Consider the following 55608-nt stretch of genomic DNA (forward strand, 5'->3'; position numbering starts at 1 on the left):
CGGTTTCGGGCGAACACGCGATCGACCGCCAGGTCGGGCACGTCGTTGTTGAAGAACACCACCGGAATGCCATGCTCGACCAGCGCTGCCACCTGCCGGCGCACTTCGCTGACCCCCGGCGTCACCACCGCATTGACCCGGTGGTTCTGGAAAAACTCCATGGCCATGGCCAGCGTCTGGGGGTCCCCTTCATGCTTGTGGGTCAGCAGCACCTGCCCCTCGCTGGCCAGGCTCCGCGTCAGGCTTGCCAGCACCTCGGCGAAGAATTCGTCATATCCCGGCACCAGCAAGGCCACCATATTGGTGCGCTCGGTGCGCATCGCCTTGGCTGCCGCATTGCGATTGTAGCGCAACGCCGTGATCGCCTTGTCGATGGCCTCGCGCTTGGGCTGGCGGATCACGATGCCGTTGAGATAGCGCGAGACCGTGCCCACCGAAACGCTGGCGCGCTGCGCAACGTCCACGATCGTTGCAGCGCGTGGCCTGCCGACAGGTTTCACCGACCCCTCCATGTCATGACCCTGGTCATCGCGCGGCCATGTCGCTCTTTCATGCCCCAAACCGCCGCGCCGCGCCACAGCTGCAGCAGCGCTTGGCAAGTTTTTTATGCGCAAAGAACAAACAGCTTGCTTTTGGCAGCTAAATGGACAACGTTTCATTCTGGCTATGCGAACCATAACGGCGGCGTAGCGGGAGGAACCGAAATGACCAACACCAATCAAGTGACGTCCGTTTCGCGTCGGGCCGGCGCGATGAACCGCCGCACGGTGCTGATGGCGGGTGCCAGCCTTGCCGTTCTCGCCGGGCTTGCGCCGATGGCGATGGCCCAGGACCTCAGCGGCGAAGTGGTGCTGCTGAACTGGAACGGCGGCACCGATTTCGATCAGATCAAGGAACTGCAGGCGGCCTTCGTCGCGGCCCACCCCGGCGTGACCTTCACCAACGTGACCACGACCGGCACCGGCGACCAGCGCGGCGCCATCCGCACCGCCCTGCTCGGCGGCCAGACGGCAGACCTTTTGATCAATGCCTGGCCGGCATTCCGCAAGGAACTGGCCGATGCGGGCCTGTTGCGCGACCTGGGCCCCATGTGGGATGCGGCCAAGCTGGGCGACAATCTGGCCGATACCTGGAAGGAGCAGGGCTCTACCGACGGTGTGCTTTATGGCATCACCCATACCTATGGCGATCGCTCGGCACTGTATTACAACAAGAAGGTCTTCGAAAAAGCCGGCATCGAGGCACCCACCACCTGGGAAGAGTTCCTGGCCTCCTTCCCCAAGCTGAACGCCATCAACGTCACCCCGATCGGCCTGGGCGCCAAGGTATGGTCGCATGGCGAGTTCTTCGAGACCCTGCTGCTGCGCACCGCCGGCACCGAGACTGCCGCCAAGCTGGCCACGCACGAAGTGGCCTGGACGGACCCCGCCGTCAAGACGACGTTCGTCAAATGGCGCGAACTGATCGATGCCGGCGCATTCGGCGATATCAGCGTGGCTCTCGCCAGCGACGACGCCATGATGACCGACAATGTGCTCAAGAACGGCACCTATGGTTCGCACTTGATCGGGCCCTGGACCAATGCCTATGCCAAATCGACGCTGGGGCTGAACGAAGGCGTCGACTACAGCATCTACCAGTTCCCCGCTCTGGGCGAAGGCCATGACGATACCTCCAGCATCGACACCAACGAATATGTCGGTCTCAGCACGGGCGCCAATCCCGCCGTTGCCGATGCGTTCCTGGCTTGGATAACCACCGCCGAAGCCGCCAATATACTCGCCAAGTCCGGCAAGGCCTCTCCGAGCAACAAGGTTGACACCAGCCTCTATGGCCCCGTCCTGGCCATTGCGGTCGACAACGTCGCCAAGTCCAAGCTGCAATTCGTGCTTGGCGATCTGCTGCCCGGCGATCTGGTCGACGAATATCGCGTGCAGTTGCAGAAGTTCCTGCTCGATCCCAGTGACGCTGGTATCGAAACGGTCACGGCCGCCATCGAAGCCAAAGCCGCGACGGCCTACTAATGAGCCAGTCCGCTATTGCACCAGGCAATGCGGGGCTCGTCGCCACCACTCCTCCCGGAGGCAGCAGCCGGCGCAAGCCGGCTGCGATCCGGCGGTTCAGGCTGGGTGACGTGCCGGCAGCCTATCTCTTGCTGGCACCCGTCCTCATCCTGTTCGCCTTTTCGGTCATCTACCCGCTCGCCGACACCGTCCGGCTGAGCCTTTTCGACATCAAGGGCCTCGGCAAGCCCAAATTCGTCGGCCTGGGCAATTACCTGGCGCTGTTCAACGACCCCGATTTCCGCCGCGTCATCGTCACCACCTTCACCTGGACCGTGATGTCCACCGTGCTGTCGGTCGGCATCGGCTGGATGCTGGCGATCGTCTGCGCCTTTTCGCCCCAGGCGACGCTCATCCCCCGCATGGTCATCTTCGCCGCCTTCGGCATTTCCGAAGCCGTCACCGGCTTCATGTGGGCGGGCATCTACCGTCCCGACGCCGGCGGCATGCTCAACGGCATTCTGGGCTTTGTCGGGCTGGGCCAGTTCGCCCACCCCTGGCTGGGCGACTCGCAAACCGCGCTCTGGTGCCTGATCGTGGCCTATTCTTGGGCGCAGGTGGGCTTGCCCCTGATCGTGATTTTTGCGGCGGCCCAGGCCGTACCCAGATCGACTATCGAAGCCGCCTACATGGACGGGGCGCGCCCGCTCGCCATCATGTGGCACATCATTGCGCCCCTGGCCATGCCGGGCGTCCGCGTCGCCATTTTCATCAATCTCCTGGGCAGCCTGCGCGCCTTCGACATGATCTATATCCTGACCGCCGGCGGGCCGGTGCGCTCCACTGAAACGGTGGGTTACTTCATGTATCGGGAGTCGTTCACCCAGTTCAAGCTGGGCTATGGCGCTGCCGCGACCATGATCCTGCTCGCCGCCGTGCTCCTCGTGTCCATCCCTGCGATCCTGCAGCGGACCAAGGAGGCACGATGATCGGACGCGCCCCGCGCTGGATCCCCATTGTGGTCTGGGTGGCTTGCCTGTTCTGGGCCATTCCGATCCTGGGCATTCTGGTCACCTCCATCCGCCCGCCTGCCGACGTCATCGCCGGCTGGTGGAACCTCGACAAGGTCACGCTGACGCTCAATGCCTGGATCACCGTCTGGCAGAAGTATCCTCTGGCCCAAGGGATACTGGTCTCGGCCCAACTCTCGATCCTGGCCACGCTGGGCACCATGTTCCTGACGCCGGCCGCGGCCTATGCCTTCCAGTTCCTGCGCTTTCCGTTCCGGCGCACCATCCTGGTCATCATCATCAACGCCTTCGTGCTACCCCAGCAGGTTATCATCATCCCGCTATTCCAGCTCTGGCGGTCCACCGGCATGATCGACAACGTGCTCTCGGTCTTGATCCCCTATGTGGGCCTGAGCTTTGCCTGGTCCATCTACCTCGTCAAAAACTTCCTCGAGGACTTCCCCAAGGAACTGATCGAAGCTGCGCGCATCGATGGCTGCGGCGCCTTTTCCACCTTCTTTCGCGTCGTGCTGCCCAATTCGCTCAGCCCCATCTTCGCCTTGGGCATCCTGCAGTTCCTGTTCTGCTGGAACGCGCTGCTTTTGCCGCTGCTGTTCCTGCGCACCCAGGCGCCGTTGCCGGTGCTGTTCTCCCAGATCGTGGGCACGCACGACCTGAACTACGACCTGCAGGCCGTGGCGGCGATCGTCACCACCACGGTGCCGCTGATCATTTTCATCATCTTTCAACGACAATTCGCTGCTGGCTCGATGTCGCGCAGCGGCAACAAGGAATAGTCCATGCCTGTCCGCCAGCCGAGCAAGCCGCTGCGCTACCGCCAGATCCATCTCGATTTCCACACCTCCGAGCACATCCCCGCGATCGGTGCCGATTTCGATGCCGACGATTTCGTCAAGACGCTGAAAGCCGCGCATGTGGACTCGATCACCATCTTTGCCAAATGCCATCATGGCTGGGCCTATTACCCCACCACCATCGGCTTTCCCCATCCGCAATTGGCCCGGCCCGACCTGATGGGCGAAATGGTCGAGGCTTGCGCTGCCGCCGATATCGAAACCCCCATCTACATCACCGTGCAATGGGACGAGCGCTCGGCCCGCGAAAATCCCGAATGGCGCGTGGTCAGCGCCACCAATCGCTACCAGCACGGCCTCAACGCCGATCCATCCGCGCTCAAGCAATTGAGCCCGGCCTGGCACACTATCTGCCTCAACCACAAGGAATACCGCGACTACGTGCTGGAGCAGGCCCGCGAGGTCGCGACGCGCTACCCCACGCAGGGGCTGTTCTTTGACATCGTGGGCACCCATGATTGCGTCTGCGATGCGTGTATCAAACGCATGCACGAGCATGGGCTCGATCCCTTGAACCCCGCCGATCGGCTGCGCAACGACGAGGAAGTCAACGAAGTCTTCCGCCAGGAAATCAGCCAGGCGCTGTTCCAGCGCTTCCCGAACCTGCGCGTGTTCTACAATTATGGCCATATCAACAAGAACGGCCCCGAACGCTTCTCCACCTATACCCATCTGGAACTCGAAAGCCTGCCCACCGGCGGCTGGGGCTATGACCACTTTCCCTCAAGCGCCCGCTATGCAGCCCCCCTCGGCTTCGACTTCCTGGGTCAGACCGGCAAGTTCCACACCAGCTGGGGTGAATTTGGCGGCTTCAAGCAGCCCCAGGCGCTCGAATACGAGATCATGCAAATGTCGGCCCTGGGCGCCAAGAGCCTGGTCGGCGACCAGTTGCACCCCAATGGCGCCATCAACCACGATACCTATAAATCGATCGCGCCTGCCTATGCGCGGCTGGAAAAACTCGAGCCTTTTCTGCGCGGCGCCCGGCAGGTTTCTGAAATCGCCATCTTGTCGGCCGAGTTCTATCATCCCGAATATCGTCGCAACCACGAAAGCGACGACGGCGCCGCCCAGATGCTGCAGGAGCTCAAGCGGCCCTTCGACGTCATCGACGGGTTCGCCGATTTCTCACCCTATCGCCTGATTATCCTGCCCGACGACATTCCGGTGGCAGCCGACCTTGCCGCCCGCCTCAACGCCTATGTCGCAGCCGGCGGCAAATTGCTGCTCTCGGACAAATCGGGCCTTGATCCGCAGGGTCAGGGCTTCGCCCTGGATCTGGGAATTACCCAAGGGGCCGCGCCCGTCACCTTCCTGCCCTCCTATATCCGGGCGGGCACCGACCTCGATGCCAGCCTGCCCGAAGCCCCGTTCGTTGCCTATGCCCAGGCACAGACCATCACTGCGCATGGCGCCACGGTGCTTGCCGATATCGTGCCATCCTATTTCAACCGCTCCTACAGGCATTTCTCCTCCCATCAGCATGCGCCGGACGATCCGGCGGCCGCACCCCTGGGCGCCGCCGTCACCGAGCACAACGGCATGGCCTATGTGGCTTATCCGATTTTCCGGCTCTATCGCGATGTAGGCCAGCCGCTCTACAAATACGTCGTGCGCGGCCTGCTCGACCGGCTGCTGCCCGATCCGGCCTTTACCACCGATCTCCCATCGGCGGGCCGTGCCACGCTGACCCACCAGGCCGCCGAGAACCGGCATGTCCTGCACCTCCTGTTCGGCGCCCCCCAGATCCGTGGCAAGGCGCTCCCCAACGAGAACGGCGGCAGCCGGCCAATGGAAATGATCGAGGATATTCCCACCCTGGGGCCGGTCACCGCCGCCGTGCGCCTCAAGGCAAGACCTTCCCGTGTCTATGATGCAGCGAGCGGGGACGACCTCGATTGGAGTGCCGACGACGCGGGCGTGGTCACCGTCAGGTTGCCGGGCCTGCACATTCACCGCGCCGTCGTGCTGGACGGTGCGCGATGATCGCGCCACAGCCGCGACGGGGAGGCCGCCATGGCGCGCGTTGATCTTCGCAATATCGGCAAATCCTACGGGCAGGTCTCGGTCATCAAGGATTTGAACCTGAGCATCGACGACGGTGCCTTCACCGTTTTCGTCGGGCCTTCGGGCTGCGGCAAGTCGACCCTGTTGCGCATGATTGCAGGGCTCGAGCCGATCACCAGCGGCGATGTCGAGATCGATGGGCGGCGCGTCAACGACGCCGACCCCATCGAGCGCGGCGTGGCCATGGTGTTCCAGAACTACGCCCTTTACCCCCACATGACGGTGCACCAGAACATCAGCTTCTCGCTGCGCATGGCGCGCCTGCCAAAGGATGAAATTGCCCGCCGGGTGGCGGTGGCAGCTGCGACCTTGCAGATCGAGCCGCTGCTCAAGCGCCGGCCGTCGCAACTGTCGGGCGGACAGCGCCAGCGCGTCGCCATCGGACGCGCCATCGTGCGCGATCCCGAGGTATTCCTGTTCGACGAACCGCTCAGCAATCTCGATGCCGAACTGCGCGTCTCCATGCGGGTGGAAATTGCCAAGCTGCACCGCCAGCTCGGCTCCACCATGGTCTATGTGACCCACGACCAGACCGAAGCGATGACCCTGGCCGACAAGATCGTCGTCATGCGCGACGGCAAGGTGGAACAGGCCGGCACCCCCGAGGAGCTTTACGATAATCCGCGCAACCTGTTCGTGGCCGGCTTTATCGGCTCCCCGCGCATGAACTTCCTCAAGGGCAAGCTGCAGGCCGATACCCTGACCCTGGCCGATGGCACCAGATTGGCCATCAAGGGCCCCGATGGCGAACTAATGGTCGGCATCCGGCCCGAACATTTCGTCCCCGAACAGGCCGGCCAGGCCAGCATCGCCTTCAATGTCGATGTGGTGGAAAATCTGGGCGGCACCCGCTACCTTTATGGCACCACCGCCTCGGGTGAAAACCTGGTGGTCGAAGTGCGTGAACAGCCCGGCATCAAGCCTGGCGATCGGCTCCAGATCGGCCTGCCGCAAAACCGCCTGCACCTGTTCTCCCCGCAAGGAAACCGCATCGCCGCCACCAGCAGACCCTGAGGTGGGCATTGCCATGGCCCGCTGGACACGAGCGCCCGACCATGGCAGGACCGTGCGACAAATCCGCTCGCGCTGGCGGCGCCGGATTTGCGGCCGGGAATATGAACCTTTTTCGCGCCCATGGATTCTGTGCGTAGAGCAAGCTGCGACAGCTGGGGCTGGTTTTCGCAACATACCTTGCCCCCAACCAGCAGCGAGATCGGCCATGGCCTATGAACCCCCAACCCAACGCCAGCCCAAGGGCGACCACAACCGGCGCCTGTCGCTGGGCCTCGACCCCGACGACTTTGCGGCCGAAGCCGGCATCACCACCGAGCAGTTGCGCGACTATGAACGCACCTCGCCCGACCATCGCTTCGATGCCGCGGTGGCCCAGCGCGTAGGCGAAACGCTGGAACGCCTCGAGGCCGTCCTGCCCAATTCCCAGACCGGCCGTCAGCACACTGCAGGCGAGGCCACGCCGGACGATGTCGGACAAGCGCCGCCAACGGAAGATCCATCGAACCAGGCTGCACCGCGCGATCCCCGCTACACTGCGGCGGCAAGCGACGGCGCGCCAAGCACGATCCGGCCCATGCCCCCCTACACGCCGCGCCAACCCGCGAACACCGGCAGCGATCTTCCTGGCGCGGACGGCCAATCCTCGGCTGGCGCCGACAAGGACACCTACGACTGAGGCTCGCCATAAAGCCGAACGACAGCAAGAACCAATCCGCGATGACCCACAAAGGGGCCGACGGGGGCGCCAACGACACCGGCGAAACGGACAAGCGTGCCCGTGATGCCCAGAAAGGCGCCGAAGACCCACAACGACGCCCCTCTGCCCCTTGACGGTCCACCTGACCAGCGCCGCCCCCTTGAGCAGGGGCTGTGTCTGCGACACCCGGCGGAACTCCCGTCCCCAGAGACCGTTCCAGGGCACCACAGACCGCCTGGCTCAGCCCAGGCGCGGCATAGGAGACGGAATTGACCCATGATGATGAAGATTTAACCAGTGCCGAGTCGATCGCTGGCGCGATGCAGATTTTTTTCGCCGGTGCCGTCAGCGTCTGGCTCTTGGTCGGGGCCTTTGGCCTGTTTGTCGTCTATCAAGGACAGCATCAGGCCGCCGCTACCGCCACCGACCAACCCGCCACCGATCCGAGCAAGGCCGTAGGCGCTCCGCCCCCGCCATGACCGATGCCGACGGCCACAAGCGCCGTACCGCAAAAGCTGCGATGCCCGGCCTACTTCCGCCGACGCACCGCGCTCGGTCGCAACCCGCTCGGCAGCATGGTGCGCATCGCGTTGGGCATCGTGGTGTTCACCGCAATTTTCGGCACGATCTTCTATCTGGCACGGTCCGGGGGCTAACCTGGATTATGATCCTGTCGCCCCAAGGGCCACGAGGACAATGATCACGACGCCCGCGCCAAGCATGGCCACCAGTCCCAGATAGATCGAGCCGCCTTTCACCCTGTGCACCCGTTCCGGCTGCTTCGGGCTCGAGGCCTCGGCAAGGCGAAGCTCGGGCCCGGTCGGCGGTTGCCCGCCGGCTTCGGCATCGGTGCCCAGGGGGGCCGTTGCCGGATCGGGCATGGCGATTTTCTCGCCCGTCTCTCCTTTGTCGATGCGATCACGAAGCTGTTCGGTTGTTGGCGTACCCATGATAGTCTCCTTGCGTACGGCAGCCCAATGCGTCGCGGTCCCGTTCAGTGCGGGCTCTAACCTGAGTTAGACGAGCCGAACCAAGCGTCGCTTCTGGTGGTTGTCCAAGCTTGCAACGTTAGGTTTGCAAGTAAATCTGGCGGGTGAAACTGATGTCGGACTTGGGTGAATTGAACGATCTGAATGGCAAGCGCGTCATGGTTGTCGAAGACGACTATCTGCTGGCCACCGATATTTGCCGGAATTTGCGCGAGCTGGGTGCCAATGTGCTTGGCCCCGCCCCCACGCCTTTTTACGCCATGCATCTGATCAATCGCCGCCGCGTCGATGCGGCCGTGCTCGACGTGCGACTCCATGGCGTCAGTGTTTTTGAAGTTGCCGACAGCCTGATGGAAAATGGTGTGCCCATCGTTTTCGCTACCGGCTATGACAGGGAAAATCTGCCCCACCGCTTTCACGACACGCCGATCCTGAGCAAGCCTTATGATCAGCGCCAGCTCATGGAAGTGCTGCACACCCTGGCCCAAGGGCCTGTCTGGGCCAAGGTGCCCGAGCCTGCCGCGCTGACCGAAGTCGTCCGTGCCGAAAGCCCGGCCGTTCGTTTTGCCCGCACGCTTGCCTCCACTATCCACCCCGCGCACTAGACTTACGCCTTAGGGCCACCAGCCAGGTACTGCGCGTTGAAATCGGCAACCGCTGCCAGCCGCTCCACATCGGGGATCGAGATCACCCCCTGCCACATGGCGATGAGGTTCTGCCGTCGCAGCGTTTGCACCGTACGGTTGACATGCACGGTGGAAAGCCCCAGCGCCTCCCCGATCTCGCCCTGGGTCATGGCCAGGTCGAACTGGTTTCCCGGCCGCACCAGGCCCACCACATTGAGCCGGTAGTGCATTTCGCACAGCAGATGCGCCAGCCGCCCGACGGCGTCGCGCACGCCCAGGCTCACCACCAGTTCCTGGGCGCTGGCCTGCTCCAGCGCCGCGGCCCGCATCATCGCAATCATCAGGTTTGGATGTTTTTCCGAGGCCGCCGACAATTGCGCCAGATCGATCGAGCCCACCACGACCGGCCCCAGGGCCAGCAGCCCCTGCGTCGCAGCCCGTGACGACAGAAAGCCAAGATCGCAGATGTCGCCGGGGACGACGAAGCCGGTCATCTGGCGCCGTGCCGTTTCTGTTACCCGATACCGGCACGCCAAGCCACGCACCAAAACGGTCGCCGCGGTCAGCGGTTCGCCGCTGCGCACGATATCGACATGGCCCGCCAGGGACTGATGTGAACCCACCAGCTGGTGCGCGACCGTCAGTTCCTCCGCGCTTAAAGGATAGAGCGCCCGCAGGCGCTTGACAAACACCGAGGCCGTCTGCGGCTGCGGCACGGTGCCCACGCCGCCATAGCTCGCATCATCAAGGCTGAATGCTTGTGGTGGCGTCACTGCTTTTTCCTCTTTCAAATACATCTGCGAACGAACGCCTTTATTGTCGTGAGAACCAGGCGGCGCCAGTGCCGGCGTTTAACGCCGGGCCGTCCGCCGGACTTCGCTTGGGGACAAGTTCGCAACCAATAGCAGTCGAGCCTCGCATATCGGGACAAGCGAGACCAGGATTGACCTGTCCTGAACTCAAGTCATAGCCGATCGGGGCGATGGCTTAACATAGATCATACACCGGTCCAGCAATGCGGAGACAGTGTCTTGCACGTGCGGGTCTGGCCATGCGGCAAAGAAAAGACCGTCGCGGCGAGCCGCAACGGTCCTTGGTGCCTAAAGTCGGGCCTTGAAAGCCCATACGATCAGGATCTACACCGGGGCGGCGCTTTATTCTGCCATCGCGGCAAGCTCGTCGTGATGCGATTGCAAAGTGGGCTCGGTGGCTGCCGCAAAGCTCTTGAGGGCGCTTTCCTGGCCATTGGTGCCAAAACCGTCAAACAGCGCGATCGCCTTGTCATGGGCGTCCATCTGGGCCGAGGTATAGGCCTGGTCGAACGCTTCGCCCTCCATGCCGCTCAAATTGTCCAGCATGTCCTGGTCTGCCGCCTGCATGGTGGTTGCCGGGGTAATGCCGTCCGTTTCGGCCGCGGCCATCATCTGATCGCTCGCCTTGCCGTGGTCATCGATCATGTGCTGGGCAAAGCTCAGGACATCCGCATTGCTGGATTTTTCGAGTGCCAGTTTGCTCGATTCGATTTCAAACATGTTGGACGATGCCGCCATATCGGCAAAATCCTGCGGATCGGTAACCTGCATGGCTGTGCTGGATGCTGCGGGAGCCGGGTCGGTCTGGGCGACTGCGGCAGTGACGCTGAACAGCGATACGCCGATAATCAGGGCTTTCAACATTATTTTCTCCTGTACTGGTGCGCTACCAACCAGCCGTGCGTCTGATCGTTCCTGCCCTAGACCCAGGTTACCCGGGCCGCCCTTAACACCTGTTAGCGGCGGCAGCGAGCCTGAAACCTCCATGACGCGCCCCGGTTATGGGCCGCACCGGAGAGCTTGCACCATGCCCAATCCTGCCGCTTATGACCGCAACGACTGGTCCGCCTGGTACCAGCGGGTCCGCACGGTGTCCCAGCTTGGCCCGGCTTTGACCGACGATTTGCGCACGGCGCGCGACATGGCACCCAGGGCATTGATCGCTACGGCAGCGGCGACGCTTGTCGAGCTTGATGAAGATATCGTGGCCGGCGAGCTGCTGGCCCGCGAGATGGCCAGGAGCGCCGGCGGTTTTGCCGCCGAAGGTATCGTGGCCGCCCTCTCCGACATTGCCCAGGATTTGTTGCAGGCCATAGTGGACGCACGCTCCAGCCCGGGCGAGCGATTGCAATAGGGCTGCCGTCAAACGTGATCCTGTCGAACGTTGGACCGTCCAGTGCCTGCAACCGGGAAACCATGGCGGCATGCTCCTCGCTCAATCCGAAAGCGGTCAAACCGCCAAGACGTAGCGCTGTGGCGGATCGGGCCTGCAATTGACATCCAAACCGTTCCGGGAAGGTCTGGCATTGGTCTGGCTAAAATGCCATTAGCTTGGCCACCATGCCATCCCGGATAATCTCATGAACTCCAGTGCCATTTTCGCCCGTGTCGTTGCCGCTGTCGGCGCGGTTGCCGTCGCCGTCCGCCATTCCGGCGATGGTCCGCGCCCACCCGTTTACGGCACCACGCCCGCCATTCCCGATCCCAAGCCCCAGGGCAATATCCCAACGCTGAAAATGCCCAGTGCCAAGGGCTGGGAAAATGGCCGCACCCCCATTGCCGCGCCCGGCCTCAAGGTCAATGCCTTTGCCGCCGGCCTCGATCATCCGCGCCATATGCATGTGCTGCCCAATGGCGACGTGCTGGTCGCCGAATCCATGGGCGAGTCGGGCACCCCCCGAACACTGTTCGAGCACGCCATGGACAGCACGATGCGGCGCGCCCGCGCCTCTGGCGACAGCCCCAACCGCATCACCCTGTTGCGCGACGCCGACGGCGACGGCATTGCCGAAACGCGACACGCCTTCCTCGAAAACGTGCGCCAGCCCTTCGGCATCGTGCTGCTCGGTGACACGCTTTACGTCGGCGCCAGCGACGCCGTCCTGGCCTTTCCCTATGAGCCCGGCCAGACCCGGATCACCGCCTCGGCCCGCACGGTCATGAGCACCAAGCCCGGTGGGCATTGGACCCGCAATCTCATCGCCAACACGGACGGCACTAGGCTCTATGTCGCGGTGGGTTCGCTGAGCAATATCGGGGATGCCGGCATGGAGGCCGAGATCGATCGCGCCTGCATTCACGAGCTGGATCTGGCGACCGGTCAGAGCCGCGTTTTTGCCGGCGGCCTGCGCAATCCCGTCGGCATGGCCTGGCACCCCGAGACCGGCGCCCTCTGGACGGTGGTCAACGAGCGGGATGGTCTGGGTGACGAAACCCCGCCCGATTACCTGACCTCTGTGCGCGATGGCGGCTTTTATGGCTGGCCCTATAGCTATTGGGGCAAGACGGTCGACGATCGCGTCCCCCAGGATACGGCCAAGGTCGCGACGGCGCTCGCGCCCGATTATGCCCTGGGCGGCCACACGGCCTCGCTCGGCCTGGCCTGGCTGCCCGAAGCCACCCTGCCCGGCTTTCCCGCCGGCATGGCCATCGGCCAGCACGGCTCCTGGAACCGCAGCACACTCAGCGGCTACAAGCTGGCCTTCGTGGCGTTCGAAAACGGCAAGCCCGTCGGCCTGCCCCGCGATATCCTGACCGGCTTTCTGTCGCCGGACGAGAAATATTCCTATGGCCGGCCGGTCGGCGTCGCCATTGCTGCCGATAATGCCGTGCTGATGGCCGACGATGTGGGCGATGTCGTCTGGCGGGTAACGGCGGCCTGAGGCGACCGATGCGGTTTTTCACCCATATCCTCTTGGCGGCCCTGGCTTTGGCCGGCGCCGTCAGTCCTGCCCGCGCCCAGGATAGCCCGGCCCCGCAGGTCCTGGTCGTGGGGGTGCAGGAAAGCGGCACCGTGCAATGGGAAATCCAGACCATCCAGACCATGGGGCTGGACCAAAAGCATGGCCTGGACCTGCGCATTCGCGCCCTCGCCGATAGCAAGGCCGGCCAGATCGCGCTGCAGGCCGGCGCCGTCGACGTGATCCTGTCGGACTTCGTCTGGGTCTCGATCCAGCGCAGCACCGGCAATAGGGTCACCATGGTGCCCCATTCCCTCGCGGTCGGCGGGCTGATGCTGCCCCGTTCCAGCCCGATCGCGACCGTGGCCGATCTCAAGGGCAAGACCATCGGCGTCGCCGGCGGACCCGCCGACAAGAGCTGGGTGATCCTGCAGGCCTATTATAACAGCGTCACCGGGGGCCGGTTGACCGACGACGCCAGCGCCCGCTATGGCGCGCCTCCATTGGTCAATGAACTGCTGGGCACCGGTGGCATCCAGGCCGGGCTCAATTTCTGGCAATGGAATGCCCGCGCCAAGGCCGCCGGCATGACCGAACTGCTCTCGGTCGCCGCCATGCTCGAGCGTCTCGGCATTGCCGAACAGCCTCCGCTGCTGGGTTGGACCTTTACCGATGGCACCGCCACCCAAAAGACCGCGGCCCTGACCCGCTTCCTCGATGCCTCGTTCCAAGCCAAGCGCATCCTGTTCGATGGCGACGCCGCCTGGGAACCACTCAAGACGCTGATGGGCGCCACCGACGATCCGGCCCTCTTTGCCCAGTTGCGCGACGACTATCGCGCCGGCATCGTCACCCGCTACGACCCCGACGCCATAGGGGCGGCAGAGCGCACCTTTGCGCTGCTGGCGCGCTATGGCGGCACCGATCTGGTCGGCGACGCAGCCCAGCTCGCTCCCGGCACGTTCTGGTCGGGATATCGCAAATAAGCGCCCCTGGCCCCGACAGGATCGGGCCGGGACGGCGGCGCAGGGCGTCGCTGGAATACCTGTCGCTGCCGCTGCTGTTGGTGATCTGGCAGGGCCTTGCCCTGGCTTTCCCCAACCGGCTGTTTCCCGCGCCCTTTGCCGTCGCGGAAACGCTTTGGCACCTGGCCACGCAAGGCACCTTGCTGCTCGATCTGGGCAAGACCCTGCTCCGCGCCAGCCTCGCCTTCGTCATCTCCATGCTCCTCGGCACGCTGCTGGGCATTGCCCTGGGGCGGCAGCTTTGGCTCGACCGGCTGTTTTCCGCCTGGCTGCTGGTGGGCCTCAATCTGCCCGCCATCGTCGTCGCCATCGTCCTTTACATCTGGCTCGGCCTGACCGAAACGGCCCTGGTCACGGCAGTCATCGTCAACAAGATACCCCTGGTCATCACCACCATTCGCGAAGGCGTGCGCAGTTTTTCTCCCGATTTCGATGAACTTGCCGATGCCCTGCGCCTCTCGCCCGCACGCCGGCTGCGCCTGGTCTTCATCCCCCAATTGCTGCCCTTTGTGCTGGCCGCGGCGCGCACCGGCCTGTCGCTGATCTGGAAGATCGTGCTGGTCTTTGAAGTTTTGGGCAGTGATGGCGGCGTCGGCTATCGCGTCAGCCTGCTGTTCCAGTATTTCGACATCACCGCCATCCTGGCCTATACCACCGCCTTCATCGCGGTGGTGATGGCCCTCGAATATGGCCTGCTGCGGCCCCTCGAACAGAAGCTGTTGCAATGGCGCACGCACCCGGCCTGAGCCTTGCCATCGCCGAAAAGCGCTTTGCCGCTGACGGACCGCCGCTGCTGGCCAGCTTCGATCTGTCGGTTGCGCCCGGCAGCGTCGTGGCGCTGCTGGGCGCATCGGGCATCGGCAAGTCGAGCCTGCTGCGGCTGGTGGCCGGGATCGATCGCGACTTCCGCGGCCGCATTGCCATCGACGGGATCGAGGCGGCCCTCGCTCCTCCACCCGGTTTCGTCTTCCAGGACCCGCGCCTTCTGCCCTGGCTGACCGCGCTCGACAACATCCGCGCCGCCGACTCCCGCCTGGGCAAGGATGCGGCGCGCACTCTTCTGGCCCGCCTTGGCCTTGCCGATAGCGCCAAGGCCTATCCCCGCCAATTGTCGGGCGGCATGCAGCGGCGCGTGGCCCTGGCCCGGGCGCTGGCCCGCAATGCCGGCCTTCTGCTGCTCGACGAGCCCTTCGTATCGCTCGATTCCGCCTTGCTCGATGACATGTACCGCCTGCTCGATCAGGTGATCGATACCGATCATCCCACCATGGTCTTTGTCACCCACCTGCCCGCCGATGCCGCCCGCCTTGCCGACCGCGTCGTCGTTCTTGCCGGCCGCCCGGCCCGCATCCTTCACGACCTCGCCTTCCCTCTACAGCGTCGCGCCCGTGATCGCGCCACGCTCGAACGGTACGCGACCCGGATCGCCACCCTCGCGCACACCCGGCCAGCCGCTCCCGCCTGAGCCAGCTTTGTCCCGCTCAGCGCATGGCCCCTTTGCGCTCGCCGTATGCAACTTTGCCGCGTTAACCCGATCTTTTCCCCATCCCACGCTGCCCGAAACCTCCCCGCTCCACTGTCGTATCTTCCACGCGCGACAATGAGCGGGGTGAACTGTGCTGGCTTATTATCGAGGACACATCATCCTGCTGCTTCAGGACGACATCCTGACTGCCGAAATCACCGAGCGCGCCAGCGGGGCACCCCTGCCCACCAAGATCTCGGCCCTGCCGGGCGAGACCGCCGATATCGTGGTCGAAAAGGCCAAGCACCTGATCGACAAATATCTGCGTGGCGTGCTGCCGCTTTGATGTTGAAGTCCAAAGTGCCCACCCACACTATTCGCTACGCTTTGAGCGCCGCGCCCATCAGCACCCCCGCAGAGCGCCTATACTCCTGGGCACGTTCTTCGAACGTCGCGGCGGCAGCGCTGCGTCCCGCCTGGAGCGCATCGAGCGTCATTTTCTCCATCATCACGGCCCGCTCACCAATAACCCGCAAGGCCATGCGAATGGCCTCGTCGACCGAGCCTTCCTGCTCGTGCACCAAGGCTTCGGCGGTATAGCCATGCCCCACCTGGCAGCGAAAGCGCAGTGGCGAGCGCCGGATCTGCGACAATGTTCCTCCGCATCCCGGACAGGTCAGCGCCACCGGATCGGCGATTTCGGCGATGGTCGGAGTGTCGGAAAGCCGCCCCATCGCGATCGCCACTTCCAGCGCGACGCTGGCGGGCGCCACCAAGGCCGGGCCGGCCTCTTGGTCAACGAGGCGAGCCAGCAGATCGGCCAGATCGCCGGCCGGCGCCCGATAATCGACATCGCTCGCCAACAGCGCGGTCCGGGGCATCTCGCCTTCCAGCGCATCGAGGGGGTTCTGCACCACCGTGACGCCGCCGCACCGCTTGAGGTCCGCCAGCCCCGAAGCCCCGTCGTTCAGCATGCCCGAAAGCAGGACACCGATGGCTCGGGGTCCCGCGCTGATCCCGGCCGAGCGAAACAACGGATCGATCGCCGGCCGCGCCATGTTCTCGCGCGGCCCCCGTCCCAGCCGGACATGACGCCCGTCGAGCACCAGATGATGGTCGGCTGGCGCCACATAGATCCGGGCCTGCTGCAGCGGTTCGCCATCCACCGCCGTACCGGCCGGGAGCGGTCCGCCACTATCCAGTATCCCGGCAAGCAGGTTCTGGTTGCCGGCTCCGACATGGACGGCAACCAGGACCGACGCTTGGAGCTGTGCCGGCAAGGCCCGGCACACCTGCCGGATCACCTCGATCGAGCCGGCCGAGCCGCCGATGGCAATGATGTCGCGCTTGGCCATGCAATAACCTCCCGGGTCGGATAATCAGACGGGCGCAGCCAACAACTGCAACACCCAGTCCTGCAGGTCTTTCGAGCTATAGGGCTTGGTCAGGCGCGGGCGATCGCGATGCCGCTCCGCCAGTGCCCAGTCGCTGTAGCCGCTGCACAGCACGAACGGAATGCCCCGCTCCGCCAGGATATCGGCGACACCATACGAGTCCCCGCCCCGGATGTTGATGTCCAGGATCGCGGCGTCGATCGGCTCGTCCTTGGCCAGTTGCAGGGCCGCGTTCAGCCAGGCCGCCGGGCCGATGACCTGCGCCCGAAGGTCGAGCAGTGTCTGTTCGATCAGCAGCACAATGATCATCTCGTCTTCGACGACAAGCACCCGGCGGCCTTCGATACTGTGCTGGGCGGCCATTCAGTCCTCTGCTCTCTCGGATGCGCGCAGCTCGCCCACCGCCGCGGTGAACGGCATGTCGATCGTGCAGACCACTCCGGTTGGAGCAAAGCTGCGCTCCACCTCCGCATCGAACTCATAGCTCAGGGAACGCTCGATCAGCGTCGTGCCAAACCCCCTTTTTGCGGGTGGCCCGGAAATCGGGGGACCGTCGGTTTCCGTCCAGTTCAACCGCAGCCGGCGGTCGGGCCCGTCCGTCAACGCCCAGGCGACCGCCAGCCGGCCCTTGACATCGGACAGCGCGCCATACTTGGCCGCATTGCTGGCCAGTTCGTGGATCGCCATCGCCACCGACAGGCCCGCCTTTGGAGTCAGCACGATCACCGGGCCCTCGACCCGAAGATCGCGGCCCCGATATGGCTCCAGCTCGGTCTCGATAAGGTCTCGCAGCGTTCCGGCGCTGGCCGCGCCCTGCTTGGTCAGGAGGCTATGGGCGCGCGCGATCGCCTTGATGCGCCCCTCGATGGTTGCCGCAAACGTTTCGGGCGACGAATTGACCGTCAGCGTTTGCGCCACGATCGAGGATACGATCGCCAGGATGTTCTTGACCCGGTGATCGAGCTCGCCCATCAGCAGTTCCGCCTGTTCCTCCGCGCGCTTGCGTTGGTCGATCTCAAGGGTAACCGAAATGACGCGGCTCGCCCGCCCCTCGGCGTCGCCGAGCACGGAAACACTGTCATGCACCCACCCGGTGGTGCCGTCGGCCCGCAGCAGGCGGTACTCGGCCTCGAATGGCGCCCCGTCAAGGGTTGCCTGATCGAAGCGCGCGTTGACGGCGCCGGCGTCATCGGGGTCGATGAGCTCGTGCCGGCGCAGCCGCTGTAGATCCTCGGCCGACCGGTCGGCCATTTTTTCGAACGCGGCGTTGGTCAGCAGGAACCGCCCGGCGAGATCTGTTTCGGCCACGCCCACGCTCGCCTGGTTGACGATGGCGGTAAACCGCCGCTCGCTGATACCTTGGGCCTGCTCGGCCTTCTTGCGTTCCGTGACATCGACGAAGGTGATGACCACCCCATCGATCACCCGCTCGATGCTCCGATAGGGCCGGACGCGCATGACGAACGACGATCCTCGGTCCTGCAACTCAAGTTCACGCTCGAGCACCGTCAATTCGCGCAACACCTTGGCCACGTCGCGCCGCAGATCGTCATAGGCCAGCAGGCTGACGATATCGGTCAGGGGCCGCCCCCGGTCACTCTCGCGCAAGCTGAAAATGTCGGCCATTCCCGGCGTGAAGTTCTTGATGCGCAGGTTCTCGTCGAGAAAAATCGTCGCGATCTGCGTGCTGTCCAGCAGGTTCTGCAGGTCGCTGTTCACATTGGAAAGCAGATCGTTCTTGGCCAGCATCTCGGCATTGACCGTTTGCAGTTCCTCGTTGATGGACTGCATTTCTTCCTTGGAGGTTTGCAATTCCTCGTTGGTCGATTGCAGCTCCTCATTGACCGACTGGTAGTCCTCGGCCGCCGATTTCATTTCCTGGTTCGCGGTTTCCAGATCGCCGATCGTCGCCTGCAACTGTGCCCTTGTGGTGCGCAGCTCCTGCTCGGCGGCAACCACCCGCGGGCTTTGCGCACTTCCATCCGCCGCCTGCATCGGCTCTGGCACACCGCCGCGAACCTCTTGGAAGGCCACGACGTGAAGCCCTTCCCCGCCAGCGTCATGCACCGGCTCGACGATGACGCTCAGCAGGCGTTGCCGGCCTTCGATCAGCAGCGATACATTGTCAACCACCAGCCCCTCGCCGCTTTTCATCACCGAATGCAGCGCCGTGCGCACGACCACGCGCAGGTTCCGCCGCAGATTGGCAATCAGGCTCAGGCTTGCAGCGCCCGCCGAGGGCTCCAGGTATCGCGCGACTTCGCCCCCCGAATAGCGCACGATATTGCTTTGCCGATCCACGACCAGATATGCCGGGGAATGTCGCGACAGTGCCGTCCGCACCACGCGATCAACCCGATCGCTGGCGCCCCGGCCGAATTCACCCGGCAGGCGATTGGACGGGGCCGGGGCCGGCGCCGGCATTGGCATCATCGGAAAGGCCGCGTCCGCATCGCGCCTCTGAAAAATATGGGCGGCCTTGTCCACCATGGCGAACAGCTTGCCATGCCCGCTCACGCCCTCCGACAAGCCAACAAATAACAGACCATCGGGCTTTAGCGCGTAGTGAAACGTGCGCAACACGCGGTCCTGCAGGTCTGTGTCCATATAGATCATGAGGTTGCGGCACGAAATCAGGTCCAGCCTGGAGAATGGCGGATCTTTTGTCACATTATGGACCGAAAACACGCACATCCCGCGAATTTGGCGTATCGGGCAGAATTCGCCGTCGTCCTCGAAAAACCAGCGCTTCAGCCGCGCCGGTGAAATGCCCGCGATGCGCTGGTAGCGTCCGGCCCGGGCGACCTCGATCGCTCGGTCGTCGATGTCCGTGCCGAAAATCTGCACGTCCAGGCTTGTCCCACGTGCGTCAATCAATTCCCGGATGGCGATGGCAAGACTATAGACCTCCTCGCCCGTCGAGCAAGCCGGCGCCCAGACGCGCAGCGACTGCTCCCCGCCATTGCGATCCAGGATTGCTTCGATGGCCGCCGACAAACCCTGGAAGGCTTCCGGATCGCGGAAAAATTCGGTTACCCCGATCAGCAGATCCCGGAACAGCAGTTCCGGCTCGGCGGGGTCTTCGCGCAAATGCTTGATATAAGCAGGCACGGTATCGGCCTGCAGCACCTGCATGCGGCGCTGGATGCGGCGGGTTACCGTCCTGATCTTGTAGCGGGCGAAATCATGCCCCGTTTTCGCGCGCAGGATCGATAAAACGGTCGCCAGGTGTTCCGCGGCATCGGTCCGCGTGCCATCACCGTCTTTCAAGCCAGCCACCAGCTCCAGGTGATCGCGATAATCGATCAGCTTGGCCGGCATCTCTTGCACCAGCAAAACATAATCCACGAGGCCCGTCGCCGCCGCGCTTTGCGGCATGCCCGACATGGCGTGGTGATCGAACTCCGCCTGCGCGATGGTCAGCCCGCCGCTTTCCTTGACGGCGGCCAGCCCCGCAGCCCCGTCGCTGCCCACGCCCGACAAAACGATCGAGACGGCGTTGTCGCCCTGGTCCTTGGCCAGCGACACAAAGAATGCATCGATGGGATGACGGTTCGCCCGCGGCGGCGCTGGCCTGACCACGACGAGCCGACCGTCCTCGATCGTCAGGGTGGCATCGGGCGGGATCACATGCACCCGATTGACCTCGGCAAGCATGCCGTGCTCGGCTTCGACCACGGCAATAGGGGCAGCCCGGCCCAGGATTTCGGCCAGCGCACTCTCATGGTCGGGAGACAGATGCTGCACCAGCACGAACGCCATCCCACTATCGGCCGGCAAGTGCGCGAAGAACTCCCTGAACGCCTCAAGGCCGCCCGCGGAAGCGCCGATTCCCACAATCAGCCCGGGCGGCAATGATTTTTCGTTCTGATCGCTCATGATACCCAATCCCCGCCCTCAAGTTAGGTTCCTGAAGGCGCTCGGCCGCCACGGTGCCGATCAGGCGTGTTGCCCAGGCGACAGCGATAACAGCTTTCTTGTGCCCCGTCCCTTGTCTGAACGGTACACAAGGCAGGGCAGGGCAAGCGATGCCGCCGCCTGCAATCACCTCACGGCAAGCACGGCCTCGACATTGTGGCGATGCACCTGTTCATAGGCATCGAAATAGCTTACGCCGCCACTGGCCAGGGAGTCGGCGGCGAAGTCGGCAAGGCTCAGTTCGGCCAGCGCCGGTTCGGCCGCCAGCCGCAGCAGCTTCTGGATGTAGAGACGGGTCGCAACGATGAAGTTTCGCTCATACCCCCCCGCTTCGATCATGGCGACCGAACCGTGATTGGGCAGGATGCGCGTAAACGCCCAGCTTTCCATGCGCGCCAGGTCTTGCAAGTGGATTGCCAGGCGTTTGGGCTGGGTCACATAGGTCACCGTGTCCTCCAGCGTATCGCCAGCCAGTAGGACGCCCGATTGCGGCAACAGCAGCACGGTTTCGTCATGGCTGTGAATATCGAGATGGCGCAGTTCCACCACCGTGCCGCCGACACGCAACGTGATCTCGGTCTCGAAGGTCGTGGTGGGCATGATCACCGGCTTGATGGGCGGCGTGTCGTTTTCCAGGCGCTCGCGATTGTCGACCATCGCCGCCGCCGTCAGCGTGTTGGCGATGATCTCGCAATCGGCGAACACGGCATTGCCGGCGATATGGTCGGGGTGCCAGTGGCTCAGCACCACGCGCATCCGGGTAACGCCCTGCGCCTCCAGCGTCCGGCGAATGAGGCGGGCATGCGGGATCGACATGTGGGTATCATAGACCAGCGCCTCGTCGCCCTCGACCACCGCGAAGGAGCAGCAACCCAGCGTGAAGGCGCCATCGTCGAGCCAGTTGGGCTCGGGCGAAAACATGCGCAGGCCCGCAATGCGCCCGTCATAAAACGCCAGGATATTGGAATACGGCCGCAGGATTTGCAGGCTCGATGCGAGTTCCACAGTCATGCTCAAACCTCGCTATCGCCCGGCTGCCCGCGGAAATCGGCTTGCGCCTAAACTTTGTCCGCCCGCAACCCGTGCTCAATATTTACGCATTTTCGGCATCTCTGCATACTCTTGCAGCACGTGTCAAATTGCATCGCCTTGATTGCCAACGATAATTTTTTGGCACGAAGCTTGCACCATAGCGTGTGAGTTTGGCGGCTAGGGTTCCGGTGGTACGCCACGTCTGGTCCGAGAGCTACCACCGGTTCGGGAGACATCCGGCCGGACACACGGCGGGAGAAAAGCCCGGGAGACCTCGTGAGCCAAGGGATTGGCTGCGTCTGGTCTTGATCCAATCCCTTTTGAACATGCGAAAGGGATGTGACATGCAAACCAATACCTTTGATCAACAGCGCTCGATGCGTGGCGGCAGACGCCTTCTGGGCCTAGCCGTCACGCTGCTGCTGTCGGCGGCGCCGGCCTTGGCGCAGGAAACCCTGCGCATTCCCTATTTCAGCGATATCGGCTCGTTCGATCCCGACAATGCCTTCGAAGTCGGCGCGCTCAGCGCCATCAACAACGTCTATGAGGGCCTGGTCGAATACAAGCCCGGCACCACCGAGATCGTCGGCCTGCTCGCCAAGTCCTGGGACATATCGCCCGATGGGCTGACCTATACCTTCCATCTGGTGACCGGCGCCACCTTCCATGACGGCACGCCCTTCAACGCCGAGGCGGTCATCACCGCGTTCACCCGCCGCCGCGACAACGAATTGGTGCTGAGCTACTTCCTCGCCAACGTCAAGGACATGCAGGCGCCCGACGCAGAAACGCTGGTGCTGACCCTGGGCCAGCCGCAACCCTCCTTGCTCGATGCCTTTTCCAGCCCCTGGGGCCCCAAGGTCGTCAGCCCCACGGCGCTGGCCGAACATGCCGGCGATGACGTCGCCAAGACCTGGCTGAACGAGAACGCCGTCGGCACCGGCCCCTTCAAGCTGACCGAATTCAAACGCGGCGAGGAATATACCCTGACCCGCAATGACGACTATTGGGGCGCTGAGCCCTATTTCAGCGAAATCCAGATCCCGGTGATCGCCGATGTCGGCCAGCAGATCCTGCAATTGCAGGCCGCCGAGATCGACGCCGTGCCCAACAATTATCCCTGGGCGCAACTGGGCGGCCTGCCTGCCGGCGTCGAAGTCACCGCTATGCCCAGCATGGCCCTGGTCGAAGCCTTCGTGAAGCCGGGCTCGCCGCTCGACGATGCCGAAGTCCGCCAGGCGGTGCTGACCGCGATCAACCCGGCGCTCTGGGTCAAGGACGCCTTTGGCGCCTACGCCACACCGGCCAGGTCGCTCTACCAGTTGACCATGCTTGATCCCAAGGCGCCCGTGGCCTTCCCCACCGACATGGAAGCCGCCAAGGCCGCCATTGCCGCGGCCGGGCCGATCAGGCTGGTGCTGGGCTATTCCAGCGAGGAAACCACCAATGTGGGCCGCGTCGCCGACCTGATGGTGGCGCAACTGGCCCTGATCGGCATCCAGGCCACGATCAATGTGCTCCCCTCGGGCGCCGCCTATGCCATGAAGGGCGATGCCGGCGCGCCCGATCTCTATATCTCGCGCTCCAGCCCCGATGCGGCGCATCCGGAAAATCAGGCCACGGTGTTCTACACCGCCGGCGCGCCGCTGAACTTCTTTGGCGTCGAGCTGCCCGAAGCCGATGCTCTGGTCAAGCAGGCCGGCACCAAGACCGATGTTCCCGAGCGCAACGCGCTCTACGAACGCGCGGGGCAGCTGTATTTTGACGCCGGGTTCTTCATCCCGCTGGTCGATGTGCAGGACGTCGTGGTCAGCGCCGAGGGCCTGGCCGACCTGGGCCTGCGCCCGGTCTTTCCCCCCGGCAATATCGACTTCGCCACGGTCCGCTGGGCCGATTGAGCCCACCCGCCGCGCCGCTGGCTTCCGGCGCGGCATCACTCCCGACAACAGGCCTCTGTCATGACCAGCGTAAAACGCCTCTTCGTGCTGCTTTGCGGCTTCGAGATCATTCCCAAGACCGTCTCGACCCATCAGATCGGCGCCCGTTTCATCATCTCGGTGCCGATCAGCGCCTATCTGCTGGATACCGATAGCGGCTGGGTCCTGTTCGATACCGGCCTCGACGAAGCCAATCTGCGCGATCCTGCAAAACTGGACGCGCTTTACCTGTCGACCGGCTGGGACCCCCAGCCCGTCGTCAAGCCGCATCACGAACTGGAACGCCAGCTCGCCGAGATCGGCATCGGCTTTGCCGATATCTCGACCGTCATCCTGTCGCATCTGCATGCCGACCATACCGGCCATATCAAGCACATGCCGCAGGCCAAATTCATTCTCGCGCAGCGCGAATGGGATTTCGTCCGCTCCGGGGAAGCCCCGTCCTACTTCTTCCCGTCCGACTACGACCTGCCGGGCTTGAACTGGCAATTCGTCAGCGGCGATACCCAGCTGATGGACGGGCTGACCATCATCGCCACGCCCGGCCATTCGCCGGGGCACCAGTCGCTGGTCATCCAATTGCCCAGGACCGGCCCCGTTGTCCTCGCCGCCGATGTCGGCGACCTGATGATCAATTTCACCGACGAAATCCTGCCCGGCGGCATGACCGACCAGGCCGAAGCGCTGGCTTCGATCCGCCGCATCAATGCCGTGGTCGCCGAACACCAGGCCATGCTGTTTTTGACCCATGACCCCGAACTGATCCAGCAGATCAAGCTGGCCCCCGACTATTATGACTAAGCCGGTCCTCGCCATCAACGACCTGTCCGTCGTGCTCAGCCGCGACGGACGCGCCAACCGCGTGCTCGACGGCATCAGCTTCGATGTCGCGCCCGGCGAGATCATTGCGCTGGTTGGTGAAAGCGGTTCGGGCAAGTCCACCATCGGGCTGACGCTGCAGGGACTGCTGCCGAACGACAGCGAGCCGCAAATATCGGGCTCAGTGCTACTCAATGATACACAGATTGTTAACGCTAAGGCCCCTGTGCTACGCTCGGCGCGACGCCATTTGGTGCGCGCGGTGTCGCAGGACCCGATGGGATCGCTCAATCCCACCATGACCATCCGCCGGCAAATGCAGGAATCGGGGCCCGGCAATATCGTCGATTGGCTCGGCCGCACCGGCCTTCCCGATCCCGAACGCATCGCCGACGCCTACCCCCATCGCCTCTCCGGCGGCCAGCGCCAGCGCGTGCTGATCGCCATGTCTATGATGACCGGGCCCAAATTGCTGATCGCCGACGAGCCGACCACGGCGCTCGATGTCACCATCCAGGCCCAGATTCTCGATTTGCTGCGCCAGCTGGCGCGCGAGCAGCAGACCGCAATTCTCTTTGTTACTCATGACCTTAGCGTCGCCGCCTCTTTGGCCGACCGGGTCCTGGTCCTTTATGCCGGGCGCATCGCCGAGATCGGTGGCGTCCGCGGCGTGATCCGCAATCCGGCTCATCCCTATTCGGCGGGGCTGCTGTCGGCGCGCTTCGATTTCCGCTCCGACCGGCTGCGCCCGCTGCCCACGCTGCCCGCCGAACGCGTGCGTCCGCGCGACGCCACCAATGCCTGTGCCTATGCCCACCGTTGCCCGATCGTGCAGCATGATTGCACCACGATCCGCCCGCCGCTGCTCACCGTCGCCCATCACGCGGGCCTGGCAGCCTGCCTTCATGCCGAGCAGACGCCCGCCGCCACCGATACCAGCCTCACCCGCCCGCTCTGGCCGCAATCGCCCGTGCAACGCAGCGCCGTGGCACTGGAACTGTTCCAGGTCAGCAAGAGCTTTGCCACTGGCGCCAAGAGTTTCTGGGGCGGCCGCGCGCCCAAATCGGTGCTGAAATCGGTCGACCTCACCATTCGGCAAGGCGAATGCGTGGCGCTGGTCGGCGAAAGCGGCTCGGGTAAATCCACCATCCTGCGCATCGCGGCGGGGCTGCTCAAGCCCGACAACGGCGATGTTTCGCGGGTGGACAAGATCGCCCCGCAAGTGGTGTTCCAGGATGCCGTGGCTGCCCTGACGCCATGGCTGAGCGTGGGCGAACAGATCGGCGAGCGGCTGCGCCCGCTGGGCTTGAGCAGTCAAGAACGCCGCCGCCGCGTCGCCGAGGCGATGGACCTGGTGGGCCTCGATGTGGGCCTGATGCAGGCGCTGCCCTCCGAATTGTCCGGCGGGCAATGCCAGCGCGCGGTGGTGGCGCGGGCCGTGGTGGTACCGCCCAAGCTGTTGCTCTGCGACGAGCCGATCAGCGCCATGGACGTGTCGCTGGCCGCCACCACGCTCAACCTGCTGGGCGACCTGCGCCGGCGCCTGGGCATGGCCATGCTGTTCGTCACCCACGATCTGGCGGCCGCCCGCATCATAGCCGACCGCATCGCCGTGCTGCAGCATGGTGAACTGGTCGAGGACGGCGATCCCGATGCGCTCATCGCCGCGCCCAAGGCTGCCTATACGCGCGCCCTGATCGCCGCCATGCCCAGCCTGCACACGGAGCCGGCGCAATGACCGACAGCACGATCGCTCCCGCCCGCCACCACTTCAACTGGGCCAATGTCTTGCGCCGCATCGGCTGGCTCGAAACAGCCGGCATCGCTGGCGTGCTGCTCATTACTTTAGTCGCGCTGTTCGCGCCCTGGCTAACGCCGTTCGATCCGCAATTGCGCGTCGACGAGGCCTATCTGCCGCCCACCTTGGCGCACTGGTTCGGCACCGACGAAATCGGCCGCGACCTGTTTTCGCGCGTCATTCTGGGCGTGCAGTACACCTGGCTGCCGGGGCTCGGCGTGATCCTCTTCAGCCTCATTTTCGGGTCGATCATCGGCCTTGTCGCGGGCTCGGCCGGCGGCCGCATCGACATGCTGATCCAGCGGGTGATCGAGCTGTTCCTCGTCCTGCCCTCGACGCTCATCGCCTTGGCCGTCGTGGCGGCCCTGGGGCCGGGCCTGTTCAACACCATGATTGCTATCGCGATTTTCTGGTGGCCCTGGTATGCGCGTATTTCCCGCGATGAAATCCGCCGCCTCAATACCCGCCCCCATGTCGAGGCGGCGCGTATTGCCGGGGTGCGCGGGCCGCGCCTGCTGCTGCGTTACCTGTTGCCCGGCGCCGTTCCCGCGCTGCTGGTGGCCGCGACGCTCGATGTCGCCAATATCATCATGACCATGTCGCTGATGTCGTTTCTCGGACTGGGCCAGCCGGCCCCGGCGCCCGAGCTGGGCGCCATGACCTCGCGGGCGCTCGATAGCCTGACGGTCTATTGGTGGCTGCCGGTCCTTCCGGCCGTGGTGATCTTCTTCATGTGCCTCCTGGCCAATCTGGCCGGTGACGGCATTCGCGCCGCGCTGCGGGGAGCCTGAGCCATGATGCCCTATCTCGCCAAGCGCTGCACAAGCCTGGTCGTCGTGCTGCTGGCGATGAGCTTCATCGTCTTTTGCCTCCAAAGCATCATCCCGGCCGATCCCGCCCGTGCCATTGCTGGACCCACGGCGCCGGCGGCGACGGTGGAAACCGTGCGCCGGCAACTGGGGCTCGATGACCCGATGATCTTGCAATATGGCCGGTTTCTCAGCCAATTGGTGCAAGGCGATCTCGGCACCTCGGTGCGCACCCGCCAGCCCGTGAGTGAGGATGTGCGCAAATACCTGCCTGCCTCGGCAGAACTGGCGCTGGTGGCGCTGGTATTCGGCATCGCGCTCGCGGCGCTCCTGGCGCTGGTGCAGAACACCATGCAGAAATCGGGCTGGGTGAAGCTCGCCATCGTCGCGGCCGGCTCGACGCCGATTTTCCTCAGCACACTGCTGCTGGTCTATTTCCTGTGGTTCCGGCTGGGCTGGCTGCCCGGCGCCGGGCGGCTCGGCATCAGGCGGTTTTCGGGGCCGACAGGGTTCAACCTACTCGACGGCTTTTTGGTTGGGCGGCCCGAGGTTAGCCTCGATGCGCTGCTGCACCTGATCCTGCCGGCACTGGCTTTGGCGCTGCCGATCGCGGTGGCGGTGGGGCGCAGCCTCAATGGCGCCCTGCATGACGTCATGAAGCAGACCTATATCCGCACCGGACGCGGCAAGGGGCTGAGCGAAACCGCCATCGTGCTGCGCCATGGCCTGCGCAATGCCGCCTCGGCGCCGCTGGCCATGATCGGCCTGCAGGTGGGGCTGCTGTTCGGCAACCTCTTGATCGTCGAGCGGGTGTTTTCCTGGCCGGGGCTGGGGCTTTATACCGTCCAGGCCTTCGCCACGTCCGACCTGCCGGCAGTGCTCGGCGTATCGCTGATATTCGGGGCGTTCTACATCCTGATCAATGTCGTGGTTGAGGTCAGCCAGTCGCTGGCTGACCCCCGGATCGGGCTTTAGGCCGCGGACTGATCGTGCGGCACCCCTAATGTATGGCGATGCCGGTTGCCGCGTCAAAAAGGTTGATCTTGCTGGGATCGAGACGAAGGTGGACCACGTCGCCGGGATTGGCCGTGAGCCGCTCGCGAAAGACGCCAATGGCGGGCGTTCCGGCGATCGTGACGTGCACCTGCGTTTCCGAACCCATCGGCTCGCTTACGAGGACGGTAGCAGGGATGCCGTTTTGCGAGGACGCCACCGACAGGTGCTCGGGGCGAAAGCCATAGCTGACCGTCGTGCCCTTGACGACCGGAGTACCGGACGCCAGCGGAAAATGGGTTCCGTCACCGGCCCGCACCGCCAGCGATCCATTGTGCTCCACGACCTGTCCTTCGATCAGGTTCAACGAGGGCGACCCGATAAACGTCGCGACAAACACATTGGCGGGATGATCGTAGAGTTCGAGCGGCGTTCCGATCTGCTCGACGCGGCCATTGTTCATCACCACGATCTGGTCGGCCATGGTCATGGCCTCGATCTGGTCGTGGGTCACATAGACCGTAGTGGTCTTGAGCCGCTGATGCAGCGCCTTGATCTCGGCGCGCATGGCGACGCGCAACTTGGCATCGAGATTGGACAGGGGTTCGTCGAACAGGAACACCTGCGGGTCGCGCACGATCGAGCGGCCCATGGCGACCCGCTGCCGCTGGCCGCCCGACAGCTGGCGCGGATACCGGTCCAGCAGCGGCGTAAGCGACAGGATTTGGGCGGCACGCGCCACACGCGCGGCCTTTTCGGCCTTGGGCGCCTTGGCCAGGGTCATGGAAAACGCCATGTTCTCGGCCACGGTCATGTGGGGGTAGAGCGCGTAGTTCTGGAACACCATGGAGATGTCGCGTTGCTTGGGCGGCAAATCGTTGACCACCCGGTTCCCGATGCTGATCGTCCCACCCGAAATATCCTCGAGACCCGCAATCATGCGCAGCAAGGTCGACTTGCCACAGCCGGACGGGCCCACCAGGACCACGAAGGCGCCGTCCTCGATGGCAATGCTAACGCCATGCAGAACCGGATGGGTGCCATAGCTTTTCTCGGCTTTGTCGATTGTTACCGAAGCCATCAGCTTTGTCCTCCAGGCGCGGATGAGGCGGCGCCCACGTTCACCTTGTCGGTCGACAATGCCCCTTCGAAAACGAGGAGGCCCATGGCACCGTCGGCGAAACTGGTGTCGAAGGCTTCAAGGCTTGTCGCACCCGCCTGGGCGTGAATGCGCGTTCCCCTGACATCCACCGTGACACTGACCGCCTTTTCCAGTTCCACCGGATAGTCGGTTTCCGCCAAGACCTTGAGCTCTCCATCCTTTTGCCGCACGATCTGGAACGTGCCGTCTCGTGTCAGGCGGGCGGCATAGTAGCGCCGAAGCCCCTGGGCGCGAACCGCCACCCCCCCGTAATCGCCCAGATGCAAGGTCAAATCGCACCTGACGCTATAGTCGGTCCACTCTCGGGTGCCATGCAGGATAATGCCCTCGCCCGTCTCCTGCGAAATGCGAAAATCGGGCGGAAAGCGTTTGGAGAACAGGCTCGCCCCGTTGACCCAGGCCATGCGCCAGAAATCGCAGCCTTCGCCCGGCGCCAGGTTGCGGAAGGAACTGTCCGAGCGGCCCGGCCGGTGCAGAGCCAATTGCGGGACGCCCTCCCACGCCATCCAGTCCAGCAGCACGGCGCCGCTCGCGACATCGTCCGCACAAGCAATGGCAATCCCCACTTCGGCGATCGGCTGGCCATCAAGCTGGGGCAAGGTCCACTCCAGCGTCAAGGCTTCTCCCGGCGCCAGGACCTGTGCCGTGCCGTCGACGGCTTCGAGCAGATCGGCACTGTCATAGGCCCGCAGCCGCAGGCGCACGGCGACGGCGCCGCGATTTTCCGCTGGCGCCGAAACCCTGGCGCGCAGCGTCTGGCCCGGATAGATCAGCGGCGTCGCCATCAGGTTGTAGGTCCGCATCTTGAGCATTTCAGGCGGCGAGAACGTCGGCGTGGTCACGGCCCCGACCTGCCCCCGGGCCAAGGCACGATAGTCGATCTTGAGAGCCCTTCCGTCTTTCGCCGGGACGTTTTCGAGCGCCATGGCATGAAGGCCAAAACCCTGCTGCGCCCGAAAACCCTGTTGGCTGCCGGGCAGCGAAAAATGCAACTGGGCCTCGTGCTTGGGGCTCTCGAGCTTTGCCTGTCCGTTCAGTTGCCGGCCCAGATTGGCGATGTAATACGCCATGCGGACCGCATCATTGATGGAATTGCCGCCATCGGCGGACGAAATCAGCAGGCGATCGGCGATCGGTCCGCGCCAGTCGGGACCGGCATCGAGCCCCTCAAGACCCAGCATGATCCCCAATAGGCACCCCACATTGCCCGCATTGCAGTCGGTATCCCAGCCCGATGTATTGACGATCATCTGTGCCCGCTGAAAATCGTGGGGCGCATACAGCACGGTCATGATCATCAGCGCATGGTTGGGCACGACGTGGCAATTGCCGGGATATTTGGCATAGCCGTAATTGTCCTCGATCAGTTGGCGGGTCACCAGCCAATCGTCGTTCTCCCGATGCCAGCGGCGGATATCGGCGATCAGCGCAGCGATGTGGCAATCCTTGGGGATCGTGGACAGGCCGGTATCGAGCAGGTGGTCGATATCCTTGGAGCGGAAGGCCTCTGCCTCCATGGCGGCCCACAATTGGGCGGCATAGACCGCCTCGCCGTCATGGCTGACGCTGCCGGCCCGTCCGGCAAGCCGGGCTGCCAGCTCGGGCTGTCCGGGCGCCACCATGGCCCAGCCGTCGATGAAGATCTGCGCCCCGATCTGTTCGGCAACCGTCGTCCCATTGGTTTGGATGGATCCGCTGGCTGGCGCCGGAATGCCTTTCTTGAGATTGAGCCAGGCCGTGTGCTCGGTGGAATTGCCATTACCGCCCCACCACAGGATGGAGCGATCCTGCACGATGTAGTTCAGCCAGGCCTTGCCGATATCCTCGGCGCTCAAGTCGGGCGAGATCCCGTAGTCCTCGAGTGCGCGGATAAAGGTGAATGTGCCGGCCACATCGTCGTCAGTGACCACGAGAGGGTCCCCGAGCTGCTCGTGCACGTAGTATTGGATCGGGCCCAGCTCCTTCATGATGCGCTGGTGGGTCCATTGCTCGAAAGGCCGGCCCAGGTAAACGCCGATCAGCTTGCCGAGCACGCCGGCATAGACGCGTTCGAGATAGTCGGTTGGTATGGTCAAGGCAAAGCTCCGGTGGGTTTGAATCCGCTAGGTTCGATAATGTCAGCCCTTGACCGATCCGCCGGCCATGCCCTCGATGAAACGGCGTTGCAGCAAGACAAAGAAGATGACGACGGGCAGCACGATGATCAGGGCTGCCGCCATGATCTCGCCCCAGTCCGAACTGTACTGGCCGCTCAACAGGAAGAACGACACCACGGCGGTCAGCCTGTCCTGCTGCTGCAGGAAGGTGGTGGCGATCAGAAATTCGTTCCAGGAATACAGCCCGATGATCAGCGCCACCGTCAGGATGCCGGGGGAAACGATGGGCAGCATGACCTTGGTGAAGACCTGCCAATGGGTGGCGCCATCGATCAGCGCGGCCTCCTCCAGCTCCTTCGGAACGGCCAGGAAATAGGTGCGCAGCAGCATGATGGCGAAGGGGCTGTAGATCGCCGTATAGACAAGGGCCACCGCCAGGACATTGTTGATCAGCCCCAGCTTGGCAAAGCCGAAATAAAGCGGAAACAGGAACAGCTGGATCGGCGCGGTCGTGGTGGCCAGCAGATACCCCGTGACCAGCCGCCAGGACCTGATCTTCTTGCGCGCCAGCACATAGGCCGAAGCGGACGCCGTGGTGCAGACCAGAATGATGGTGAGCCCCGTCAACAGGACCGAATTGAGCATTGACTGGCTGAACCGCGCATCGGTCCAGGCCCGGCTGAAATTGTCCCAGCGGATCGCGGCCGGCAGGGCCAGCGGGTTCTGGACGATTTCCGGGGCTGATTTCAGGGCATTCAGCACGAGGAGCGCAATCGGGAACAGCGCGGTGAAGGCGCCGATGGCCAGGATCACATAGGTGACGGTGAGCGTGGTGCGGCCCTCGACCAGTCTCATGGCTCGCCCTCGCCCGATTGCACCCTGATGTAGAAATAGGTGGCCACGAGGCCAAAGATGCTGATCACCAGCGCGGTCGCGGCGGCCTGTCCGACATTAAGGTCGTAGAACGCCTTGCGATAGGCCATGGTCGAGAGCACCTCGCTGGAGAATGCCGGGCCGCCCTGGGTGAGGATGTAGACGAAGTCGAACACCAGGAACGACCAGATGACCGTCATGATCATCATCAGGGTGATCGTGGCGCGGATGCCGGGCAACAAGACGTAGCGCAACAGCTGCCAGAACGTCGCCCCTTCGATCCGTGCCGCCTCGATCTGCTCCTGCGGCACCTGGCGCAGGGCGGCAAAAAAGATGACGCACAAAAATCCCCACCAATGCCACAAATCGACCGTGGCGACCCCGAACAATGCCATCGACGGCTGGGACAGCGGGTTGATGACCGGCAGGCCGGTTTTCTGCAGCAAGCCGAACAGGCCCGTCACCGGGCTATAGATCATGCCCTGCCAGATGCGGGCCGTGATGACCGTGGCGATAATGACGGGCAGGAAATACACGACCTGGAAAAACGTGCGGCCCCGCGGCACGATCAGCAGCATGGTGGCCGCCAGCAATCCCATGGCGATGGGCACGATCAGAAAGATCGCAGTCCAGATGATATTGTTGGTGAGGGCCGACCAGAACACGCCGTCGCCGGCAAGGGCCTCGAAATTGCCCAGGCCGATGAAGACGGGCGTGCCGATCCCGTCCCAGCGGCAGAACGCCAGCGCCACGGTCAGAATGGCCGGCACCAGGATGATGGCGAAATTGATTGCCAGGGTTGGGACCAGGTATAAGCGGTGCATGCATGTCTCCGATCGGGGTGACGACCGCGGCCGTCACCCGCTTTGCCGTCCGGACTACTGGCGTGCTGGAATGGCCGGGACCTTGCCGGCGTCGAATTCACCCTTGAACGTCGACTGCAGGGTTTCCAGGAACTGCGCGGTCGTGATCTTTTTGAGCCACACTTCCTCGATGCCGCTGACGATATAGGTGTCGGTCGCCGGAGGCAGGAAGGTCCAGGTCGTATAGCCGTACTGGTTGGCATTGACCGCCGTCGCGAGGCTCTTCATGGCCTCGCCATAAAGCGGAATGACGCTGTCGCCGATCTTGACCTGGCTGAGGTCAGCCAGGGGCGTGTTCCATTCGCCTTGCCAGACGGTGTTCATCTTGCCGTAGAAGTCCGGGCTGAACACGTAGTCGATGACCGCCGCGGCGCCGTCCGGCTGCTTGGAACTTGCTGCGATGGAGAAGGTCGAGCCGATGCCCAGCGCATAGATCGGATAGGGCACGCCCTCGCCGCTCGGAAAGCCGACAAATGCCGGGTCGGCATTGTTCTGGGGGAAGTATGTGGGCACGTTGGAAAAGTTCCAGGTGCCGGTCGGCGCCATGCCCGCCTGGTGCGATGCCACCTGCGCAAAAGCCTGCTCCCCCGTCAGCGAAAAGTAATTCGGGCCGAAATAACCCTTTTGCCACCAGCTATCGAGGGTATCGATCGCCTTGACGAATGGCTCGGATGTCCAGGGAATTTCGCCCTTGAGGGCCTTGTAGACATTGTCGGGACCGGCGACGGAGTTGAGGATGATCGAGACATAATGCTCGTTGGTCGGGCGCCAGTCGGCATTGCCGGCGGCGAAGGGAACGATGCCCTTGGCGAGCATGGCGTCGGCCAGGGTTTCGAGCTCGGCAAGCGTTTTTGGTGCGGTCCAGTTGTTTTCGGCAAACAGATTTTTGTCGTAGAACAGGCCGAGCGTCTCATAGGTCTTGGGCAAGGCGTAGAGCTTGCCGTCGTATTTTCCCAGTTCCAGGAACACCGGCAGGATGCGGTCAGCCCAGCCCAGCTTGGCCGCGTAATCGTCGAGCGGCAGCAACTGGCCCGCCTGCGCCATCGAGGCGACATAGCTGGGCCCCGGCGTATAGACGACGTCGGGGCCGCTGCCCGACAGCATGGCGATGCGCAATTGCTTGTCGAGCTCGGCGCCGCGGAAATCGATCGCCAGCTTGTATTGCGGATTGGCCTCGTTGAACGGATCGACCAGGATGGTCTTGAGGTTGGCCTGGTTGGCCGGCGATGCCGTCTCGTACCACCAGGTGATGGGCGCTGCGTCCTGCGCCAGCGCGGTTGCGCCCATCATGAGCATGGCCAACCCGGCGGTGCCCGCTCCAAGAATTGCGTGTTTCGTCATCGTTTCCTCCTCCGTTGACGAGCTTTGCCGCCTGATGTTCAGGCAGATCCCCGCTCGATTATGCTGAATGGCATTTCATGCGCGACGCCCGTGGGCAGGCCCTGCCCCTTGAGGCGCTCCATCAGGATTTCTGCTGCCCGCACGCCCATCTGGTATTGAAACTGCGCCACGGTGGTGAGGCCCGGCCACACCAGCCGGGCCGACGAGATATCGTCGAAGCCGGCTATGGCAATGTCCTGGGGGATCGACAGGCCACGCTCGCGGACTGCCTGCATGGCGCCGATTGCCATCAGGTCGTTGGCGGCAAAGATCGCCGACGAACGCGCCGGATGGTCCAATATGGCGAGCGCGGCCCTGCCCCCGCCGGTTTCGTTGAAATCGTCGTCGATGACGACATTGGGCACCGCACCTGCTTCGTGCATTGCGGCCAGGTACCCATCGACGCGCACGGCCTGCGTCCCGCCGCGACCGGCGATCATGGCTATGGTGTGATGACCCTTGCCCAGGAGGTAGCGTGTCATCTCATAGGCGGCGCGCCGGCTGTCGACGAAGATATTGTCGATGGCGAAATCGCCACCCTCCTTGCGGGTGTTCTCGAACCGGACAACCGGCACCCCGTCCCCGATCAGCACGGCAAAATCGGGCGCCCGCAAGGTCCAGAACACGCCGATGACGCCGTCGACCCGCCCCTGCCGCGACCAATCGAGAAAATGCCGTTCGCGTTCCGCAAGCCCGTCGGTATTGACCGCAATGACATCATATCGCAGCCCATCGGCAACCGATTGGATGCCGCGCATCAGCGATGGATAGAACGGGTTGGAAATGTCCGGGACGATGCAGGCGATCGTCATCGTCTTGCTGGTCTTGAGCGCCTGCGCAAACCGATTGGGGACATAATCCAGTTCGCGAATGGCATTATTGATCCGCGACAGCGTCTCGGTCGGCGTATCACCGGCCGTGCCGCTCAACACCATCGACACCGTCGCCTGCGACAATCCCGCAACGCGAGCCACATCCTTCTGGGTCGGTCGGCGCGCCATCGCACACTCATTGATACGTATCGTTGATACGTATCAACCGCAAACCACGCCATTGGTCAACACAATTCTGGCGGCCTTGACATCATCAGGTTCTAGCGAAAGGTCAGTTGCCGGCCTCTCGGCATGGTCGGCAGCATTGCGCCAAACACCACGCGATCAATAATATGCCAGCCGGAACGGCATCACGGCCGCTCCCATCGCAGCCGCGTCGCTGGCGATTTCCGAGATGATAAGCTTGGGCCGCGCCCGCGCCACGCCATAGCGGGGCCGTCCAAAAATTTGCGTGCGGTCGATCAGCATCTGCGCCAAATCGGCCGGAACCTGGCCGCCGAACACGATGGCCTGGGGGTCGTAGACCGCCCAGATCGCATTGACCAGGCGATTATAGGCCGGGGTGACTTCGTCCACCCAGTCGCCGACGCCGGGCCAGTGGCGGTCGAAATGCTTGCGGATATAGGTGATCGAAGGCACGTCGACGCCGTTCCGGTTCAGCCGCTCGATCAGCGATTGCAGGGCCGGTCGTCGTTTGACTTCTTCGTCGTCGAACATTTGGGAGAACTCGCCGGCATTGCCATTGCCCCCCGGCAACAGTTCGCCATTGCCGATCAGCCCACCGCCAAAGCCGTAGTTGAAGCTGAGATAGGCAAAGTGTTTCATGAACCGGCCGACGCCGAACATGGACTCGGCGATCGTGCCGGCCTTGCCGCCATTCAGGGGCCAGACCGGCTTGCCGAAGAACTCCGACAGCATCGGACCCAGCTCGATCAAGGACCATTCATGCAGCGGCAGCGAAGCATTGTAGCGGGTGCCGTCCACGTGATAGCCGGCAATGGCAAAACCGATCCCGAATAGCCCGTCTTCGCTCAGGTCATGGCGCTTTTGGTGCTCGGTGATCTGTTCGCGCACGAGGTCGAGCGACTGGGCCACGCTGCGCTCCCACAAGGGGATATTGGTTTCGGCCAGGATATTGCCGGCAAGATCCATCAGACAGATGTCGATGACGTCGGTCGTGACCGATAGCCCGCAGCAATAGGCGTGCTTGCCGTTGAGGCGCAGCATCGGGCTTGGCTGCCCGCTCCCCAGTCCGGGCTTGGGCGAGCCGAGCAGAACTATGCCGCGCTCCGCCAGCACATCGAGGATGCGATGCACCGATTGCTGGGTGAGATCGCATTGCGCGGTCAGTTCGGAGCGCGACAGCCCCGGATGGCGCCAGATCAGCCGCAGCAGACTGCGCTCATTGGACGAGACGACGCCATCGTCGCTGGCGCGCAGAAACCGCCGCGCGATCAACTGTTCCGGTGCATAGCTCATCCCGCCCTCCAGCCTGCACAGTTACCACGAAGGTGTGACAAACACCAGAATGCGCAACCATTAACGCCGTTGATTTCAACCTAAAGTGGCGCTTGCCAAACCACGACAATGCCATTTCACCCAATTGTCACAACTAAAGTGTAACAAACGGCAAGATGGCTCGATCGAACATGGTCGGTCGCTGCAAACAGGGCAGGCAAATCATGAAGCTAACCACTCTGGCGGCCTTGGCCGCGCTGACATCCTGTGCCGGCTCGGCGCAGGCCACCGAATTCGAATTCTGGTACGGCAATACCGGCAATGTCGAAACCGCCATCCTGGCGCAGTGCGCTGCGTTCAATGCGGCCCAGTCCGCCGACAAGGTCACCTGCGTCGGCCAGGGCAGCTATGAAGCCAGCATGCAGAAGGCGATTGCCGCCTATCGGTCCGGCAAGACCCCGGCCCTGATCCAGTTTTTCGATGCCGGAACCCTCGATCTCATCCTGTCCGATGCCGTTATCCCGGTGCAGGACGTGCTGCCCGATGTAGACTGGTCCAGCTATATCGCCGGCGCGCGGTCCTATTACGAGACCTCCACCGGGGAACTCTATTCCCAGCCCTATAACGCTTCGACGCTCCTGTTTTACACCAACAAGACCCAGCTCGAAGCTGCCGGGGTCACCGAGACGCCCAAGACCTGGCAAGACATCATCGTGGCAGCGGGCAAGCTCAAGGAAGCGGGCAATGCCTGTCCCTATGTCACCAATGGCGAGCCCTGGTCGATGTTCGAGCAGTTCTCCGCCCGTCACGGCCTGCCGATCGCGTCCGAGCACAATGGCTATGCCGGGCTCGACGCCGAATATGTCTTCAACACCACCTTTTTCGCCCAGCACCTGCAGAACCTGGTCGACTGGCGCAAGCAAGGCCTGGTCAAGCTGCCCAGCGACATCCAGGCCGGCAACTACACCGCGGCCTTCAATGCCGGCGAATGCGCGATGATGGAAAATTCGTCGGGTTCCTATACCGGCTCGGCCCAGGCCTTCGCCGGCAAGTACGAGCTGACCGTGTCGCTGACGCCCATGTATGAGGGCTACGAGCGCCACAACACCCTGGTCGGCGGCGCTTCGATCTACATCATGAAAGGCCATGACGATGCCGAGATCGCGGCGGCTAAGGGCTTTCTCAATTTTCTGCGCCAGCCCGAGCAGCAATTGTTCATGACCGCCAATACCGGCTACGTCCCGGTTACCAACGACGTACTTGACGCGCTTGCCGCCAGCCCCGACGCCAACGATCCGAAATACGCCACGGCGGCCTTGGGCATCGAGTCGATGAACGAACCAGGCACCGATGATACGCGCGGCATTCGCCTCGGCTTTTACGTGCAGTTCCGCACCATCTTCATCGAGGAAACCCAAAAGGCTTTCAACGGCGAAAAAACCGTCAAGGCGGCTCTCGACGACGCCAAGTCGCGTGGCGACGAACTGCTCCGCCGCTTCGAACAGACCTACCAGGGCGTTCAACTCCCCTGATTGATCCAGCCACGGCGCGTGACTTTGGTCACGCGCCGCTTTTGCCCGCGTGGATTGCCCATGACCACTGCCCCCCAAGCCATGTTTGCCAATCGCTGGCTGCCAGTCCTGCTGGTCTTCCCGCTGGCACTGTTGATCGTTTTCTTCTTCTACGCGCCCATCGTTCAGGCGCTGTACTGGTCGTTTTTCCTCGAGCGTCCGTTCGGCGGCGGGTCCACGTTCGTGGGCTGGAGCAATTTCGCCCGCGTCCTCGCCGATCCGCAGTTTTGGGCGGCCCTGCGGCGCACGCTGGTCTTCATGGTGATCGGCTCGTCGCTGGCCGTCCTGATCCCCCTGCTGCTGGCGCTGGCGGCCGATCGCAGCATCCGCCTGGCTCAGCCGGCGCGCAATGTACTGGTTTGGCCCAAGGGCGTGGCCGGCGCCTCGATCGGGGTGGTCTTTGCCTTCATCTTCAATCCCTTTGTCGGCATCCTGGCGCCGCTCAATCAATGGTTCCCCGGCGTCTGGGCTCCTGGCCTTGACGGCAATGATGCCTTTGTCACCTTGGTCGCAGCCCATATCTGGGGCGGCATTCCGTTCAATTTCGTGGTGCTGCTGGCCGGCCTGCAGGCTGTGCCGCGGACCCTGCACCAGGCTGCCGCCATGGATGGCGCAGGGCCCTGGCGCCGTGTCCTCGATGTCCAATTGCCCATGATCATGCCGCAGATTTTCCTGACCCTGGTGCTCGAATTTACCGAGAGCGTCACCTCCGCCTTCGCGCTCATCGACACCATGACCGAGGGCGGCCCGGGCGGCTCCACGACGCTGCTCGTCTACAAGATTTATATCGATGGCTTCAACGGTTTCGATCTGTCCGGGGCGGCGACCCAGACGGCCCTGTTGATGGTCTTCGTCGTACTGCTCACCAGCGCCCAGTTCGCCTTTCTCGGCCAGCGCATCAGTTACGAGCGCTGACATGATTGAAAACGCCCGCTCGCTCAACATCGCCGCCGGCCTGATCCTGCTGGTGGGCATGATCTACATCCTGGGCCCATTATACCTCATGCTGGTCACCGCCTCCCAGTCCTACGGCGCCATGCTGCAAAACGGCATGGCCTGGCTACCGGGCGACCAGCTCCTGGCCAATATCGGCCGGATTTTCCGCGACACCCATATTCCCGTGCAACTGGCCAATTCGCTGGTGGTGGCTGCGGGCGATGCGCTGGCCAGTTGCGTGCTGTCGTTCCTCGCAGCCTTTGCGCTGGTCTATTTCGGCGCGCGCTGGGCCGGCATCGTCTTTGCGCTGATCCTGGCCACGATCATGCTGCCCATCGAGATCCGGGTGATCACCACCTATACCGTGGCGGCCAATGTCCTGTCCCCGGTCAATGGGCTGCTCGATTTCTCCGGCCTCAACGGTCTGATCGCCCGGCTATTGGGTGCGCCCCTGCATCTGGAGTGGAGCGTTCTCGATACCCATTTCGGCCTGATCGCGCCGCTCGTGGCGCACGGCACCGGCACGTTCCTGTTCCGGCAAACCTTCCTGACCTTGCCCAAGGACCTGTCCAAGGCTGCCCGCATGGATGGGGCGGGGCCGCTCCGCTTCCTGCTCGATATCGTGCTGCCGCTCTCGCGCACCAGTTTTGCCGCGCTGTTCGTGCTGATCTTTCTGGGCGGCTGGACGCAGTATCTATGGCCCCTGGTGGCCACGTCCACGCCCCGGATGCAGACCGCCGTCGTTGGCCTGGCCCGGCTGGCGCCAGACGAGCAGGGCGGCGTCATGCCCGATTTTCCCCTGATCATGGCCGGCGCCTTCGTCGTCTCGATCATTCCCCTCGTCATGATCGCCGTGCTGCAGCGCTATCTGGTGCGCGGGCTCGTGCTGTCGGAGAAATAGCCATGGCTGCCATCGATACCGCCATTCGCGCCGCTGCCGCCGCCATCGCGCTCAAGGGCGTCAGCAAGGCCTACGATGCCCACAGCGTGGTCATTCCCCCGCTCGACGCCGAATTGCGTGCCGGCGAGTTCACCGTCGTGCTGGGCCCGTCGGGCTGCGGCAAGTCCACGCTGCTGCAGATGATCGCCGGGCTGGAACGCGTCTCGGGCGGCGCGATCCTCATCGGCGGCCGCGAAGTGCAAGACCTTGAACCCAAGCTGCGCGGTTGCGCCATGGTCTTCCAGAACTACGCGCTCTATCCGCATATGAGCGTTTTCGACAATATCGCCTATAGCCTCAAGGTCGCCGGCATGCCCAAAGGCGAGCGCATCGCGCGGGTCGGGGCCGTCGCCAGGATGCTGGGCCTTGATGAACTGCTGGGGCGCAAGCCGGCGCAATTGTCGGGCGGCCAGCGTCAGCGCGTCGCCATCGGCCGCGCGATCGTGCGCGAGCCGGGCGTGCTGCTGTTTGACGAACCACTGTCCAATCTCGACGCGCAATTGCGCCATGACATGCGCATCGAACTGGCGGACCTGCACCGCCGCATCGGCGCTACCACCGTCTTTGTGACCCATGACCAGGTCGAGGCCATGACCCTGGCCGATCGCATCCTCATCCTCAACAAGGGCCGCATCGAGCAGTTCGACACGCCCCGGGCGATCTATCATCGCCCCGCCTCCGTCTTTGTCGCCAAGTTTATCGGCGCGCCGCCGATGAACGTCCTGCCCGTCACCGGGGACGGTATGACGCTGCGGCTGGCCGACGGCCAGGCCGTGGCGCAGCACGCTGACTCCGGCCAGTTCCTGCTCGGCATCCGCCCCGAAGATGTGACCGCCAGCGCCAAGGGTCCGCTTCAGGCGCAATTGCGCTACCGCGAGGATCTGGGGTCGCACAGCGTCTTGGCGGTCGATCTGGCTGGCTCGACCTTGCGCATCGCCACCCCCTTCGGCGCCGAACTCGAGATCAGCGCCAAACTTGCCCTCGACTTTTCCCCAACCCGCCTGCACCTTTTTGATGCCGGGACGGGCCAGGCCATTGCCAATGCCTTCGGCCCGCACTGAAAGACTCCTGATGCACTACAAGACCTATATCGCCGACCCGGCGCGCGCTTGCGCCATCATCGCCCATCGCGGCCTCTGGCGCGCCGCGCCCGAAAACAGCCTTCTGTCGATCGAGCACGCTATTGCTGTGGGTTGTAACGTGGTCGAGATCGACGTGCGGCGCAGCGCCGATGGCGAATTGTTCCTGCTGCACGACGACACGCTGGAGCGGATGGCCGGGCGGCCAGAACCCCTGGAAACCCTGACCGCCGCGCAATTGCGCGATCTGCGCCTGCGCGATCGCGATGGCGGCGGGCACAACGGGCTGACCGATCAAAAGCTGCCCAGCCTCAAGGAAGCGTTCGCGCTGACCCGCGACCGGATTTTCCTGCATCTCGACGTCAAGCAGCGCGAGGTGATCCCCCAGGTGATCGCCCTGGCCCGGGCCATGGGCGTCGACCAACAGGTCGATTTCTGGGGCAATCTGGGCTCCGGCGACGATCTTGCCTGGATCGTTGCCACCGTTACGCCGCACGGGGTGCCCTTCATCGGCAAGACGCGCCTCAACGCGCCCAATGCCGCCGAACAGCTCCAATTGCTGTTTCAGCTCTCCCCGTTCATCTGCGAGATATATTTCGACGCTATTGAGCAGCTCGCCGCGCATCAGGCGCGCTTTGCGTCTGCCGGCATTGCCCTTTGGGTCAATACGCTTGATTCGATATCCTGTGCCGGCTTCACCGACAGCGCCGCCCTGGTGCATCCCGAAGCCGTCTGGGGTCGCCTGCTCGATGCCGGCGTCTCGGCCATCCAGACCGACGAGGCCGCGGCGCTCAAAACCTTCCTTGCGGCCCGCCGCGCCTGAACCGACCGAAAGAGCCAGCATGAGCTATATCGACTACATCGCCGATCCGGCGCGCGATTGCGCCATCGTGGCCCATCGCGGAGCCTGGCACGGCGCGCCCGAGAACAGTCTGGCTGCCATCGAAAACGCCATTGCGATCGGTGCCAACATCGTGGAACTCGATGTGCGCCGCAGTGCCGATGGCGAACTCTTCCTGATGCATGACAATACCCTTAAGCGCATGGTGGGGACCGATCGGCATGCCGAGAGCTGCACCATGGCCGAGTTGCAGGCCATGCTCCTGCGCCAGGACGATGGCGGCGACCATCGCCTGTCGACCGACCAGCGCATCCCGACGCTGCGACAAGCGCTCGAGCTTGTCCGTGGCCGCATTTTTGCCGATCTCGATCTCAAGGACCGCAGGCTGTTTGCCGAAGTGGCCGCCTGCGCCCGCGCCATGGGGGCCGCAAGCCATGTCGACCTCAAGGCCGCCGTTATGACCGCCGACAATATCGCCTGGGTCCGTGCCCAGGACATTGCCGACCTGCCCTTCATGGCCATGACGCATTTTTCCGCCGACACCTTGGGCCAAACCCTTTCGGTGCTGTCGCAGCTCCAACCCTTCATGAGCGAAATTCGCTTCGATGACCTCAAGACCATCGCCGATAACCGCCAGGCATTCCAGCGGGCCGGCATGGCGCTGTGGGTCAATACGCTCGACCAGCCCGGCAGCGGGCAATGGACCGACACGGCTGCCCTGGCCGATCCGGACCGTATCTGGGGGCGATTGATCGACGCCGGCATCGGCGCCATTCAGACCGATCAGCCCTCGGCGCTCAAGGCCTATCTGGCGAGCCAGCGCTCATGAAGATCATCGGCGACGACCTGTTGCAGGCCCTGATGGACGACATGGCACTGACGGCGCAAACCGAGATCCTGCCGCGTTTCAACGCGATCGCCGCCGATGCCGTCCGCACCAAGACCTCGCCCGACGATCTGGTGACCGATGCCGATATCGGCGCCGAACGCCTGCTCGGCACGCTGCTCGCCGATCGCCTGGGTGACCTGGCCATCGTCGGCGAGGAGGCCGTCTCGAACGACGCCGCCATTCTCTCACGCCTTGCCGATGCCGACCTCGTTGCCATCATCGACCCGGTCGACGGCACCTGGAATTTTGCCCATGGCGTGCCGCTGTTCGGCAGCATCCTGGCGATTGTCGCCGGTGGCGAGACGATTGCCGGGCTCATCCACTATCCGGTAACCGGCGATTTCCTTGTCGCGCGTCCTGGACGAGGCGCCTGGCAGGTAACCGCTGCCGGTGTCATGACCCGATTGTCCGTTGCACCCCCGTCGCCGATCGGCGCCATGCACGGCTTTGTGCCCCTGCAGATGTTCCCCGCCGATATGCAAACACGCCTGGGGCCGCGCCTGCCGCGCTTTTTGCGCACCACCAGCTGGAACTGCTCGGCCTTCGAATATCGCATGCTGGCAACGGGCGCGATGAGCTTTTGCCTCAATGCCAGCCTGATGCCCTGGGACCATGCCGCCGGCGCCTTGATCCACAAGGAGGCCGGTGGCTATAGCGCCTTGCTCACCGGCCAGGCCTATGGCCCGACGATGCGCCAGGGCCAGTTGTTGCTGGCCCCGGACCAGCCGAGCTGGCAGGCAGTGCGGGCCGCTTTGATGGACGACTAGGCATCTGCCGTTCGGCCTTGCGGGGACGCAGGGTGGCTACAGCCCGGAAACACTGTCGGATCGTTTCCATCCATCAACTGTTGTCCGGGCGCGACATCGGCAAGGCCGGATGCAATTGGATCTGGAGAAGTCTCATGCTTCGTTCTTTTTTGATCGGCTTGGTCACTGGACAACGCGGGATCACGCCGCTGGCAGTAATTGGCATCGCCACGCTCCGAAGGGAGATCCACGCCGATCTGCCCCTGCAGAATCTTTTCCTTCACCCGGTGGTCACGGCCGGGGCCACGGCTCTTGCAGCAGCCGAGATGGGCGGCGACAAGATGAAATCGGCCCCGGACCGGATCGTGCCGATCGGGCTGGCCGTCCGTGCCATGACCGCCGCCTATGCCGGTGCGGCCCTCGCGCCCAGGGATCGGCGCACGCTGGGCGCTGCGGTGGCCGTGGGTACGGCACTCGTCTCGTCCTATTTCGGCTGGCGATTGCGGATGGCCGCCATGCGCCGCTATGGACAAACGCCGACGGGTCTGGTGGAAGACGCCATTGTCTTTGCGAGTGGAATGGCTATCGCCAACCCCAGGCTTATGGGCATTGACAGTCAGACCGCCGGACATCGGCGGCCCGCAATCGGTTAACCTGGGCTATACTCGTCTTGGCCGCAGCCAGCGCCTGAGCGCGACGAACGCGACCATTGCCCCTGCCGAAATCATCAGCGCCGTCAGTCCCGGCCGCTTTTGCGCTTCCAGGATATAGCTGTGGCGACGCACGACCAGGGCCTGGCTACCCTCGATTGCGCCGGCGGGACGCGGCTCGAACAGAGTGTCGCGCCAGGCCGGATTGCCCGGATCGCGGCTGACCTGCAAGGCTTTGCCGAACGTCCTTATCAAAAATTCCGACGTTGCCGGCGCCACCGCGCGTCCAAGGGAAATCCATTGTCCTGCACTCCCGACGCGCAAGGTGCGACGCCGGTGTGCGGCCGCGAACAGCACGGCATCGGCAACAAGGCGCGGATCGTAGAGCAGCGGCGGCAGGCGCGGCGGCGCATCGAGGTAGCTGCGCGCCCGCTCGGCAAATGGCGTATGCATTGACGCCGGCTGGATCAGGGTAACCGAGATGGGTGCACCGTCCCGCTCCAGTTCCATGCGCAGGGTCTCGGTCGCGGCATGGACGGCGTGCTTGGATGCGGCATAGGCACCCTGCAGCAATACGCTGGCATCGCCGAGCACCGAGCCGATATTGATGATGGCGCCGCCATGGCCCCGCAAGTGTTTGGCGGCCACCAGAGAGCCTTCCAGCACGCCAAAATAATTGACGTCCATAATCCGGCGATGATCGTCCAGGCTCAGCTGTTCCATGGTCCCATAGGCGCCCGAAGCCGCATTGTTGACCCAGGTGTCGAACCGTCCAAACGCGGCGATCGCCACCTCGGCGATCCGGGCGACATCGCCGGGCAAGGCAACGTCCGCGACACAGACGGCGACCCGTGCCCCGCCCGCTTGCAGTCGTTGGGCAATGTGGTTCAGCGCCTCGCCGCTGCGCGCCACCAGCACAACGGCGGCGCCACGCCGCGCTGCTTCTTCCGCGATTGCCAGCCCGTTGCCGCTCGAAGCGCCGGTAACGACGATGACCTGTTCGTCCACGGGTTTTAGCTTGAACGTCATGGGAAAAACTTTCCGTTGCGAGTGGCTCAACGGCAGGTCCCGCCTATGGTTCAAAGCCGAGGGCGCTAAATCTTGGTCCGACGTGAAATCAGCGGCGGCTCAAGCAGGGGTCGACCATCGATCTGGCAAGCGCCGCGGCCACCAACGCGCGTCGCCCCAAGCATGGTCATTCCCGTCCCCTTCCGGACGTCTTCAGAAAAGTTTGTACATCATGGCCGGCCGACGATCAGGCGGAGTGCGCCATCAAAGCAAGGCTCATGGCGCAGGTGGCCGTATTTGCGGTCCCAGGTCCCATCGGCAAGGTCGCGGCCCAGATGCTCGACGAAGCGCGGACCGACCGCAGGGTCGACAAAACTCCAGGCCGAGTTGGCCAGCCGGGCCCCCGGCTCCAACAGACGCTCGGGGCGGCCGTAATAGGCTTCGCCGAAGCCGTCGACGCAGCCCAGCGGGATCGGCATCGGCTGGATGTCCACCGTTCCCCCCAAACCGTCGACGATCGTCTGCAGGCCTGGATAGCGTCCCGCTTCCACGGCGATGGCTTCGGGCGCGTAGTCGTTGAGCCAGAACCGGTCCAGCGCCGCCGGATCGCAGGTCAGGATCAGCACCGCTCCCCGCGTCACCCGCCGCATTTCACCAAGGCCTGCGGCCAGATCCTTCCACTGATGCACCGAGAACGTCGCCATGCTGGCATCAAAGCTCTGATCGTTGAACGTCAGGCGTTCCGCCACGCCGTCCACGGCCGGGCTCAGATGCGCCGGTCGTTGCGCGCGCATGGCGGCCGATGGCTCGAGCGCGGTCACGTCGCGATCGGCCGGCTCATAGGAACCGGCCCCGGCGCCGACATTGAGCACACTCCTGGCCTCACCCAATGCCACCGCGATGCGCTGCGTGAAATACGGTTCCGGCTGCCGATAGTTCGTGTAATTGACGCCAATCACGCCATAATTGGCGTCGCCGGCGCTGCCGTCCGCATGCCGCTCGTCCATTGCCTATCCCCTGATCTGCGCTGCCAAAATGCCCGTGACCGCGGCAATTGGAAAACGATATGAACCAATACGCGCTGTTTGCAAACCGCACATGAGACAACGTCCTTCGCTCCATGCGGCGCCGGCCCTGGCGGGAGCCATCATCGAAGACCCGGCCGGTGTCCCATTGCTGCATGCGCGCCCGCGCCGACGCGCCGGCCGGCAGGTCGACGGAGCGGCCGGCAATGCATGTGAGCGCTTCTAGGTCATGCTTGAGGCGGCGTCGCAGGCCTGAGATCTCGCCGCGACGGCGGGCACATGGTTCTCGATCGTCCAAATGCTGGCCTTAACGCGCTATTGCTGTCCGGAGCTTCTGAGCGCCGATGGCGGAGAGGGGGGGATTCGAACCCCCGATAGAGTTGCCCCTATGCCGCATTTCGAGTGCGGTGCATTCAACCGCTCTGCCACCTCTCCGCGAGGTCGTCATGTCCGCCTGCGCGGGCCCGGTCGACATGGGCGGGCTTATGACATAGGCAGGAGCACCCTGCAACTCCCCATCTGCCCGCAGCGGCGCCGCCAGCACAGGAGCCCGCCGTGACCCCGCACCCGCTCTTTGTCTATGGGACCCTGCGCGATCCCGACCTTCGTCGGGCGCTGCTGAGCCGCCGTGCTGACGGCGACGCCATCACCGTCGCCCAGGCGCCGGGGTTTCGGGCCGTGCACATGCCGGGCCGGGTCTATCCGGGTCTCGTTGCCCTTGCCGGCGCCAGCGCGCCGGGCCTGCTGCTGCAGGGCCTGACCGCTGCCGAACTGGACATGCTGGACGCCTTTGAAGGCGACGAATATCACCGCGCCACGCTTGTGGTCTTGACCGAAACCGGCGAGACGACGGCCATGGCCTATCTGCCCACCATGTCTGTTTCCACCGACGCCACGCCCTGGACGCTGGCGCACTGGTCCTTGATCCACAAGCCGGACGTACTCGCCGGCGAGATCGCCACGGTCACGACGCTCCGGGCCCGGCTGACCGCGCGCTAGTCTCATTGGAGTCACATTTGCGTGGGCGATGAACCTGGCCGACCGAGCCTGCGTTCACCGAACGCAGATTTCACCAAGGACATTCCCATGCTCAAGCGTCGCCACCTCGTCATCGGCATGGCTTCATTGCCGCTCGCCTCCTTTCTCGCCGCCGGGCTTAGCCCCGCCTTTTCACAAACGGACACTCCTACCTTGGACGGGGACACCCTGACCACCGCCGATGGCGACGTCATCATTCACCCGGTCGATCATGCCAGTCTCCTGCTCGGCTGGCAGGATCAGGTCATCTATGTCGATCCCGTCGGCGGCGCCGAACTCTACCAGGGTCTGCCCGCGCCCACCGCCATCCTGATCACCCATGCCCATGGCGATCATTTCGATATTCCCACCCTCGAGGCTATCGCCGGCACCGTGCCGATCCTGACCACGCAGGAAGTGTTCGACAAATTGCCCGAGGCGCTCAAGGCCAATGCCACCGCCGTAGCCAATGGCGAGGAAGGCGCGCTCAATGCCCTGCCGGTGGCGGCCATTCCCGCCCACAACACGACGCCCGACCGCATGAACTATCATCCCGTAGGCGTCGGCAATGGCTATCTGGTCAAGTTCGCCGACAAGATCGTCTACATTGCTGGCGATACCGAGCCGACGCCCGAAATGCTGGCGCTGGAAAACATCGATATCGCCTTCCTGCCCATGAACCTGCCCTATACCATGACCGTCGATCAGGCCGCCGAAGCGGTCAACACCTTCAAGCCCAGGATCGTTTATCCCTACCACTATGCCGAAAGCGACCTTGAAGCGTTCAAGGCCCAGGTGGGAGAGGGCGTCGAAGTGCGCCTGCGCAACTGGTACCCCAACGCCGGTTGACCCTTGACTCGCCCCCCCTTTTGCGGGGATAAGCCGCCTTGGAATGCGTGCCAACCCGCTTGGCGCGCTTCTTTGGTTTATAAGCCGCTGCTTGAGGCTGCCCGCCGGACCCGTCCGGCATCAGTTCGAAGACCGCAGGACCGGACGGCAACGTCCAAGGCGCACCTGCGGCGCCGCAAAGCGCGATACAAGGGACCGGCGTGTTTGCAACACCCGGCGCAGAGATGACTTTTGCCGTGATCAAGACCGGTGGCAAGCAGTACAAGGTTGCCGCCAATGACGTTCTCAAGATTGAAAAACTCGATGCCGAAGCCGGCTCCATCGTCACCTTCGACCAGGTGCTGATGATCGACGGCGAGGTGGGAGCCCCGCTGGTTGCGGGCGCCATGGTCGCCGCCGAACTGCTCGATACCAAAAAGCAGAAGACGGTCATCATCTTCAAGAAGAACCGTCGCCATAATTATCGCCGCCGCAATGGCCATCGCCAATTGCTGTCCACCGTGCGCATCACCGAAATCCTGACCGGCGGCGCCCAGCCGACCATCCAGGCCGCCGCCCGCGCCGAAACGGCAACCCCGAGCGTCAGCGCAGCGGCCCCGGCCAACAAGGCCCCCAAGGCTGCAGCGCCCGCCGCTGCCGGCGAGACCGCGGCTGAACAGCCCGCCAGGAAGGCAGCCCCGAAAAAGGCCGCTGCCGCCCAAACCGAAGCCGCCGCCGACAAGCCGGCAAAAAAGGCACCGGCCAAGAAGGCCGCGCCCAAGGCCGACCAGGAATAAGGAGCGCACACCATGGCACACAAAAAAGCAGGCGGTTCATCCCGCAACGGTCGTGATACCGCCGGCCGTCGTCTCGGCGTCAAGAAGTTCGGCGGCGAAGCCGTGATTGCCGGCAATATCCTGATCCGCCAGCGCGGCACCAAGTGGCATCCCGGCACCGGCGTTGGCCTGGGCAAGGACCACACCATCTATGCCCTGATCGACGGCAAGGTCGCCTTCCGCACCCGCGCCAAGTCGCAGGTCTTCGTGTCGGTCGAACCGGCACTGGCCGCCGAATAACCCGGCACGGTTCAGCAGACCGCTTCCGGTGACCTGGGTCCCCGGTTGGTTTTGCCAACGCAGTTGATGGAGGGGAACCGGTCGCCGGTTCCCCTCTTTCGTTTGGATGCAGCCAAATGAAGCTTTATTTGTCGTCATACCGATTTGGCACCGCCACTGAAACGCTGCTCGCGCTTTTGGGCAATGGCCGCCGCGCGGCTATCATTGGCAATGCGCTCGATATGATCCCGGCTGACGATCAGGTACGCTATCGGACCAATATCTACGATCCCATCACCGAACTCGCCGATTTGGGCATCACCGCCGACATGCTTGACTTGCGGGACTACTTCGATACCCATGAAGCGCTGCCCGAAACGCTGTCACGCTATGACCTGGTCTGGGTGTTAGGCGGAAACAGCTTTCTGTTGCGCCGCGCCATGGCGCGCAGCGGATTCGATCAGACTATTGGCACCGCGCTTGCCGACGGCCTTGTCTATGGCGGCTTCAGCGCCGGTGCCGTGGTGGCGACCCCTACCCTCCGTGGCATTGAACTTATGGATGATCCACATCAGCTCGCTCCGGGATATACGTCGGACATCATCTGGGATGGTCTCAGTTTGGTGGACTTTTCCATCGTACCGCATTTTCGGTCCAACCATGCCGAAGCCGCGCTAGCCGAAGCGGCGGTCGCCCATATGCTCGTCAATGGCCAAACGCACCGCTCCCTTCGCGACGGCCAGGTGATTTTGCGAAATGGCTCCCACGTCGAGATCATTGGGGAGCCCCTATGACCTATCATTGCGGCAAGCCTCTGCTGGTTCTGCGCTGGAGCGCCGCGCTATGACCACCCTCGCCACCCCCCGCTTCCTCCTGCGCCCGCCCGCCACTGGCGATGCCGAGCCGATCGCCCGTTACCTCAACGATTTCGCCGTCGCCGGCAACCTGGCGCGCGTGCCCTTTCCCTATCATCTGTCGGACGCCCGCGCCTGGCTGCGCACCCGCCGCCCCGGCCTGCCGCTCGAGGAAACCAATTTCGCCATCGAGCTGCCCGGCACCGGCTTTGCCGGCCAGGTCGGCTTTCATCGCGGCTCGGGCGGCGCCGTCCTCGGCTACTGGCTGGGCCAGCCCTTTTGGGGCCAGGGCATCATGACCGAAGCGGTGATCGCCAGCCTCGACTGGTTCTTCCGCGCCAGCGCGGCCAACGAGGTGCTTTCGGGCGTCTTCGCCTTCAACCAGGCCTCGCTCGCCATCCAGACCAAGCTCGGGTTTACCCAAACCGGACGTTCCACCCTGCTCTGCCTTGCGCGCAACGCCGAGGTGGAGCATATCGACACCATCATCACGCGGGCCGCGTGGACGGGACGACTGCAATGAAATTCCTCGATCAAGCTAAGGTCTATGTGCGCTCGGGCGATGGCGGCGCCGGCGCCGTCTCGTTCCTGCGCGAAAAATTCGTCGAATTCGGCGGCCCCAATGGCGGCAATGGCGGGCGCGGCGGCGACGTCGTCATCGAATGCGTCGACGGCCTCAATACCCTGATCGATTACCGCTACCAGCAGCATTTCAAGGCCAAGATCGGCACCCATGGCATGGGCAAGGACCGCGCCGGCGCCCATGGCGAAGACACGGTGCTGCGCGTCCCCGTCGGCACCCAGATTTTCGAGGACGACAACGAAACCCTGATCGCCGACATGACCGAGGTTGGCCAGCGCGTCGTCTTGCTTTCGGGCGGCAATGGCGGCTTCGGCAATGCCCATTTCAAGACCAGTGCCAACCAGGCCCCGCGCCATGCCAATCCCGGCATTCCCGGCGTTGAAAAATGGATTTGGCTGCGATTGAAGCTCATCGCCGATGCCGGTCTCGTCGGCCTGCCCAATGCCGGCAAGTCCACCTTTCTTGCCGCCGTTTCCGCCGCCAAGCCCAAGATCGCCGCCTATCCGTTCACGACGCTCCATCCAAACCTGGGCGTCGTCTCCATCGGCGAGCGCGATTTCGTTCTGGCCGATATTCCCGGCCTGATCGAGGGCGCCAGCGAAGGCGCCGGCATCGGCGACCGGTTCCTGGGCCATGTCGAGCGCTGCGGCGTCCTGGTGCATCTGATCGACGGCACCGAAGAGGACATCAAGACCGCCTATACCACCATCCGCGCCGAGCTTGCCGCCTATGACGAGCGCCTCGCCGAAAAGCCCGAACTGGTCGTCCTCAACAAGATCGACGCCATCGATCCCGACGCGCTCAAGGACAAGCTCAAGCTCCTGAAAAAAATCAGCAAACAGGAGGTCCTGCAGGTCTCGGGCGTCACCGGCAAGGGCACCGACATGGTCCTCTATGCCATTATCGACACCCTCGACGCCACCAAGGCCGCCAAGCTCGAGGCCGCCCGCCGCAAGACCGAACCCAATTGGGCGCCGTGATGCTTCAAAAGCCCCCTCATCCGCCCTTCGGGCACCTTCTCCCACGAGGGGAGAAGGGGGCATCGAGGTCAATCAGCCACCGGACCACCCCTCGCCCCTTGTGGGAGAGGGACAGATATTTCTGCGTTCAGCAGAAATATCAGGGTGAGGGGTCCGCGATATCCCAGTCGGCACCATGACCCCTCTCGCCCCCTACCGCCGCCTCACCATCAAGATCGGCTCCGCGCTCCTCGTCGACAGCGCCACCGGCAAGCTGCGCTCGTCCTGGCTCGCCGCTCTGTCCGAAGACATCGCCGCGCTCAAGGCCGCCGGCACCGAGATCGTCATCGTCTCCTCGGGCGCCATCGCGCTCGGCCGCCGCCTCCTGCATCTCGACGCCATCGCCCTGCCGCTGGAGCAATCCCAGGCCGCCGCCAGCGCCGGTCAGATCGCGCTGTCGCAAGCCTGGGCCGAAGCGCTCGGTCGCCACAATATCGTCACCGGCCAAATCCTCATCACCCCCAATATCACCGAGGAGCGCCGCTACTACCTCAACGCGCGCACCACCATCGCCACGCTCCTGTCGCTGGGCGCCGTCCCCATCATCAACGAGAACGACTCAGTCGCCACTGCCGAAATCCGCTATGGCGACAATGACCGCCTCTCGGCCCGCGTCGCCACCATGATCGAGGCCGATTGCCTGGTGCTGCTCTCCGATGTCGACGGCCTCTATACCGCCCCCCCCGCCAAGGACCCCGCCGCCACCCACCTGGGCGAAATCGCCGCCATCACTCCTGCCATCGAAGCCATGGCCGGCGGCGCCGCCAACCACCTGTCGCGCGGCGGCATGACCACCAAGATCGAGGCCGGCAAGATCGCGACGCTTGCCGGCACCGCCATGATCATCGCCAGGGGCACCGAAAACCATCCGCTGCGCGCCATCACCGAAGGCGCCCGCCACACCCTGTTCCATCCCGCCCAATCGCGCGCCCAGGCCCGCAAGCGCTGGATCATGGGCACGCTGGCCGTCGCCGGCACGCTCCAGGTGGATGCCGGCGCCGCCCGTGCCCTCCTCACCGGCAAGTCGCTGCTGCCCGTCGGCGTCACCAAGGTCAAGGGCGCCTTTGATCGCGGCGACGCCATCGCCATCACCGACCCCGAGGGCCACGAAATCGCCCGCGGCCTTGCCGGTCTCGACAGCGAGGAAGCCCGCCTCGTCATGGGCAAGCGCGGCCCCACCGTGGTCGAGCTTCTGGGCGCCGGCAATCGCAGCGAGCTTGTGCATCGCGACAATATGGTCTTGGTATCGGCCTGAAATGGTGACAGCCACACCACTGACGTTCACCACCCACGGCGTCATCCCCGCGAAAGCGGGAACCCACTCTTGGAGTGGCGCCGCCCAACGAATAGGGTCCCGCTTTCGCGGGAATGACGCCGTGAAAAAGAACGAGCCATGGTGACGGGAGAATATTCATGAGCGCGCTGGCATCGGTAACCGACATCGCCACCACCATGGCCAAGATCGGCCGCAAGGCCCGCGCCGCCGCGCGCGCGCTCGCCATCGCATCCCCCGAGGCCAAGCGCACCGCCCTGCTCACCGCCGCCGGCGCCATCAATGCGCACCGCACAAAAATTCTTGCCGCCAACGCCCGCGACATCGAGGCCGCCACCGCCAAGGGCATGTCCAGCGCTTTCCTTGATCGCCTGACCCTCTCCGATACGCGCATCGACGCCATGATCCACGCCCTCAAGACCATTGCCGAACTGCCCGATCCCGTCGGCACCACCATCGCCGAATGGGACCGGCCCAATGGCCTGCACATCGCCCGCGTCCGCACCCCCCTCGGCGTCATCGGCGTGATCTTTGAATCGCGCCCCAATGTCGCCGCCGATGCCGGCGCGCTCGCCATCAAATCCGGCAATGCCGTTATCCTGCGCGGTGGCTCCGACAGCTTTCAGTCCGCCCAGGCGATCGTCGATTGCCTGCTCGATGGCCTGCACCTGGCCGGCCTGCCGCTGGACGCCATCCAGCTCGTTCCCACCACCGACCGCGCCGCCGTCGGCGAGATGCTCAAGGGCCTTGATGGCAATATCGACGTCATCGTCCCCCGCGGTGGCAAGACCCTGGTCGCCCGCGTCCAGGACGAAGCCCGCGTGCCCGTCTTCGCCCATCTCGAAGGCATCGTGCACGTCTATATCGACAAGGCCGCCGATCTCGAAAAGGCCGTCCCCGTCGTCCTCAATGCCAAGATGCGCCGCACCGGTGTCTGCGGCGCCGCGGAAACCCTGCTGGTGCACCGGGACGTGGTGAAAACCCACCTCAAGCCCATCATTGCTTCACTCATCGCCGCAGGTTGCGAAATCCGCGGCGACGCCGCTGTCATGGCCATGATCCCCCAAGCCAGGCCTGCCACCGAGGAGGATTGGCACACCGAATACGAGGACGCGATCATTTCGGTCAGGATCGTCGACAGCCTCGAGGCGGCCATCGCCCATATCGAGCGCTATTCCAGCCACCACACTGAGGCGATCATCACCGAGAACCCCGCCGCGGTCGAAACCTTCTTCAACCGCGTCGACAGCGCCATCCTGCTCCACAACGCCTCCACCCAGTTCGCCGACGGCGGCGAATTCGGCTTCGGCGGCGAAATCGGCATTGCCACCGGCAAGCTGCACGCCCGCGGCCCCGTCGGGCTCGAACAGCTCACCACCTTCAACTACCGCATCCGCGGCACCGGCCAGACCAGGCCGTGAGACCACGCCTGCTTCTTCCCCTCGCCCCTTGTGGGAGAGGGACAGACCAATCCGCGTTCAGCGGATGGGTCAGGGTGAGGGGTTCTGTCCGCATATCCGATGTCTTGGCAAAGTTTGAGTACCCGCCATACGCCCCTTCGGGACTCCTCCTCCCGCCAGGGGAGAAGGCGGCGCCACCGCATATCTTGAGTTATGGAATATTTTGACCCACCGCCCCATCCTCCGCCTCCCCGGCATCACCGAATTGCCGCCCTCCGGCGCGGGCATGCGCATCGGCCTGTTCGGCGGCAGCTTCAATCCGCCCCATCAGGGCCATCGCCTCGTTGCCGAGCAGACCCTGCAAAAGCTTGGGCTCGACGCGCTTTGGATCCTGGTCACGCCGGGCAATCCGCTCAAGACCCACGCGGATCTGGCCCCCCTTGCCGATCGCGTCCTGGCCACCCGCGCCGTGATGGATCACCCCCGCATTCGCGTCACCGGCTTCGAGGCCGCTCATGGCTTCACCTATTCCTGGCAGACCATCATGTTTCTCAAAAAGACGCTGCGTGACCGCCGCTTCGTCTGGATCATGGGCGCCGACAATCTGGTCGATTTCCACCATTGGGAACGCTGGACCGATATCGCCGCCATGTTGCCCATTGCCGTCTATGTGCGTCCCGGCGCCGCGCGGCGGGTTCCTGCGTCCCGGGCTGCCGTAACGCTGGCCAAATACCGGGTCGATGAGGCAGATGCCGGCCGTCTCGCCTTCTATCCGGCGCCCGCCTGGACCTATCTGCACGGCGTCACCTCGCCCCTGTCCTCATCGGCTATTCGCGCCGATGGCCAGCGGCCATGAAAAAGCCGGCCCGCAAGGGCCGGCCCGATTGTCCCGGGCGCTGAAAGCCGCTAGGCGCCGCCAAGTTCACCCAGGATACGCTTGGTAATGGCAACGTGTTCCTTGAACACGGCCAGCATCAATGTCGCCAGATGCCGGCCTTGCACTTCTGCAGCATCGTCCTCATCGGGAGATGTCGTCGCCAGGTACG

At 63.9% G+C, this 55608-nt stretch carries 56 protein-coding genes, 1 tRNA gene and 1 riboswitch (2 of these 58 cut by a window edge); of the genes, 38 read left to right on the plus strand and 19 right to left on the minus strand.

The genetic code is table 11. The features are described from left to right. Positions 1-500: the 5' portion of a LacI family DNA-binding transcriptional regulator gene (locus tag ACFE8X_RS06815; RefSeq protein ID WP_375450700.1), read on the minus strand. The gene continues 532 nt to the left of window position 1, outside the view; 500 of the gene's 1032 nt are visible here — the first part of the coding sequence; the start codon lies at positions 498-500; its stop codon lies off the left edge, out of view. A gap of 204 nt (positions 501-704) precedes the next feature. Here ACFE8X_RS06815 and ACFE8X_RS06820 point away from each other — a divergent pair, with 204 nt between their 5' ends. The 8 genes from ACFE8X_RS06820 (at position 705) to ACFE8X_RS06855 (ending at position 8322) form a co-directional block, all read left to right on the plus strand. After that, positions 705-2024: an ABC transporter substrate-binding protein gene (locus ACFE8X_RS06820; protein ID WP_375450701.1), complete on the plus strand. Its 1320-nt coding sequence runs from the start codon at positions 705-707 to the stop codon at positions 2022-2024. Further along, positions 2024-2992, plus strand: a complete 969-nt coding sequence (locus ACFE8X_RS06825; RefSeq protein WP_375450702.1) for a carbohydrate ABC transporter permease — start codon at positions 2024-2026, stop codon at positions 2990-2992. The genes ACFE8X_RS06820 and ACFE8X_RS06825 overlap by 1 nt, the downstream gene beginning before the upstream one ends. Further along, complete coding sequence (locus ACFE8X_RS06830; protein ID WP_375450703.1) at positions 2989-3810, plus strand: carbohydrate ABC transporter permease; 822 nt, start codon at positions 2989-2991, stop codon at positions 3808-3810. The genes ACFE8X_RS06825 and ACFE8X_RS06830 overlap by 4 nt, the downstream gene beginning before the upstream one ends. Positions 3811-3813: 3 nt before the next feature. After that, the gene (locus tag ACFE8X_RS06835; RefSeq protein ID WP_375450704.1) at positions 3814-5874 is read left to right on the plus strand and encodes an alpha-L-fucosidase; all 2061 of its coding nucleotides are present in this window, start codon (positions 3814-3816) and stop codon (positions 5872-5874) included. Positions 5875-5904: 30 nt separating this feature from the next. Continuing rightward, the gene (locus ACFE8X_RS06840) at positions 5905-6969 is read left to right on the plus strand and encodes an ABC transporter ATP-binding protein (RefSeq protein WP_375450705.1); all 1065 of its coding nucleotides are present in this window, start codon (positions 5905-5907) and stop codon (positions 6967-6969) included. Between the two features lie 205 nt (positions 6970-7174). Beyond that, the gene (locus ACFE8X_RS06845) at positions 7175-7645 is read left to right on the plus strand and encodes a hypothetical protein (protein ID WP_375450706.1); all 471 of its coding nucleotides are present in this window, start codon (positions 7175-7177) and stop codon (positions 7643-7645) included. Between the two features lie 290 nt (positions 7646-7935). Further along, positions 7936-8145 carry a hypothetical protein gene (locus tag ACFE8X_RS06850; protein WP_375450707.1) on the plus strand — a complete coding sequence of 70 codons (210 nt, stop codon included), beginning with the start codon at positions 7936-7938 and terminating at the stop codon, positions 8143-8145. Between the two features lie 3 nt (positions 8146-8148). After that, a complete protein-coding gene (locus tag ACFE8X_RS06855; protein ID WP_375450708.1) occupies positions 8149-8322 on the plus strand; it encodes a hypothetical protein in 174 nt (57 codons plus the stop codon). A gap of 6 nt (positions 8323-8328) precedes the next feature. On the opposite strand, the gene ACFE8X_RS06860 is transcribed toward ACFE8X_RS06855, so the two are convergent. Continuing rightward, a complete protein-coding gene (locus ACFE8X_RS06860; RefSeq protein ID WP_375450709.1) occupies positions 8329-8616 on the minus strand; it encodes a hypothetical protein in 288 nt (95 codons plus the stop codon). A 170-nt stretch (positions 8617-8786) separates the two neighbouring features. Here ACFE8X_RS06860 and ACFE8X_RS06865 point away from each other — a divergent pair, with 170 nt between their 5' ends. Next, a complete protein-coding gene (locus tag ACFE8X_RS06865; protein ID WP_375450710.1) occupies positions 8787-9260 on the plus strand; it encodes a response regulator in 474 nt (157 codons plus the stop codon). Between the two features lie 2 nt (positions 9261-9262). Here ACFE8X_RS06865 and ACFE8X_RS06870 read toward each other — a convergent pair whose 3' ends face one another. Continuing rightward, entirely contained in the window at positions 9263-10054 is a 792-nt protein-coding gene (locus tag ACFE8X_RS06870) for a Crp/Fnr family transcriptional regulator (RefSeq protein WP_375450711.1), read from the minus strand. A gap of 381 nt (positions 10055-10435) precedes the next feature. Next, the gene (locus ACFE8X_RS06875) at positions 10436-10957 is read right to left on the minus strand and encodes a DUF4142 domain-containing protein (RefSeq protein WP_375450712.1); all 522 of its coding nucleotides are present in this window, start codon (positions 10955-10957) and stop codon (positions 10436-10438) included. A 163-nt stretch (positions 10958-11120) separates the two neighbouring features. Between ACFE8X_RS06875 and ACFE8X_RS06880 the strand changes: the two genes are divergently transcribed. The 6 genes from ACFE8X_RS06880 (at position 11121) to ACFE8X_RS06905 (ending at position 15829) form a co-directional block, all read left to right on the plus strand. Further along, positions 11121-11447: a hypothetical protein gene (locus ACFE8X_RS06880; RefSeq protein ID WP_375450713.1), complete on the plus strand. Its 327-nt coding sequence runs from the start codon at positions 11121-11123 to the stop codon at positions 11445-11447. Between the two features lie 226 nt (positions 11448-11673). Further along, the gene (locus ACFE8X_RS06885; RefSeq protein ID WP_375450714.1) at positions 11674-12975 is read left to right on the plus strand and encodes a PQQ-dependent sugar dehydrogenase; all 1302 of its coding nucleotides are present in this window, start codon (positions 11674-11676) and stop codon (positions 12973-12975) included. Positions 12976-12983: 8 nt separating this feature from the next. Further along, positions 12984-13979 carry an ABC transporter substrate-binding protein gene (locus tag ACFE8X_RS06890; RefSeq protein WP_375450715.1) on the plus strand — a complete coding sequence of 332 codons (996 nt, stop codon included), beginning with the start codon at positions 12984-12986 and terminating at the stop codon, positions 13977-13979. Between the two features lie 80 nt (positions 13980-14059). After that, positions 14060-14764, plus strand: a complete 705-nt coding sequence (locus ACFE8X_RS06895; RefSeq protein WP_375450849.1) for an ABC transporter permease — start codon at positions 14060-14062, stop codon at positions 14762-14764. Further along, a complete protein-coding gene (locus ACFE8X_RS06900) occupies positions 14743-15483 on the plus strand; it encodes an ABC transporter ATP-binding protein (RefSeq protein ID WP_375450716.1) in 741 nt (246 codons plus the stop codon). Before ACFE8X_RS06895 ends, ACFE8X_RS06900 begins: the two co-directional genes overlap by 22 nt. Before the next feature lie 151 nt (positions 15484-15634). Beyond that, positions 15635-15829, plus strand: coding sequence for a hypothetical protein (locus ACFE8X_RS06905; RefSeq protein WP_375450717.1), 195 nt, complete (start codon positions 15635-15637; stop codon positions 15827-15829). A 34-nt stretch (positions 15830-15863) separates the two neighbouring features. Here the strand turns inward: ACFE8X_RS06905 and ACFE8X_RS06910 are convergent, their stop codons facing one another. From ACFE8X_RS06910 to ACFE8X_RS06925, 4 genes are all read right to left on the minus strand, one after another. Further along, positions 15864-16838: a chemotaxis protein CheB gene (locus ACFE8X_RS06910; protein WP_375450718.1), complete on the minus strand. Its 975-nt coding sequence runs from the start codon at positions 16836-16838 to the stop codon at positions 15864-15866. Between the two features lie 24 nt (positions 16839-16862). Then, the gene (locus ACFE8X_RS06915) at positions 16863-17240 is read right to left on the minus strand and encodes a response regulator (RefSeq protein ID WP_375450719.1); all 378 of its coding nucleotides are present in this window, start codon (positions 17238-17240) and stop codon (positions 16863-16865) included. Beyond that, complete coding sequence (locus ACFE8X_RS06920) at positions 17241-20756, minus strand: chemotaxis protein CheB (RefSeq protein WP_375450720.1); 3516 nt, start codon at positions 20754-20756, stop codon at positions 17241-17243. A gap of 165 nt (positions 20757-20921) precedes the next feature. Further along, a complete protein-coding gene (locus ACFE8X_RS06925; RefSeq protein WP_375450721.1) occupies positions 20922-21806 on the minus strand; it encodes an MBL fold metallo-hydrolase in 885 nt (294 codons plus the stop codon). Positions 21807-21993: 187 nt separating this feature from the next. Next, a riboswitch (guanidine-I (ykkC/yxkD leader) is annotated at positions 21994-22100 on the plus strand. Positions 22101-22171: 71 nt separating this feature from the next. Here ACFE8X_RS06925 and ACFE8X_RS06930 point away from each other — a divergent pair. From ACFE8X_RS06930 to ACFE8X_RS06950, 5 genes are read left to right on the plus strand one after another with little or no spacing between them, the layout of a single operon-like run. Continuing rightward, on the plus strand, positions 22172-23725 hold the full coding sequence (locus tag ACFE8X_RS06930; protein ID WP_375450722.1) for an ABC transporter substrate-binding protein: 1554 nt from the start codon (positions 22172-22174) through the stop codon (positions 23723-23725). A gap of 60 nt (positions 23726-23785) precedes the next feature. Next, complete coding sequence (locus tag ACFE8X_RS06935) at positions 23786-24565, plus strand: N-acyl homoserine lactonase family protein (protein WP_375450723.1); 780 nt, start codon at positions 23786-23788, stop codon at positions 24563-24565. Next, positions 24558-26321: an oligopeptide/dipeptide ABC transporter ATP-binding protein gene (locus tag ACFE8X_RS06940; protein WP_375450724.1), complete on the plus strand. Its 1764-nt coding sequence runs from the start codon at positions 24558-24560 to the stop codon at positions 26319-26321. Before ACFE8X_RS06935 ends, ACFE8X_RS06940 begins: the two co-directional genes overlap by 8 nt. Then, complete coding sequence (locus ACFE8X_RS06945; protein WP_375450725.1) at positions 26318-27172, plus strand: ABC transporter permease; 855 nt, start codon at positions 26318-26320, stop codon at positions 27170-27172. Before ACFE8X_RS06940 ends, ACFE8X_RS06945 begins: the two co-directional genes overlap by 4 nt. A 3-nt stretch (positions 27173-27175) precedes the next feature. Beyond that, positions 27176-28165, plus strand: coding sequence for an ABC transporter permease (locus ACFE8X_RS06950; protein WP_375450726.1), 990 nt, complete (start codon positions 27176-27178; stop codon positions 28163-28165). Between the two features lie 25 nt (positions 28166-28190). Here the strand turns inward: ACFE8X_RS06950 and ACFE8X_RS06955 are convergent, their stop codons facing one another. From ACFE8X_RS06955 to ACFE8X_RS06985, 7 genes are all read right to left on the minus strand, one after another. Next, positions 28191-29264 (minus strand): ABC transporter ATP-binding protein, encoded by a 1074-nt coding sequence (locus ACFE8X_RS06955; protein WP_375450727.1) that lies wholly within the window; start codon positions 29262-29264, stop codon positions 28191-28193. Beyond that, entirely contained in the window at positions 29264-31420 is a 2157-nt protein-coding gene (locus tag ACFE8X_RS06960) for an ADP-ribosylglycohydrolase family protein (RefSeq protein WP_375450728.1), read from the minus strand. Before ACFE8X_RS06960 ends, ACFE8X_RS06955 begins: the two co-directional genes overlap by 1 nt. 42 nt (positions 31421-31462) lie before the next feature. Beyond that, positions 31463-32296, minus strand: coding sequence for a carbohydrate ABC transporter permease (locus ACFE8X_RS06965; protein ID WP_375450729.1), 834 nt, complete (start codon positions 32294-32296; stop codon positions 31463-31465). Beyond that, positions 32293-33138 carry a carbohydrate ABC transporter permease gene (locus tag ACFE8X_RS06970; protein WP_375450730.1) on the minus strand — a complete coding sequence of 282 codons (846 nt, stop codon included), beginning with the start codon at positions 33136-33138 and terminating at the stop codon, positions 32293-32295. Before ACFE8X_RS06970 ends, ACFE8X_RS06965 begins: the two co-directional genes overlap by 4 nt. A 54-nt stretch (positions 33139-33192) precedes the next feature. Continuing rightward, positions 33193-34518 (minus strand): ABC transporter substrate-binding protein, encoded by a 1326-nt coding sequence (locus tag ACFE8X_RS06975; RefSeq protein ID WP_375450731.1) that lies wholly within the window; start codon positions 34516-34518, stop codon positions 33193-33195. A 38-nt stretch (positions 34519-34556) separates the two neighbouring features. Then, a complete protein-coding gene (locus tag ACFE8X_RS06980; protein WP_375450732.1) occupies positions 34557-35558 on the minus strand; it encodes a LacI family DNA-binding transcriptional regulator in 1002 nt (333 codons plus the stop codon). A 156-nt stretch (positions 35559-35714) separates the two neighbouring features. Continuing rightward, positions 35715-36869 carry an ROK family protein gene (locus ACFE8X_RS06985; protein WP_375450733.1) on the minus strand — a complete coding sequence of 385 codons (1155 nt, stop codon included), beginning with the start codon at positions 36867-36869 and terminating at the stop codon, positions 35715-35717. Between the two features lie 203 nt (positions 36870-37072). Between ACFE8X_RS06985 and ACFE8X_RS06990 the strand changes: the two genes are divergently transcribed. The 8 genes from ACFE8X_RS06990 (at position 37073) to ACFE8X_RS07025 (ending at position 44503) form a co-directional block, all read left to right on the plus strand. Next, positions 37073-38380 (plus strand): extracellular solute-binding protein, encoded by a 1308-nt coding sequence (locus ACFE8X_RS06990; RefSeq protein ID WP_375450734.1) that lies wholly within the window; start codon positions 37073-37075, stop codon positions 38378-38380. Positions 38381-38440: 60 nt separating this feature from the next. Continuing rightward, entirely contained in the window at positions 38441-39334 is an 894-nt protein-coding gene (locus ACFE8X_RS06995; protein WP_375450735.1) for a carbohydrate ABC transporter permease, read from the plus strand. A 1-nt stretch (position 39335) separates the two neighbouring features. Beyond that, entirely contained in the window at positions 39336-40256 is a 921-nt protein-coding gene (locus ACFE8X_RS07000; protein WP_375450736.1) for a carbohydrate ABC transporter permease, read from the plus strand. A gap of 2 nt (positions 40257-40258) precedes the next feature. After that, positions 40259-41356: an ABC transporter ATP-binding protein gene (locus tag ACFE8X_RS07005; RefSeq protein WP_375450737.1), complete on the plus strand. Its 1098-nt coding sequence runs from the start codon at positions 40259-40261 to the stop codon at positions 41354-41356. A 10-nt stretch (positions 41357-41366) separates the two neighbouring features. After that, a complete protein-coding gene (locus tag ACFE8X_RS07010) occupies positions 41367-42197 on the plus strand; it encodes a glycerophosphodiester phosphodiesterase family protein (protein ID WP_375450738.1) in 831 nt (276 codons plus the stop codon). Between the two features lie 19 nt (positions 42198-42216). After that, complete coding sequence (locus ACFE8X_RS07015) at positions 42217-43044, plus strand: glycerophosphodiester phosphodiesterase family protein (protein WP_375450739.1); 828 nt, start codon at positions 42217-42219, stop codon at positions 43042-43044. Then, positions 43041-43871 (plus strand): inositol monophosphatase family protein, encoded by an 831-nt coding sequence (locus ACFE8X_RS07020; protein ID WP_375450740.1) that lies wholly within the window; start codon positions 43041-43043, stop codon positions 43869-43871. The genes ACFE8X_RS07015 and ACFE8X_RS07020 overlap by 4 nt, the downstream gene beginning before the upstream one ends. A gap of 134 nt (positions 43872-44005) precedes the next feature. Beyond that, positions 44006-44503, plus strand: a complete 498-nt coding sequence (locus ACFE8X_RS07025; RefSeq protein WP_375450741.1) for a DUF4126 domain-containing protein — start codon at positions 44006-44008, stop codon at positions 44501-44503. A 6-nt stretch (positions 44504-44509) separates the two neighbouring features. Here ACFE8X_RS07025 and ACFE8X_RS07030 read toward each other — a convergent pair whose 3' ends face one another. From ACFE8X_RS07030 to ACFE8X_RS07040, 3 genes are all read right to left on the minus strand, one after another. Next, on the minus strand, positions 44510-45529 hold the full coding sequence (locus ACFE8X_RS07030) for an SDR family oxidoreductase (RefSeq protein ID WP_375450742.1): 1020 nt from the start codon (positions 45527-45529) through the stop codon (positions 44510-44512). A gap of 209 nt (positions 45530-45738) precedes the next feature. Beyond that, entirely contained in the window at positions 45739-46515 is a 777-nt protein-coding gene (locus tag ACFE8X_RS07035; protein WP_375450743.1) for a class I SAM-dependent methyltransferase, read from the minus strand. Between the two features lie 363 nt (positions 46516-46878). Further along, positions 46879-46968 (minus strand) — tRNA-Ser (locus tag ACFE8X_RS07040). Between the two features lie 120 nt (positions 46969-47088). Here ACFE8X_RS07040 and ACFE8X_RS07045 point away from each other — a divergent pair. The 10 genes from ACFE8X_RS07045 to ACFE8X_RS07090 all read left to right on the plus strand — a co-directional run bounded on the left by ACFE8X_RS07045 (position 47089) and on the right by ACFE8X_RS07090 (position 55418). Then, positions 47089-47532 (plus strand): gamma-glutamylcyclotransferase family protein, encoded by a 444-nt coding sequence (locus tag ACFE8X_RS07045; RefSeq protein WP_375450744.1) that lies wholly within the window; start codon positions 47089-47091, stop codon positions 47530-47532. Between the two features lie 87 nt (positions 47533-47619). Beyond that, positions 47620-48399 carry an MBL fold metallo-hydrolase gene (locus tag ACFE8X_RS07050; protein WP_375450745.1) on the plus strand — a complete coding sequence of 260 codons (780 nt, stop codon included), beginning with the start codon at positions 47620-47622 and terminating at the stop codon, positions 48397-48399. A 224-nt stretch (positions 48400-48623) separates the two neighbouring features. Beyond that, entirely contained in the window at positions 48624-49175 is a 552-nt protein-coding gene (gene rplU / locus ACFE8X_RS07055) for a 50S ribosomal protein L21 (RefSeq protein ID WP_375450746.1), read from the plus strand. 12 nt (positions 49176-49187) lie between these two features. Further along, positions 49188-49454, plus strand: coding sequence for a 50S ribosomal protein L27 (gene rpmA, locus ACFE8X_RS07060; protein ID WP_375450747.1), 267 nt, complete (start codon positions 49188-49190; stop codon positions 49452-49454). A gap of 116 nt (positions 49455-49570) precedes the next feature. Further along, positions 49571-50227 (plus strand): Type 1 glutamine amidotransferase-like domain-containing protein, encoded by a 657-nt coding sequence (locus ACFE8X_RS07065; protein WP_375450748.1) that lies wholly within the window; start codon positions 49571-49573, stop codon positions 50225-50227. Between the two features lie 49 nt (positions 50228-50276). After that, positions 50277-50810, plus strand: a complete 534-nt coding sequence (locus tag ACFE8X_RS07070) for a GNAT family N-acetyltransferase (RefSeq protein ID WP_375450749.1) — start codon at positions 50277-50279, stop codon at positions 50808-50810. Beyond that, a complete protein-coding gene (gene obgE, locus ACFE8X_RS07075; RefSeq protein ID WP_375450750.1) occupies positions 50807-51850 on the plus strand; it encodes a GTPase ObgE in 1044 nt (347 codons plus the stop codon). Before ACFE8X_RS07070 ends, obgE begins: the two co-directional genes overlap by 4 nt. Positions 51851-52025: 175 nt before the next feature. Next, a complete protein-coding gene (gene proB / locus ACFE8X_RS07080; protein ID WP_375450751.1) occupies positions 52026-53144 on the plus strand; it encodes a glutamate 5-kinase in 1119 nt (372 codons plus the stop codon). A gap of 158 nt (positions 53145-53302) precedes the next feature. Then, the gene (locus ACFE8X_RS07085; RefSeq protein WP_375450752.1) at positions 53303-54583 is read left to right on the plus strand and encodes a glutamate-5-semialdehyde dehydrogenase; all 1281 of its coding nucleotides are present in this window, start codon (positions 53303-53305) and stop codon (positions 54581-54583) included. 202 nt (positions 54584-54785) lie between these two features. Then, positions 54786-55418, plus strand: a complete 633-nt coding sequence (locus ACFE8X_RS07090; protein ID WP_375450753.1) for a nicotinate-nucleotide adenylyltransferase — start codon at positions 54786-54788, stop codon at positions 55416-55418. A gap of 50 nt (positions 55419-55468) precedes the next feature. On the opposite strand, the gene ACFE8X_RS07095 is transcribed toward ACFE8X_RS07090, so the two are convergent. Continuing rightward, a protein-coding gene (locus ACFE8X_RS07095) for a hypothetical protein (RefSeq protein ID WP_375450754.1) crosses the window boundary here: on the minus strand, positions 55469-55608 show its 3' portion. Its footprint extends 403 nt past the window's final position; the window shows 140 of its 543 coding nt (coding positions 404-543); its start codon lies beyond the right edge, outside the window; its stop codon occupies positions 55469-55471.

Origin of the sequence: uncultured Devosia sp., assembly GCF_964244875.1 — a bacterium.
Classification (GTDB): domain Bacteria; phylum Pseudomonadota; class Alphaproteobacteria; order Rhizobiales; family Devosiaceae; genus Devosia.

What these genes read in the sequence shown, in the direction of transcription:
- ACFE8X_RS06820 (WP_375450701.1), top strand. Translation starts at nt 705, where the DNA reads ATGACCAACACCAATCAAGTGACGTCCGTTTCGCGTCGGGCCGGCGCG.
- ACFE8X_RS06825 (WP_375450702.1), top strand. Translation starts at nt 2,024, where the DNA reads ATGAGCCAGTCCGCTATTGCACCAGGCAATGCGGGGCTCGTCGCCACC.
- ACFE8X_RS06830 (WP_375450703.1), top strand. Translation starts at nt 2,989, where the DNA reads ATGATCGGACGCGCCCCGCGCTGGATCCCCATTGTGGTCTGGGTGGCT.
- ACFE8X_RS06835 (WP_375450704.1), top strand. Translation starts at nt 3,814, where the DNA reads ATGCCTGTCCGCCAGCCGAGCAAGCCGCTGCGCTACCGCCAGATCCAT.
- ACFE8X_RS06840 (WP_375450705.1), top strand. Translation starts at nt 5,905, where the DNA reads ATGGCGCGCGTTGATCTTCGCAATATCGGCAAATCCTACGGGCAGGTC.
- ACFE8X_RS06845 (WP_375450706.1), top strand. Translation starts at nt 7,175, where the DNA reads ATGGCCTATGAACCCCCAACCCAACGCCAGCCCAAGGGCGACCACAAC.
- ACFE8X_RS06855 (WP_375450708.1), top strand. Translation starts at nt 8,149, where the DNA reads ATGCCGACGGCCACAAGCGCCGTACCGCAAAAGCTGCGATGCCCGGCC.
- ACFE8X_RS06860 (WP_375450709.1), bottom strand. Translation starts at nt 8,616, where the DNA reads ATGGGTACGCCAACAACCGAACAGCTTCGTGATCGCATCGACAAAGGA.
- ACFE8X_RS06875 (WP_375450712.1), bottom strand. Translation starts at nt 10,957, where the DNA reads ATGTTGAAAGCCCTGATTATCGGCGTATCGCTGTTCAGCGTCACTGCC.
- ACFE8X_RS06880 (WP_375450713.1), top strand. Translation starts at nt 11,121, where the DNA reads ATGCCCAATCCTGCCGCTTATGACCGCAACGACTGGTCCGCCTGGTAC.
- ACFE8X_RS06885 (WP_375450714.1), top strand. Translation starts at nt 11,674, where the DNA reads ATGAACTCCAGTGCCATTTTCGCCCGTGTCGTTGCCGCTGTCGGCGCG.
- ACFE8X_RS06890 (WP_375450715.1), top strand. Translation starts at nt 12,984, where the DNA reads ATGCGGTTTTTCACCCATATCCTCTTGGCGGCCCTGGCTTTGGCCGGC.
- ACFE8X_RS06900 (WP_375450716.1), top strand. Translation starts at nt 14,743, where the DNA reads ATGGCGCACGCACCCGGCCTGAGCCTTGCCATCGCCGAAAAGCGCTTT.
- ACFE8X_RS06910 (WP_375450718.1), bottom strand. Translation starts at nt 16,838, where the DNA reads ATGGCCAAGCGCGACATCATTGCCATCGGCGGCTCGGCCGGCTCGATC.
- ACFE8X_RS06915 (WP_375450719.1), bottom strand. Translation starts at nt 17,240, where the DNA reads ATGGCCGCCCAGCACAGTATCGAAGGCCGCCGGGTGCTTGTCGTCGAA.
- ACFE8X_RS06920 (WP_375450720.1), bottom strand. Translation starts at nt 20,756, where the DNA reads ATGAGCGATCAGAACGAAAAATCATTGCCGCCCGGGCTGATTGTGGGA.
- ACFE8X_RS06925 (WP_375450721.1), bottom strand. Translation starts at nt 21,806, where the DNA reads ATGACTGTGGAACTCGCATCGAGCCTGCAAATCCTGCGGCCGTATTCC.
- ACFE8X_RS06930 (WP_375450722.1), top strand. Translation starts at nt 22,172, where the DNA reads ATGCAAACCAATACCTTTGATCAACAGCGCTCGATGCGTGGCGGCAGA.
- ACFE8X_RS06935 (WP_375450723.1), top strand. Translation starts at nt 23,786, where the DNA reads ATGACCAGCGTAAAACGCCTCTTCGTGCTGCTTTGCGGCTTCGAGATC.
- ACFE8X_RS06940 (WP_375450724.1), top strand. Translation starts at nt 24,558, where the DNA reads ATGACTAAGCCGGTCCTCGCCATCAACGACCTGTCCGTCGTGCTCAGC.
- ACFE8X_RS06945 (WP_375450725.1), top strand. Translation starts at nt 26,318, where the DNA reads ATGACCGACAGCACGATCGCTCCCGCCCGCCACCACTTCAACTGGGCC.
- ACFE8X_RS06950 (WP_375450726.1), top strand. Translation starts at nt 27,176, where the DNA reads ATGATGCCCTATCTCGCCAAGCGCTGCACAAGCCTGGTCGTCGTGCTG.
- ACFE8X_RS06955 (WP_375450727.1), bottom strand. Translation starts at nt 29,264, where the DNA reads ATGGCTTCGGTAACAATCGACAAAGCCGAGAAAAGCTATGGCACCCAT.
- ACFE8X_RS06965 (WP_375450729.1), bottom strand. Translation starts at nt 32,296, where the DNA reads ATGAGACTGGTCGAGGGCCGCACCACGCTCACCGTCACCTATGTGATC.
- ACFE8X_RS06970 (WP_375450730.1), bottom strand. Translation starts at nt 33,138, where the DNA reads ATGCACCGCTTATACCTGGTCCCAACCCTGGCAATCAATTTCGCCATC.
- ACFE8X_RS06975 (WP_375450731.1), bottom strand. Translation starts at nt 34,518, where the DNA reads ATGACGAAACACGCAATTCTTGGAGCGGGCACCGCCGGGTTGGCCATG.
- ACFE8X_RS06980 (WP_375450732.1), bottom strand. Translation starts at nt 35,558, where the DNA reads ATGGCGCGCCGACCGACCCAGAAGGATGTGGCTCGCGTTGCGGGATTG.
- ACFE8X_RS06985 (WP_375450733.1), bottom strand. Translation starts at nt 36,869, where the DNA reads ATGAGCTATGCACCGGAACAGTTGATCGCGCGGCGGTTTCTGCGCGCC.
- ACFE8X_RS06990 (WP_375450734.1), top strand. Translation starts at nt 37,073, where the DNA reads ATGAAGCTAACCACTCTGGCGGCCTTGGCCGCGCTGACATCCTGTGCC.
- ACFE8X_RS06995 (WP_375450735.1), top strand. Translation starts at nt 38,441, where the DNA reads ATGACCACTGCCCCCCAAGCCATGTTTGCCAATCGCTGGCTGCCAGTC.
- ACFE8X_RS07000 (WP_375450736.1), top strand. Translation starts at nt 39,336, where the DNA reads ATGATTGAAAACGCCCGCTCGCTCAACATCGCCGCCGGCCTGATCCTG.
- ACFE8X_RS07005 (WP_375450737.1), top strand. Translation starts at nt 40,259, where the DNA reads ATGGCTGCCATCGATACCGCCATTCGCGCCGCTGCCGCCGCCATCGCG.
- ACFE8X_RS07010 (WP_375450738.1), top strand. Translation starts at nt 41,367, where the DNA reads ATGCACTACAAGACCTATATCGCCGACCCGGCGCGCGCTTGCGCCATC.
- ACFE8X_RS07015 (WP_375450739.1), top strand. Translation starts at nt 42,217, where the DNA reads ATGAGCTATATCGACTACATCGCCGATCCGGCGCGCGATTGCGCCATC.
- ACFE8X_RS07020 (WP_375450740.1), top strand. Translation starts at nt 43,041, where the DNA reads ATGAAGATCATCGGCGACGACCTGTTGCAGGCCCTGATGGACGACATG.
- ACFE8X_RS07025 (WP_375450741.1), top strand. Translation starts at nt 44,006, where the DNA reads ATGCTTCGTTCTTTTTTGATCGGCTTGGTCACTGGACAACGCGGGATC.
- ACFE8X_RS07030 (WP_375450742.1), bottom strand. Translation starts at nt 45,529, where the DNA reads ATGACGTTCAAGCTAAAACCCGTGGACGAACAGGTCATCGTCGTTACC.
- ACFE8X_RS07035 (WP_375450743.1), bottom strand. Translation starts at nt 46,515, where the DNA reads ATGGACGAGCGGCATGCGGACGGCAGCGCCGGCGACGCCAATTATGGC.
- ACFE8X_RS07050 (WP_375450745.1), top strand. Translation starts at nt 47,620, where the DNA reads ATGCTCAAGCGTCGCCACCTCGTCATCGGCATGGCTTCATTGCCGCTC.
- rplU (WP_375450746.1), top strand. Translation starts at nt 48,624, where the DNA reads ATGACTTTTGCCGTGATCAAGACCGGTGGCAAGCAGTACAAGGTTGCC.
- rpmA (WP_375450747.1), top strand. Translation starts at nt 49,188, where the DNA reads ATGGCACACAAAAAAGCAGGCGGTTCATCCCGCAACGGTCGTGATACC.
- ACFE8X_RS07065 (WP_375450748.1), top strand. Translation starts at nt 49,571, where the DNA reads ATGAAGCTTTATTTGTCGTCATACCGATTTGGCACCGCCACTGAAACG.
- ACFE8X_RS07070 (WP_375450749.1), top strand. Translation starts at nt 50,277, where the DNA reads ATGACCACCCTCGCCACCCCCCGCTTCCTCCTGCGCCCGCCCGCCACT.
- obgE (WP_375450750.1), top strand. Translation starts at nt 50,807, where the DNA reads ATGAAATTCCTCGATCAAGCTAAGGTCTATGTGCGCTCGGGCGATGGC.
- proB (WP_375450751.1), top strand. Translation starts at nt 52,026, where the DNA reads ATGACCCCTCTCGCCCCCTACCGCCGCCTCACCATCAAGATCGGCTCC.
- ACFE8X_RS07085 (WP_375450752.1), top strand. Translation starts at nt 53,303, where the DNA reads ATGAGCGCGCTGGCATCGGTAACCGACATCGCCACCACCATGGCCAAG.